The sequence below is a fragment of the Dictyoglomus sp. DH genome, from assembly GCF_055181375.1.
This window is the reverse complement of record NZ_CM143706.1, coordinates 1383532-1441202: the sequence shown is the minus strand read 5'-3', so window position 1 is coordinate 1441202 and position 57671 is coordinate 1383532. Positions and strand designations below refer to the sequence as shown.

Annotated in this window: 64 protein-coding genes and 1 other RNA gene (2 of these 65 only partly in view); 58 read left to right on the top strand and 7 right to left on the bottom strand. The window is 32.1% G+C overall.

Translation table 11 applies throughout. The features are described 5' to 3' along the window. Positions 1 to 196, top strand: partial view of a 50S ribosomal protein L10 gene (gene rplJ / locus ACY3JJ_RS07195; protein WP_463091404.1) — the 3' portion only. Its footprint begins 341 nt before the window's first position; only the last 196 of its 537 coding nucleotides appear in the window; its start codon lies beyond the left edge, outside the window; its stop codon occupies positions 194 to 196. 17 nt (positions 197 to 213) lie between these two features. Beyond that, positions 214 to 594, top strand: a complete 381-nt coding sequence (gene rplL, locus ACY3JJ_RS07190) for a 50S ribosomal protein L7/L12 (RefSeq protein WP_463083626.1) — start codon at positions 214 to 216, stop codon at positions 592 to 594. Between the two features lie 20 nt (positions 595 to 614). Here rplL and ACY3JJ_RS07185 read toward each other — a convergent pair whose 3' ends face one another. Genes ACY3JJ_RS07185 through ilvE form a run of 7 tightly spaced genes read right to left on the bottom strand, consistent with a single transcriptional unit; the run spans position 615 to position 8231 of the window. Next, positions 615 to 1838 carry an aspartate kinase gene (locus ACY3JJ_RS07185; protein ID WP_463091403.1) on the bottom strand — a complete coding sequence of 408 codons (1224 nt, stop codon included), beginning with the start codon at positions 1836 to 1838 and terminating at the stop codon, positions 615 to 617. An 18-nt stretch (positions 1839 to 1856) separates the two neighbouring features. After that, positions 1857 to 2855 carry an aspartate-semialdehyde dehydrogenase gene (locus ACY3JJ_RS07180; RefSeq protein ID WP_463091402.1) on the bottom strand — a complete coding sequence of 333 codons (999 nt, stop codon included), beginning with the start codon at positions 2853 to 2855 and terminating at the stop codon, positions 1857 to 1859. Positions 2856 to 2872: 17 nt separating this feature from the next. Next, positions 2873 to 3766, bottom strand: a complete 894-nt coding sequence (gene thrB, locus ACY3JJ_RS07175; RefSeq protein WP_463091401.1) for a homoserine kinase — start codon at positions 3764 to 3766, stop codon at positions 2873 to 2875. Next, a complete protein-coding gene (gene thrC, locus ACY3JJ_RS07170; protein ID WP_463081869.1) occupies positions 3763 to 4803 on the bottom strand; it encodes a threonine synthase in 1041 nt (346 codons plus the stop codon). Before thrC ends, thrB begins: the two co-directional genes overlap by 4 nt. A 2-nt stretch (positions 4804 to 4805) precedes the next feature. After that, entirely contained in the window at positions 4806 to 6080 is a 1275-nt protein-coding gene (locus tag ACY3JJ_RS07165) for a homoserine dehydrogenase (RefSeq protein WP_463091400.1), read from the bottom strand. Continuing rightward, positions 6077 to 7354: a diaminopimelate decarboxylase gene (gene lysA / locus ACY3JJ_RS07160; RefSeq protein WP_463091399.1), complete on the bottom strand. Its 1278-nt coding sequence runs from the start codon at positions 7352 to 7354 to the stop codon at positions 6077 to 6079. The genes ACY3JJ_RS07165 and lysA overlap by 4 nt, the downstream gene beginning before the upstream one ends. Then, positions 7344 to 8231, bottom strand: coding sequence for a branched-chain-amino-acid transaminase (ilvE, locus tag ACY3JJ_RS07155; RefSeq protein ID WP_463091398.1), 888 nt, complete (start codon positions 8229 to 8231; stop codon positions 7344 to 7346). Before ilvE ends, lysA begins: the two co-directional genes overlap by 11 nt. A gap of 159 nt (positions 8232 to 8390) precedes the next feature. Here ilvE and rpsF point away from each other — a divergent pair, with 159 nt between their 5' ends. The 56 genes from rpsF to pheT all read left to right on the top strand — a co-directional run. After that, complete coding sequence (gene rpsF, locus ACY3JJ_RS07150; RefSeq protein ID WP_463091397.1) at positions 8391 to 8684, top strand: 30S ribosomal protein S6; 294 nt, start codon at positions 8391 to 8393, stop codon at positions 8682 to 8684. 6 nt (positions 8685 to 8690) lie between these two features. After that, positions 8691 to 9128 (top strand): single-stranded DNA-binding protein, encoded by a 438-nt coding sequence (locus ACY3JJ_RS07145; protein WP_463091396.1) that lies wholly within the window; start codon positions 8691 to 8693, stop codon positions 9126 to 9128. Beyond that, complete coding sequence (gene rpsR / locus ACY3JJ_RS07140; RefSeq protein WP_463081875.1) at positions 9125 to 9382, top strand: 30S ribosomal protein S18; 258 nt, start codon at positions 9125 to 9127, stop codon at positions 9380 to 9382. The genes ACY3JJ_RS07145 and rpsR overlap by 4 nt, the downstream gene beginning before the upstream one ends. A 49-nt stretch (positions 9383 to 9431) precedes the next feature. After that, a complete protein-coding gene (locus ACY3JJ_RS07135) occupies positions 9432 to 10379 on the top strand; it encodes a DUF2232 domain-containing protein (protein ID WP_463091395.1) in 948 nt (315 codons plus the stop codon). A 4-nt stretch (positions 10380 to 10383) separates the two neighbouring features. Continuing rightward, positions 10384 to 10842: a 50S ribosomal protein L9 gene (rplI, locus tag ACY3JJ_RS07130; RefSeq protein WP_463091394.1), complete on the top strand. Its 459-nt coding sequence runs from the start codon at positions 10384 to 10386 to the stop codon at positions 10840 to 10842. Continuing rightward, positions 10843 to 12204, top strand: a complete 1362-nt coding sequence (dnaB, locus tag ACY3JJ_RS07125) for a replicative DNA helicase (protein WP_463091393.1) — start codon at positions 10843 to 10845, stop codon at positions 12202 to 12204. It begins immediately after the preceding gene. A gap of 75 nt (positions 12205 to 12279) precedes the next feature. Beyond that, complete coding sequence (locus tag ACY3JJ_RS07120) at positions 12280 to 12762, top strand: roadblock/LC7 domain-containing protein (protein ID WP_148807469.1); 483 nt, start codon at positions 12280 to 12282, stop codon at positions 12760 to 12762. Between the two features lie 25 nt (positions 12763 to 12787). Beyond that, positions 12788 to 13375, top strand: coding sequence for a GTP-binding protein (locus ACY3JJ_RS07115; RefSeq protein ID WP_463091392.1), 588 nt, complete (start codon positions 12788 to 12790; stop codon positions 13373 to 13375). Beyond that, on the top strand, positions 13368 to 14141 hold the full coding sequence (argB, locus tag ACY3JJ_RS07110; protein WP_463091391.1) for an acetylglutamate kinase: 774 nt from the start codon (positions 13368 to 13370) through the stop codon (positions 14139 to 14141). Before ACY3JJ_RS07115 ends, argB begins: the two co-directional genes overlap by 8 nt. Before the next feature lie 18 nt (positions 14142 to 14159). Continuing rightward, positions 14160 to 15551, top strand: coding sequence for a GumC family protein (locus ACY3JJ_RS07105; protein ID WP_463081881.1), 1392 nt, complete (start codon positions 14160 to 14162; stop codon positions 15549 to 15551). Beyond that, positions 15551 to 16654 (top strand): DegT/DnrJ/EryC1/StrS family aminotransferase, encoded by a 1104-nt coding sequence (locus tag ACY3JJ_RS07100; protein WP_463091390.1) that lies wholly within the window; start codon positions 15551 to 15553, stop codon positions 16652 to 16654. Before ACY3JJ_RS07105 ends, ACY3JJ_RS07100 begins: the two co-directional genes overlap by 1 nt. Before the next feature lie 15 nt (positions 16655 to 16669). Beyond that, positions 16670 to 17659: a UDP-glucose 4-epimerase GalE gene (galE, locus tag ACY3JJ_RS07095; protein WP_463091389.1), complete on the top strand. Its 990-nt coding sequence runs from the start codon at positions 16670 to 16672 to the stop codon at positions 17657 to 17659. A 24-nt stretch (positions 17660 to 17683) separates the two neighbouring features. Continuing rightward, positions 17684 to 18145, top strand: a complete 462-nt coding sequence (smpB, locus tag ACY3JJ_RS07090; RefSeq protein WP_463081884.1) for an SsrA-binding protein SmpB — start codon at positions 17684 to 17686, stop codon at positions 18143 to 18145. A gap of 1 nt (position 18146) precedes the next feature. Next, positions 18147 to 18498: a transfer-messenger RNA gene (gene ssrA / locus ACY3JJ_RS07085) on the top strand. A 42-nt stretch (positions 18499 to 18540) separates the two neighbouring features. Continuing rightward, entirely contained in the window at positions 18541 to 20223 is a 1683-nt protein-coding gene (locus tag ACY3JJ_RS07080) for an N-acetylmuramoyl-L-alanine amidase (RefSeq protein WP_463091388.1), read from the top strand. Next, positions 20216 to 21016, top strand: coding sequence for a glutamate racemase (gene murI / locus ACY3JJ_RS07075; RefSeq protein WP_463091387.1), 801 nt, complete (start codon positions 20216 to 20218; stop codon positions 21014 to 21016). Before ACY3JJ_RS07080 ends, murI begins: the two co-directional genes overlap by 8 nt. Beyond that, positions 21006 to 22103 (top strand): M20/M25/M40 family metallo-hydrolase, encoded by a 1098-nt coding sequence (locus ACY3JJ_RS07070; protein ID WP_463091386.1) that lies wholly within the window; start codon positions 21006 to 21008, stop codon positions 22101 to 22103. Before murI ends, ACY3JJ_RS07070 begins: the two co-directional genes overlap by 11 nt. A gap of 5 nt (positions 22104 to 22108) precedes the next feature. Further along, entirely contained in the window at positions 22109 to 22525 is a 417-nt protein-coding gene (gene glmS, locus ACY3JJ_RS07065; protein ID WP_463081888.1) for a methylaspartate mutase subunit S, read from the top strand. 2 nt (positions 22526 to 22527) lie between these two features. Next, positions 22528 to 23895 carry a methylaspartate mutase accessory protein GlmL gene (gene glmL, locus ACY3JJ_RS07060; protein ID WP_463091385.1) on the top strand — a complete coding sequence of 456 codons (1368 nt, stop codon included), beginning with the start codon at positions 22528 to 22530 and terminating at the stop codon, positions 23893 to 23895. A 12-nt stretch (positions 23896 to 23907) separates the two neighbouring features. Further along, complete coding sequence (locus ACY3JJ_RS07055; RefSeq protein WP_463091384.1) at positions 23908 to 25359, top strand: methylaspartate mutase subunit E; 1452 nt, start codon at positions 23908 to 23910, stop codon at positions 25357 to 25359. A gap of 4 nt (positions 25360 to 25363) precedes the next feature. Further along, complete coding sequence (locus ACY3JJ_RS07050) at positions 25364 to 26614, top strand: methylaspartate ammonia-lyase (protein WP_463091383.1); 1251 nt, start codon at positions 25364 to 25366, stop codon at positions 26612 to 26614. Beyond that, positions 26607 to 27947, top strand: a complete 1341-nt coding sequence (locus ACY3JJ_RS07045; RefSeq protein WP_463091382.1) for an acyclic terpene utilization AtuA family protein — start codon at positions 26607 to 26609, stop codon at positions 27945 to 27947. The genes ACY3JJ_RS07050 and ACY3JJ_RS07045 overlap by 8 nt, the downstream gene beginning before the upstream one ends. Before the next feature lie 5 nt (positions 27948 to 27952). Then, complete coding sequence (locus ACY3JJ_RS07040; RefSeq protein WP_463081893.1) at positions 27953 to 28267, top strand: DUF4387 domain-containing protein; 315 nt, start codon at positions 27953 to 27955, stop codon at positions 28265 to 28267. Beyond that, the gene (locus ACY3JJ_RS07035) at positions 28260 to 29102 is read left to right on the top strand and encodes a fumarate hydratase (RefSeq protein ID WP_463091381.1); all 843 of its coding nucleotides are present in this window, start codon (positions 28260 to 28262) and stop codon (positions 29100 to 29102) included. Before ACY3JJ_RS07040 ends, ACY3JJ_RS07035 begins: the two co-directional genes overlap by 8 nt. Then, positions 29099 to 29626, top strand: a complete 528-nt coding sequence (locus tag ACY3JJ_RS07030; RefSeq protein WP_463091380.1) for a FumA C-terminus/TtdB family hydratase beta subunit — start codon at positions 29099 to 29101, stop codon at positions 29624 to 29626. The genes ACY3JJ_RS07035 and ACY3JJ_RS07030 overlap by 4 nt, the downstream gene beginning before the upstream one ends. A 6-nt stretch (positions 29627 to 29632) precedes the next feature. Next, a complete protein-coding gene (locus ACY3JJ_RS07025) occupies positions 29633 to 30553 on the top strand; it encodes an alanine-tRNA synthetase second additional domain-containing protein (protein WP_463091379.1) in 921 nt (306 codons plus the stop codon). Between the two features lie 2 nt (positions 30554 to 30555). After that, positions 30556 to 31278 carry a ribonuclease PH gene (rph, locus tag ACY3JJ_RS07020; RefSeq protein ID WP_463091378.1) on the top strand — a complete coding sequence of 241 codons (723 nt, stop codon included), beginning with the start codon at positions 30556 to 30558 and terminating at the stop codon, positions 31276 to 31278. After that, the gene (gene rdgB / locus ACY3JJ_RS07015) at positions 31275 to 31877 is read left to right on the top strand and encodes an RdgB/HAM1 family non-canonical purine NTP pyrophosphatase (protein WP_463091377.1); all 603 of its coding nucleotides are present in this window, start codon (positions 31275 to 31277) and stop codon (positions 31875 to 31877) included. Before rph ends, rdgB begins: the two co-directional genes overlap by 4 nt. Before the next feature lie 3 nt (positions 31878 to 31880). Further along, positions 31881 to 32258 (top strand): RidA family protein, encoded by a 378-nt coding sequence (locus ACY3JJ_RS07010; RefSeq protein ID WP_463081899.1) that lies wholly within the window; start codon positions 31881 to 31883, stop codon positions 32256 to 32258. A gap of 19 nt (positions 32259 to 32277) precedes the next feature. Further along, positions 32278 to 32955, top strand: a complete 678-nt coding sequence (locus ACY3JJ_RS07005) for a rhomboid family intramembrane serine protease (RefSeq protein WP_463091376.1) — start codon at positions 32278 to 32280, stop codon at positions 32953 to 32955. Between the two features lie 15 nt (positions 32956 to 32970). Next, positions 32971 to 33813 (top strand): SDH family Clp fold serine proteinase, encoded by an 843-nt coding sequence (locus ACY3JJ_RS07000; protein WP_463091375.1) that lies wholly within the window; start codon positions 32971 to 32973, stop codon positions 33811 to 33813. Positions 33814 to 33910: 97 nt separating this feature from the next. Further along, positions 33911 to 34948, top strand: a complete 1038-nt coding sequence (hrcA, locus tag ACY3JJ_RS06995; RefSeq protein ID WP_463091374.1) for a heat-inducible transcriptional repressor HrcA — start codon at positions 33911 to 33913, stop codon at positions 34946 to 34948. Between the two features lie 8 nt (positions 34949 to 34956). Beyond that, positions 34957 to 35697, top strand: coding sequence for an RsmE family RNA methyltransferase (locus ACY3JJ_RS06990; protein ID WP_463091373.1), 741 nt, complete (start codon positions 34957 to 34959; stop codon positions 35695 to 35697). Between the two features lie 4 nt (positions 35698 to 35701). Beyond that, the gene (locus tag ACY3JJ_RS06985) at positions 35702 to 36955 is read left to right on the top strand and encodes a MiaB/RimO family radical SAM methylthiotransferase (RefSeq protein ID WP_463091372.1); all 1254 of its coding nucleotides are present in this window, start codon (positions 35702 to 35704) and stop codon (positions 36953 to 36955) included. A 16-nt stretch (positions 36956 to 36971) separates the two neighbouring features. After that, the gene (gene rpsU / locus ACY3JJ_RS06980; RefSeq protein WP_148807442.1) at positions 36972 to 37142 is read left to right on the top strand and encodes a 30S ribosomal protein S21; all 171 of its coding nucleotides are present in this window, start codon (positions 36972 to 36974) and stop codon (positions 37140 to 37142) included. A 7-nt stretch (positions 37143 to 37149) separates the two neighbouring features. Continuing rightward, positions 37150 to 38046, top strand: coding sequence for a PhoH family protein (locus ACY3JJ_RS06975; protein ID WP_463091371.1), 897 nt, complete (start codon positions 37150 to 37152; stop codon positions 38044 to 38046). Continuing rightward, positions 38043 to 38474: an rRNA maturation RNase YbeY gene (ybeY, locus tag ACY3JJ_RS06970; RefSeq protein WP_463091370.1), complete on the top strand. Its 432-nt coding sequence runs from the start codon at positions 38043 to 38045 to the stop codon at positions 38472 to 38474. Before ACY3JJ_RS06975 ends, ybeY begins: the two co-directional genes overlap by 4 nt. Next, positions 38471 to 38839, top strand: coding sequence for a diacylglycerol kinase (locus ACY3JJ_RS06965; protein ID WP_463091369.1), 369 nt, complete (start codon positions 38471 to 38473; stop codon positions 38837 to 38839). The genes ybeY and ACY3JJ_RS06965 overlap by 4 nt, the downstream gene beginning before the upstream one ends. 42 nt (positions 38840 to 38881) lie before the next feature. Beyond that, the gene (locus tag ACY3JJ_RS06960; RefSeq protein WP_463091368.1) at positions 38882 to 40132 is read left to right on the top strand and encodes a hemolysin family protein; all 1251 of its coding nucleotides are present in this window, start codon (positions 38882 to 38884) and stop codon (positions 40130 to 40132) included. Beyond that, positions 40129 to 41730: a CTP synthase gene (locus ACY3JJ_RS06955; RefSeq protein ID WP_463091367.1), complete on the top strand. Its 1602-nt coding sequence runs from the start codon at positions 40129 to 40131 to the stop codon at positions 41728 to 41730. Before ACY3JJ_RS06960 ends, ACY3JJ_RS06955 begins: the two co-directional genes overlap by 4 nt. Continuing rightward, positions 41730 to 42122: a cytidine deaminase gene (cdd, locus tag ACY3JJ_RS06950; RefSeq protein ID WP_463081910.1), complete on the top strand. Its 393-nt coding sequence runs from the start codon at positions 41730 to 41732 to the stop codon at positions 42120 to 42122. Before ACY3JJ_RS06955 ends, cdd begins: the two co-directional genes overlap by 1 nt. Then, on the top strand, positions 42122 to 43015 hold the full coding sequence (gene era / locus ACY3JJ_RS06945; RefSeq protein WP_463091366.1) for a GTPase Era: 894 nt from the start codon (positions 42122 to 42124) through the stop codon (positions 43013 to 43015). Before cdd ends, era begins: the two co-directional genes overlap by 1 nt. A 17-nt stretch (positions 43016 to 43032) precedes the next feature. Further along, the gene (gene deoC, locus ACY3JJ_RS06940; protein ID WP_463091365.1) at positions 43033 to 43692 is read left to right on the top strand and encodes a deoxyribose-phosphate aldolase; all 660 of its coding nucleotides are present in this window, start codon (positions 43033 to 43035) and stop codon (positions 43690 to 43692) included. After that, positions 43676 to 44389 (top strand): DNA repair protein RecO, encoded by a 714-nt coding sequence (gene recO / locus ACY3JJ_RS06935; protein ID WP_463091364.1) that lies wholly within the window; start codon positions 43676 to 43678, stop codon positions 44387 to 44389. The genes deoC and recO overlap by 17 nt, the downstream gene beginning before the upstream one ends. Positions 44390 to 44394: 5 nt before the next feature. After that, positions 44395 to 45282: a glycine--tRNA ligase subunit alpha gene (glyQ, locus tag ACY3JJ_RS06930; RefSeq protein WP_463091363.1), complete on the top strand. Its 888-nt coding sequence runs from the start codon at positions 44395 to 44397 to the stop codon at positions 45280 to 45282. Positions 45283 to 45286: 4 nt separating this feature from the next. Further along, positions 45287 to 47350 (top strand): glycine--tRNA ligase subunit beta, encoded by a 2064-nt coding sequence (gene glyS / locus ACY3JJ_RS06925; protein WP_463091362.1) that lies wholly within the window; start codon positions 45287 to 45289, stop codon positions 47348 to 47350. A 92-nt stretch (positions 47351 to 47442) separates the two neighbouring features. After that, positions 47443 to 50112, top strand: coding sequence for a pyruvate, phosphate dikinase (ppdK, locus tag ACY3JJ_RS06920; protein WP_463091361.1), 2670 nt, complete (start codon positions 47443 to 47445; stop codon positions 50110 to 50112). Positions 50113 to 50163: 51 nt separating this feature from the next. After that, complete coding sequence (locus ACY3JJ_RS06915; protein WP_463091360.1) at positions 50164 to 51198, top strand: deoxyguanosinetriphosphate triphosphohydrolase; 1035 nt, start codon at positions 50164 to 50166, stop codon at positions 51196 to 51198. Then, positions 51199 to 52941, top strand: a complete 1743-nt coding sequence (gene dnaG, locus ACY3JJ_RS06910) for a DNA primase (RefSeq protein ID WP_463091359.1) — start codon at positions 51199 to 51201, stop codon at positions 52939 to 52941. It begins immediately after the preceding gene. Between the two features lie 26 nt (positions 52942 to 52967). Further along, a complete protein-coding gene (rpoD, locus tag ACY3JJ_RS06905; protein ID WP_463081919.1) occupies positions 52968 to 53993 on the top strand; it encodes an RNA polymerase sigma factor RpoD in 1026 nt (341 codons plus the stop codon). Positions 53994 to 54008: 15 nt separating this feature from the next. Further along, entirely contained in the window at positions 54009 to 54572 is a 564-nt protein-coding gene (gene infC, locus ACY3JJ_RS06900) for a translation initiation factor IF-3 (protein ID WP_463092597.1), read from the top strand. After that, positions 54565 to 54765 (top strand): 50S ribosomal protein L35, encoded by a 201-nt coding sequence (gene rpmI, locus ACY3JJ_RS06895; RefSeq protein ID WP_463081920.1) that lies wholly within the window; start codon positions 54565 to 54567, stop codon positions 54763 to 54765. The genes infC and rpmI overlap by 8 nt, the downstream gene beginning before the upstream one ends. A gap of 18 nt (positions 54766 to 54783) precedes the next feature. Then, complete coding sequence (gene rplT, locus ACY3JJ_RS06890) at positions 54784 to 55125, top strand: 50S ribosomal protein L20 (protein WP_463081921.1); 342 nt, start codon at positions 54784 to 54786, stop codon at positions 55123 to 55125. A gap of 11 nt (positions 55126 to 55136) precedes the next feature. Then, entirely contained in the window at positions 55137 to 55943 is an 807-nt protein-coding gene (locus ACY3JJ_RS06885) for a TrmH family RNA methyltransferase (RefSeq protein ID WP_463091358.1), read from the top strand. Beyond that, positions 55936 to 56955, top strand: coding sequence for a phenylalanine--tRNA ligase subunit alpha (pheS, locus tag ACY3JJ_RS06880; protein ID WP_463091357.1), 1020 nt, complete (start codon positions 55936 to 55938; stop codon positions 56953 to 56955). Before ACY3JJ_RS06885 ends, pheS begins: the two co-directional genes overlap by 8 nt. Positions 56956 to 56967: 12 nt before the next feature. After that, positions 56968 to 57671, top strand: the 5' portion of a protein-coding gene (gene pheT, locus ACY3JJ_RS06875; RefSeq protein ID WP_463091356.1) for a phenylalanine--tRNA ligase subunit beta. It continues 1693 nt past the right edge of the window; 704 of the gene's 2397 nt are visible here — the first part of the coding sequence; its start codon is at positions 56968 to 56970; its stop codon lies beyond the right edge, outside the window.

The following is a 57671-nucleotide window of genomic DNA, read 5'->3' as shown; positions in this document are numbered from 1 at the left end:
AGACATATATACAGCAGATGAAATAAAAGAGATGGCAAACCTTCCACCAAAAGAAGTTATCTTATCACAAGTAATAGGAAGTATAGCTTCACCTTTAAGTTCCTTAGTATGGAGTCTAAAATGGCCTGTAAACAAATTGGTATGGACATTAGATGCTATCTCTAAAGAAAAAGAAAAGATTTCTATAAATCAATAAAAGGGAGGTAAGGAATGATGAATAAAGAAGAAATCATTCAAGCTATTAAAGAGATGAAGGTTTTGGAGTTGGTGGAATTAGTAAAGGCATTGGAGGAAGAGTTTGGTGTTAGCGCAGCTATGCCTGTTGCTGCTGTTGGAGCACCAGTAGCAGGAGCTGGAGCTGCAGCTGCTCCTGTAGAAGAGAAAACAACTTTTGATGTCATACTAAAAGATGCAGGAGCTAACAAGATAAAGGTTTTAAAGGTAGTAAGAGAAATTACTGGTCTTGGTTTGAAGGAGGCAAAAGATCTCGTAGATTCTACTCCTAAGCCAGTAAAAGAAGGTGTTTCAAAACAAGAGGCTGAAGAAATTAAAGCTAAATTAGAGGCAGAAGGAGCAGTAGTAGAAATTAAGTAGTATTAAAGGGGGAGAAGATATTATTCTTCTCCCCCTAAATTGAATCCATCATGTAATGCTCTAACAGCTTTTTCAACCAAATCTTTTCTTATAATACATGTAATTTTAATTTCTGAAGTTGTTATCATCTCTATATTTATTCCAGCAGATGCAAGAATACCAAACATTTTTGCTGCAATTCCTGGAGTACTTTGAATTCCCCATCCTACTATTGATACTTTTCCTACATTATTATCGTAATTTATTTCTTTTGCACCTATTTCTTTTACCACTTCTTGTATTGATTCGATAGTTTTTTGTAACTCTTTTTCAGGTACAGTAAAAGATAAATCTGTGATACCATCTTTACTAACGTTCTGTACTATATCATCAACATTTATAGCTCTTTCTCCCAATGGGGCAAATATTTTATGAGCTATACCTGGTTTATCAGGTACACCCACTATGGTTACTTTAGCTATATTTTTATTATGGGCTATTCCTTTTACTTTTTGTTTTGTTTCCACTTCTTTTCCCTCCCCAATTAAAGTACCAGAATTTTCATTGAAACTTGATCTTACTATAACAGGCACTTTGTAAGTTGCTGCTAAATCTACAGACCTAAGCTGCATAACTTGCGCTCCTTGTCCTGCCATTTCTAACATTTCTTCGTAGGATATAAAGTCTAATTTTTTAGCATTGGGAACTACTCTTGGATCTGCGGTAAAAATTCCATCAACGTCGGTATATATTTCGCATATATCTGCTTTTAAAACTGCGGCAAGAGCAACCGCAGTTGCATCGGAGCCTCCTCTTCCTAATGTTGTTACATCTCCTTTTTGAGGTTCATATCCTTGAAAACCTGCTACAATAACAACTCTTCCTTTTTCTAATTCTTCAAGAATTCTTTTTGGTTCTATCTTAAGTATATTAGCTTTTGTGTGTGTATTATCAGTTATAATTCCTGCTTGTTTTCCAGAAAGTGCTATTGCTGGTATTCCTAAATTTTGTAAGGCCATGGCTGTCAAAGCTGCAGATATTCTTTCTCCAGATGAGAGTAAAAAATCCATTTCTCTCGGCTCAGGATTAGGATTTATTTTTTCTGCCATTTCTATCAAATCGTCTGTTGTATCACCCATAGCAGAGACAACTACTACTAATTTGTAGCCTTCTTTATAATATTTAGCTATTCTTTTAGCTACATTTTTGATTCTTTCTACTGATCCCACTGAAGTACCACCATATTTTTGAACAACTAAACTCACTTTTCATTCCTCCCTAATTTAGAAAATCAATTTTTCTAATATTTGTACCGCATTAAGAGCCGCACCTTTCCTTATATTATCAGATACTACCCACATGTCGATAGCTTTTGGATCAAAGAGGTCTTTCCTTATTCTTCCTACAAATACTTCGTCTTTCCCATCGCAAAATAGCGGCATGGGATAAAGTTTTTCTTGAGGTTTATCAATAACTTTAACTCCAGGTGCTTCTTCAAGAGTTTTATATACTTCCTCTAAAGTAAAATCATTTTCAAATTCTGCATAAATTACTTCTGAATGACCTCTTATAACAGGTACTCTTACACAAGTTGGAGAGACTTTTATTGATGAATCGTGAAGAATTTTATGGGTCTCTCTAACCATTTTCATCTCTTCTCTTGAATAATTTTCATGTTCAAAAGTATCAATGTGAGGTATTAAATTAAAACTAATAGGATAAGGGAAGGCAGAAGGAATAAATTCCTTTTCTTCTAAGAAAGCCTTTGTACTTTCCATAAGTTCATTAATAGCTTCTTTTCCTTTTCCAGAAACTGATTGATATGTAGCCACAAATATTTTTTTTAGTTTCCATTTTTTATGTAAAGGATTTAAAGCTACTAACATTTGAATAGTGGAACAGTTTGGATTAGCTATTATATTTTTGTGATTTTTTAAATCTCCAGGATTAATCTCTGGGATAACTAAAGGTACATCAGGATTCATTCTAAACGCATTGCTATTGTCTATAATTATTGTACCTTTTTTAGCAATTTCTGGAGCAAGTTCTAAGCTTATTTCTTCTCCTATTGAGAAGAGGGCAAAGTCAGCTTTTGAAATATTTTCTACAGTGGCTTTCTCTACTTTTATTTTTTCATTTCCAAAATCTACATAAGTCCCTTCAGATTTTGCTGATGCAAAGGCATAAATTTCACTTATTGGAATTCTTCTTTCCCATAAGATTTTTAGCATTTCTTGTCCCACTAAACCTGTGGCTCCTACGACTGCAATTTTATAAGACATCTCTTAACCTCCTTTTTTTAATTAAGTTTTTCTAAAGTGATGCCATTGTGTTCTATTTTTAATAATTTAAATTCACCTTTTAGGGCTTCTTTTAAATTATTTTCTAATTTTTCTAAAATTTCAAGAGCTTCTTGTTCATTGAATAGAAGAACAAGAAGAGATGGACCAGCACCACTTAAAACAATTTTTTTACCATATTTTTCTACTTCTTTTGATAACAAAGGATATTCTTTTATTAATTCAAATCTATAAGGTTGATGAATCTTATCATCTAAGCCCATTTTTACTAATTTTTCATCTTTTTGAAATAATCCAGATATTAGTATTCCGAATTTTTGAAGATTGAATACTACGTCTTCTCTTTTGTAATTATGGGGTAAAATACTTCTTGCTTCTTGAGTTGATAAGTAATAGTCTGGTATATAAAGTAATCCCCAAAAATCATAGTTTATTGGTAATTTGGATATATAAATCTCTTTTTCATTTTTTAAACATATATTTATACCACCATTTATAGCTGCAGATATATTATCCAAATGATTTTCAAATTTTAAAGCAATGTTCAGTTTCTCGTGTAGATTAAGATAGGTATTGGTTATTATCTCTGCTGTATATATTCCGCCTACTATAGCTGATGCGCTACTTCCTAAGCCCTTTCCTATGGGAATTTCTGACCAGAGTTCTATAGTGTAATTTAATGGTTTCTTATTTATATAATTTATTGTTTCATTGAAAGCCTTAATAAAAAGGTCATTATTTATTTTATTTTTATTTATAATCTTTATATCATCTTTGTGTGACTCATCTTTTATTATGTAAATGTGGAGATATAAATTCCAGGCTATACCGATAGAGTCAAAGCCTGGTCCAATATTAGCAGATGTGGCAGGAACCTTTATATGATAGATCACTTTTCTAAAATCCTTTCTAATTCTTTTATATCAGGTTCTATAACATATTCTATTTTTGATTGTTTAATGGCAATATCTGGATCTTTTAAGCCATGTCCTGTAAGTACACAAACTACTTCATTACCTTTAAATTTTCCATTTCTTATAAGTTTCTTTACACCAGCCCACGATGCTGCAGAAGCCGGCTCTACAAAAACCCCTTCTTTGCTTGCTAACTCTTTTTGAGCTTCTAAGATCTCCTCATCGCTAACAGTATCTATTAAGCCTGAAGATTCTTTTACTGCATTTATTGCTTTATCCCAACTTGCGGGATTTCCTATTTTTATTGCTGTTGCTATAGTTTGTGGATTTTCAATAGGATGTCCTTTTACTAAAGGAGCAGCACCTTCTGCTTGAAAACCTAACATTTTGGGTAAAGTATTACTTTTTCCTATTTTAAAATATTCTTTAAAGCCCATCCAGTATGCGGATATATTTCCTGCATTTCCTACAGGAATAGCTAAATTTTCAGGTGCTCTTTTTAAGGTATCGCATATTTCAAAGGCAGCAGTTTTTTGTCCTTCTAATCTATATGGGTTTATTGAGTTGACAATGGTTATGGGGAATTTTTGTCCTGCTATTTTTACTAAATTTAAGGCGTCATCAAAATTCCCTTTTATACTTATAACCTTTGCACCATACATTAGTGCTTGCGCTAATTTTCCTAAAGCAATAGCTTTTTCTGGGAGAATAACAAAAGATTTTAAATTTGCTAATGCAGAATAAGCAGCAGCTGAAGCAGCGGTATTTCCTGTAGAGGCACATATTACTGCTTTGCTTCCTTCTTCAAGTGCTTTTGCTATAGCGACTACCATTCCTCTATCTTTAAAAGAACCTGTTGGATTCATACCTTCATATTTAAGCCAAATATCAATGTTATAAATTTTTGAGAGATTGTAAGCATAAATGAGAGGTGTGTCTCCTTCATGTAAAGATATAATAGGTGTCTTATCTGTTAAGGGTAGAAATTCTTTGTATTTAAAAAGTACTCCTTTCATTTTTATCCCTCAATTCTTATTAGACTTCCCCAATTTTCTAAGATGGGGAGTTTTTTAATCTCACTTATAGCTTTTTGCATACTATTTTCATTTGTTTTATGTGTAAGAATAACTATTTCTGCTTTTTCTTCTTTTTCTGACGTTTCTTTCTGAATAACAGAGGATATGCTTATACTTTTTTCTCCCAATATCTTAGCAATTTGTGCAAGAACCCCTGGCTGATCTTTTACCCAAATTCTTATATAGTATCTGGTAAAGAAATTTTCCCAATTTTTTATTTTGGAAGGATAAAGATAAGCAAAAGAATAATATCGGGGTAACGAATATAGTAAAGTATAAGCAGATTCTAATATATCGGATAGTAATGCCATAGAAGTAGGATAGGGACCAGCACCTTCACCATATAATAAAATATCTCCTCTTTTTTCTGTTTTTAAAAGGATTGCATTATATACCCCTCTTATTGATGCAAGGGGAGAATTTATTGGAATCATAGTTGGGTGTACTCTTGTTTCAATTTCTCCGTTATTTTCTTTGCTTATAGCAAGCAATTTTATTTTATAACCTAAGTCTTTTGCGTATAACAAATCTCTTAATGTTATATTTTCTATTCCTTCCCTGTATATGCATTGAGGTGTAATGGTTGTGTGATAAGCAAAAGAGGATAGGATGGACAATTTATAGGCTGTATCTAAACCTGAGATGTCCTTTGTTGGATCTGGTTCTGCATATCCTAATTCTTGAGCTTTCTTTAAGCTTTCATCAAAATCTTTCATTTCTTCTTCCATTTTGGTGAGTATATAATTGGTAGTACCATTTAATATAGCCCAGATTTCTTTTACTTTATCGACAACCATGGCTTCTTTTATCGTTTTTATTATGGGTATACCTCCGCCTACACTTGCCTCAAATAATATATCTACGCCTTTTTTCCTTGCTATCTTATATAGTTCTTCTCCATATAAAGCAATAACTTCCTTATTGGCTGTAACCACAACTTTCTTTTCTTCTAGTGCTTTCTTTATATAGGAATAAGCAGGTTCTATTCCTCCCATTAATTCAACTATGATTTGGATTTCTTGATCTAATATGATTTCTTCAGGGTTTGTTGTTAATAAATCTTTTGGAATTTCTCTTTTTTTATTTAAATCCTTTACAAGAACTTTTTTAATTTCTAAAGGTTCTCTAAGAATATTTAGAATGGTTTCTTTTTCTGAATATAGTACTTTAAAGAGTGCTTGTCCTACTTGTCCCCCACCTAAAAGTCCAATTTTCATATTTGACCCCTCAAAAGATCTTCATAAGTATCTCTTTTAACTATTAATCTATCTTTTCCATTCTCTATCAGTACTACACCGGGTCTAACCGTAGCATTATACCAAGTAAACATTGAAAAGTTATAGGCTCCTGTAGAGAATGTTATTAAATAATCTCCGTAATTTGGCCATTTATCTTCAAAATCCCTTATAAGAATGTCTCCAGATTCGCAATGTTTTCCTGCTATTGTATATATGGTATTTGTACTTTCATTAGATGTTATTAATAAGGCTGAATATTTAGCTCCATATAAAGAAGGTCTAATATTATCTGACATTCCACCATCTACTGATACGTATTTTCTTATACCTGGAATCTCCTTTCTACTTTCTATTTTGTAAATTGTAATTCCTGCTCTTCCTACCAAAGATCTACCTGGTTCGCATATTAATGTGAAATGATGTCCAATAGTTTCTTCAAATTTTTGGGATACTTGGTAAGCTAAATCTTCTATTTCTGGAGGGTTATCGTCTTTTGTATATGCAATACCTAATCCCCCACCTATACTCATTTCTTCTATGTTAGTATTAGCTGATTTTAAATTATTATATATTTCGCTTAATACTTCAGCTAATTTTACATAGGCACTTATATCAAAAATTTGAGAACCAATATGAGCATGTAATCCTTTAAAATCTATGTATTTTTCTTTCCTAATTCTTTCTATCAATTCATAAACTTGGTTAATAGGAAGACCAAATTTAGTGTCTATTTGACCTGTTCTAATAGATTTATGTGTACTTACTTCAATATTTGGTATTAACCTAATAAGTACCTTTATAGAAGTTGAATGTTTATCTGTTAGAAATTTTATTTTTTCGTATTCATCAAAGTTGTCAATTATTATGGCTCCTATATTTTCCTTTATAGCATATTCTAATTCATGAATGCTTTTTGCATTACCATGAAAATAAATTTTATGAGAATCTACACCTGCTGATCTTGCTATAAAGAGTTCTCCACCTGTTGATACAAGGAATCCTAAGCCTTCTTTATGGAAAATCCGTATTACTTCTAATATTGGTAGAGCCTTAATAGCAAAAAGTACTTTAGATTTGTTTTTATAGTACTTTTTCCATGAGTTAATATATTTTTGGGCTTGAGTTATTAATGTTTTTTTATCGATTACATATAATGGAGTACCATATTTTTCTGCTAGATTTTTAATACTGATACCATCTATTTTCCATTCATCTTGGAAATGAAAAGTTTCAGGATATATTTTATTTTGCATATACTGGACTCCCCGCTATGCCAGATTGGGCATATTCATGGAATATTTTTCTTATTTTTTGAGTTATTTCACCAGGTTTTCCATTTCCAATGATTCTTTCATCTATTTTAATAACAGAAATTATCTCTACAGCAGTACCAGTAAGAAAAACTTCGTCAGCATTATATAGATCATATCTTGTAAAGAAACCTTCTACCACTTCTAGACTAAGTTCTTTCTTAGCCAAATCTATGACTGTTGCTCTTGTAATCCCAGGTAAAGCTCCCAGGGTTACAGAAGGTGTAAATAAAATTCCTTTTTTAACAAAAAAGATATTATCGACAGTGGCCTCTGTTACATATCCTTGATGATTAAGCATGATACCTTCCGCAGCTCCGGCAATACGTGCCTCTATTCTTGCTAAAATATTGCTCATATAATTTAGAGATTTAATTCTGGGATCTAAAACATCGGTTGGTGATCTACGAGTGGCTACTGTTACTGCAGTAAGACCAGTTTCATAAAATTCTTCAGGAAAAACCTTTATTTTATCTGCAATTATAATTACGGTACCCTTTTTACATTCCCAAGGATCAATCCCTAATCCATACTCACCACGAGTTACTATAAGTCTTATGTATGAATCTTTTAAGTTATTAACTCTTACAGTTTCTATTACAGCTTCTTCCATTTCTTCAAAAGAAAGAGGTATATTTAACCAAATGGCTTTTGCTGATGCATATAATCTTTCTAAATGTTCTTTTAACTTGAATACACTACCATTATAGGCTCTTATACCTTCAAAAACACCATCCCCATATAGTAAGCCTCGATCGAAGACTGAGATTTTTGCATTTTCTGTTTGGATAAATTCTCCATTTATATACACTAACCCCATTTTCAACTCCTCCTTTTTTTAGAGTAAAATTATACAGTTATGATGAAAAATTTTCAATTGAAATATCTTGGCTTTTTGTTAAAATAATAGTATAATTTTTGAGCTAAATCCTGCTCCATGCTTAAAACATGGGGCCAAAAAGTCCAAAGGAGGTTAGAGATGCGTAAGTATGAGGTAATGTATTTAATCAGTCCTGAGCTTTCAGAAGAAGAATTGAATCAACTTACGGAGGATCTTAAAAAGGATATAGAAAATTTAGGTGGAGAGGTTCAAACAGTTGATAACTGGGGTAAGAAAACATTGGCTTATCCTGTTAAGAAGTTTAATGATGGATATTACGTGATTATGACTTTTTTATTCCCACAAAATCAGTTATCTGAATTTGAAAGAAGGTTGAAGTTGAGGGAGAAGATTTTAAGGTATATGATTACTCTATTAGAGAAGGAAGAATAATGAATTATGCTTAATAAAGTATTATTGATTGGACATTTAGTAAAAGATCCAGAGATGAGATACACTCCAAGTGGGGTGCCCGTTACTACTTTTAGAATAGCTGTTAATAGACCTAAAAATAGTAAGGGTGAAAGAACAGCAGATTTCATAGACATAGTGGCATGGAGAAGGCTTGCGGAAATATGTGGTGATTATTTAAAAAAGGGAAGACTTGTGGCGGTTGAAGGAAGATTAAGGACAAGGATTTATCAAACTCCTGATGGTCAGAAAAGAAAAGTAGTAGAAGTAGAGGCTATAAATGTTCATTTTTTGGGAAAGAAAGAGGAAAATAATGAACCAAACTCTGTAGAGGAACCTATTGAAGATGTTACAAGTATTGAAATTGAAAGTGAAGAAGAGATTTTAAATGAATTACTGGAGGAAAGCGAGGAGGAAGAAGAATGAGTAATGATAAGGTTTCTGCTAAAACTCAAAGATTTGCATATTCTTCAGGAAGAAAAAAGTTTTGTGTTTTTTGTAGTGAAAAAATAGATTATATAGATTATAAGAATGTGGAAAGATTACGCAGATTTATGACGGAAAAGGGCAAAATTATTCCAAGAAGAGTAAGTGGCAATTGTGCAAGACATCAAAGACAATTAAGTACTGCGATAAAAAGAGCAAGATATATGGCACTTTTACCTTATGTGGTTAAGTAAAATGATTATTAAGAGGGAGAGTATAAACTCTCCCTCCTCTTTTTGATGTATGTTCAATACTCACAGTGTTGCTGAAGGAAGTTTAATAACAGCTATAAGTATTATTTTATTTTGGCTTTCTTATTGGTTCTTTCCTCTAATTTTCTTTTGTTCTTTGCCATTTATCTTTCTATCTTATCGGCATAATATTAAGATAAGCTTTCTTTCTCTTCTTATCTCTTTTATACTTGCAAGTTTAATGATGAATCCATTTAGTACTTTTGCTTTATTTTTGCCTTCTGGTTTTTTGGGCATTTTTATTGGATACGGCATAAAAGCAAAATGGAATATATATAAGTTGTTGTTTATCGGTTTTGTTATAATTCAATTTTTTCAAGTATTAAATATCATGATTTCTATGATATTTTTTAAGATCCCCTTTGAGAAAGCTCTGGGGTTAGATGTTTATAAGGAAAGTTGGCAGAAATCATCAGAACTTTTATCTAAATATTTTAAAGATAAGGAATCTCAAGAAATTATCAATTTACAAGGAAGTTTTGTAAAAAATATAAATCTTTTTATCCCAACCCTTCTAATTATATCTGCCTTTACCCAAGTAATTATAAATTATCTCATAGCTGAGAGGGTTTTAAGAAGATTTCAGGTAAATATTCCCAAGTTACCAAGTATAGAATCTTTAAGGGTTTCTAAAAAGTTATTATTTATTCTTTTTATTATTTATATTATCACTGGAATAACTTATAGTTTTTTAAAAGCTTTACCGTGGATTCAATATTTAGGTATAAATATCTCTTTATTGATTCAGGCCTTAGTACTTTTAAATGGATATATTATACTTTGGATATTTCTAAAAAATTATATTATTGTTAAATGGCTTAGATGGTTATTATTGATTTTCATGATTTTAAATCCTATTTTCGGGAGTATAATATTTATTGTAGGACTTATAGATATTTTTTATCCTTTAAGAGAGAAAATCTTGATGAAAAGGGAGTAGAAATATGAAAAAAATTAAAGTAATGCTTTTAAAAGATGTAAATAATCTTGGAAAAAAAGGAGATGTTATTGATGTAAGTGACGGTTATGCAAGAAATTATTTGCTTCCAAAAGGATTAGCTCAAGAAGTCAATGAGGGATTATTAGAAAATTTAAAATTACAGGAAATTTCTAAAAAGAAAAAGGAAGAAAAACTGATAGAAAAGTTTAGAAAGGAAAAAGAATTATTAGAGAAGAATACATATGTTGTAAAAGCTAAGGTAGGAGAAACAGGTAAACTTTTTGGCTCGATAACTAGTAAAGATGTGGCAGATATTATAAACGAAAAATTAAAACTTGGTATAGATAAGAAACAAGTGGAGTTAGATGAACCGATAAAATCTTTAGGAGAATATGAAGTGACCATAAAACTTCATCCTCAAGTTGCTGCTAAAGCAAAAATTATCGTGGAAGCTGAGAAATAGATGAAAAATAGGGAAGATATATTAGGAAAAGTTCCACCTCATAATGAAGAAGCAGAGCAGGCTGTTTTAGGAGCAATGCTCCTTTCCAGAGATGCTATTGCGAAAGTTATTGAAATTCTTCAATCGGATAGTTTTTATTATGAACATCATAGTATTATTTTTCGAGTAATTGTAGAGCTCTTTGAAAAGGGCCTTCCAGTAGATTTAGTATCTGTAACAGAGGAGTTGAGAAGCAGAAATTTGTTAGGAAGAGTTGGGGGCAGTTTATATGTTGCTTCTTTGTTGGATGTAGTACCCACAGCAGCAAATGTAGAATATTACGCTAATATTGTTGCTGAAAAGGCTTTACTTAGAAAGCTTATATATGCGGGTACGGAAATAGTATCCTTAGGCTATAGAGAAAATGAAGCACCAGAACTTCTGGTAGATAAAGCTGAACAGTTAATATTTGATATAGCTCAACACCATAGATTTAGAACTTTAGTACCTCTTAGGGATATACTTGCAAAAAGTTTTAAAGAAATAGAGAGATTACACCAGACTGGAAAACCGTATACGGGTATTCCTACTGGATTTTGGGATTTGGATAGAAAAACTGGGGGTTTACAACCTTCTGATCTTATTATTGTGGCTGCAAGGCCTGGTATGGGAAAAACGTCCTTTTGTTTAAATATTGCCCAACATGTAGCCTTAGAAGAGCATTTACCCGTTGCTATTTTTAGTTTAGAAATGTCAAGTTTTCAATTGGCTTTAAGACTTTTAGGGTCAGAAGCCCAAATAGATATTCACAGGTTGCGAACTGGTCAGATTAAAGAACATGAGTGGCCAAAATTAGCAAGAGCTTTTGGTAAACTTGCTGAAGCACCTATTTTTGTTGATGATACTCCTGATTTGAATGTTATAGAGATGAGAGCAAGAGCAAGAAGATTAAAAGCAGAAAGAGGACTTTCTCTTATAATTGTGGATTATTTACAGCTTATAAGGTTGCTCGATAGAGATAAGAGCGAGCATCAACAAATATCAGAAATCTCAAGAGGATTAAAATCCTTAGCCCGTGAATTAGAGGTTCCAGTAATAGCTATATCTCAGTTATCAAGGGCTGTGGAAACAAGAGCAGAAAGAAGACCACAACTTTCAGATTTAAGAGGGTCTGGAGGCTTAGAGCAGGATGCTGATGTAGTAATTTTTATATATAGAGAAGGATATTATAAGGCTCAAGAGTCAGAAGTAGAATCAGACATGCCAGAAGAGGTGGAAATCATAATAGCTAAACAAAGAAATGGACCCACAGGAACTGTGAAATTGCTGTTTCTCAAAAATTCTACTTCCTTTAAATCGCTAAGCCTAAGAGAAGAATTCTAAGTTTGACTATAGGCTTTTAAAGGATTATAATTTTTGTAAAAATTTTAATTAAGTAATATCTAAGGAGGGTTCTAAATGGATGAAAGAGAACAGATATTATCTTTAGTTATATCATTGGAGGACCAGGAGGAGATTGAGCGTTATTTGGGACAATTTTTATCGGAATCAAAAGCTAAGGCTGCTCTATTGATAGATAAAAGTGGTACTGTTATTGGTGGTAGGGGAACTGCTTCTCAGTTTGATTTTGTAACTATATCTGCCTTGGCTGCAGGAGCTTTCTCTGCGACTCAAGAACTGGCAAAACTTCTTGGAGAAGAAGAGTTTTCTTTAATATTCCATCAAGGTAAAAGAAACCATCTGCATATATCCCATATTGAAAAACAAGTATTGCTCTTAGTTATTTTTGATGATTCTACTACATTAGGAATGGTAAGACTTTTTGCACAAAAAGCTTGCGAAAATTTAGCTAAAATAATCAAGAAAATTAAGGAAAAACAGAAAGATATTCCAAAAGCTGAATTCAATTTTAATGATATAGAAGATTTCTTTAAAAAGTAAAAATTTTTAAAAAAGGTGAAAATCTATGGCTGTTTTAAATTATGCTGCAAAAGAGATAACTTGTAAGATTGTTTATTGTGGTCCCGGTTTAAGTGGTAAGACTGTAAATTTGCAACAAATATACAAAATGGTTTCTCCTGATAGGAGAGGAGAATTAGTTTCTTTAGCTACAGAAACAGAAAGAACTTTGTTTTTTGACTTTCTTCCCTTAGATTTAGGAACAGTTCAAGGTTTTAAATTGAGATTCCAATTATATACAACCCCAGGTCAAGCTTTATATGAGGCAAGTAGGAAGCTAATTTTAAGGGGAGTAGATGGGTTAGTTTTTGTAGTTGATTCTCAAAGAAGTAGATTAGAAGAGAATGTTAGAATTTTTGAGGCATTAAAAAGGGAGTTAGCAGCTGTTGGTTATGAGTTTAATAATTTACCATTTGTTTTTCAATATAACAAAAGAGATTTACCTGATATAGTAAGCGTTGAAGAATTAAATGAGAAACTAAATCCTGAAGGTAAATATAAATATTTTGAAGCGGTTGCAATAGAAGGAAAGGGAGTAATGGAAACATTGAAAGCTATATCTCAGGAGGTTTTGTTAAAGTTAACCCGTGGATAAGAAAAATGTTAACTTAATAAAAATAGGTGGAAACCTTTTAAATAAGCTCCCCCTTTTTTTAAAAGAGATAAGAAATTTACATGAAAAAGGAGAAAATTTTGTTTTGGTTCATGGTGGAGGAAAAGAAATTAATTTTTGGATGGAGAAATTTGGATTGGAGCCCAAATTTATAAAAGGAAGAAGAGTTACAGATGAGGAAACGCTAAAAATTGTAGAGATGGTCCTATCTGGAGAAATACAAGGAAAGGTTTTATCCCAAATGAAAAAAGAAAATATAAAGGCTGTTGGGATCAATGGTAAGTCTATTTTTTATTGTAAAAAATTATATATTGATGATATTGATCTTGGTTTTGTAGGAGAGGTTATTAATGTGGATTTGGAACCTATTAATGCTTTGTTAGAAAAGAGGTATGTGATTGTAATATCGTCTATTGGGGTGGATAACGAGGGAAATTCTTACAATATAAATGCTGACACTGCAGCATTATCCTTAGGAGTTTTTCTTAAAGTTAATAGGCTTATTTTCTGTACTGATGTTCCAGGAGTTATGATCAAAGAAGATGGTAAAGAAATAGTTATAAAATCTCTTAATGTAGATAAGGCTTTAGAACTGATAAAAAATGGAAAGGTAACTGGAGGAATGATTCCTAAGATTGAATCTTCTTTATTTGCTGTTAAAAATGGAGTAGAAAAGGTACAAATATGGGGAGGAGATGATTTCTCAAAAGTTTGGAATTATGAAGAGGGAACTTTATTCTATGTTTGAGAATAAGGGGGAAGGGTAATGAATGAAACAAGATATGATGACGAAATAAGCTTAGTAGAGCTTTTTTTTGTTGTTTGGCAAAGAAAAAAGCTCGTAATATCTTTATTTTTAATATCAACTATTATAGCTCTTCTTTATAGTTTACTTTCTCCTAAAATTTATGAATCTAAAGCTGTTATACTCCTTCCTACGCAAAATACTAGTAGTTCTTCCTTAGCAGCTTTGGCTCAAAGTCTTCCATTTTCTCTTGGTATTGGTTTTCCTACAACACCTTCTGCTAATTTGGTGGCCATTTTAAAAAGTAGAACAGCCGCAGAATATGTTTTTGATAAATTAAATTTAGAAAATTATTTTAAAGAGAAAACTAAAGAAGATGCTTTAGAAAAATTGATGAAAAGTGTTAAAATCACAACTAATGATAAAGAAAATACTATAACCATAACTGCAGAAGCCAAGGATCCAAAACTCGCATCGGACATAGCAAATACTTATATAGAAGCCTTAGAGAAGATAAATGCATCTCTTAATATATATTCAGCGAAGAGAACAAGAGAATTTTTAGAGAAGCAAATAGAGAGGGTTAAGAAAGAGCTTGAGATGGCTGAAAATCGCTTAAGAGAATTTCAAGAAAAAAATCTTATTTTTGATGTGAATGAGGAGGCAAAGACTGTTATTGATAATTTGGCAAAACTGGAAGGCGAAAGACAGATAACTTTGGTATCTTTAAATGTAGCAAAGGAAAGTCTTGAAAATCTTAAAAATGAGCTTATAAAACAGCAAAAATTACAAAAAAAAGATTTACTTGCTATTACTTCTCTTACAGCCACATCAACTATTCTTTCTGATCTAAGAAATAAACTTATTTCTCAAGAATCAGAATTAGCTATGCTTACTATTGATTATGGGGAAAATCACCCCAAGGTAGTTTCAATGAAATATGCAATAGAGCAAACAAAGAAACTTTTGAGAGATGAATTAGAGAGAATATATAAAGCCATAAATGATACTTCCCTTTATGATCTGTTTAGCCTTCAGATTAATATTTTAAGTAATGAAGCAAAAGAAAAAGCGCTGAGTAGAATTTTAGAAGAATATCAAAGAAAACTTTCTAATCTACCAGAATTAGGTTTGCGATTAACAAAATTATTAAGGGATGTAAAGGTACAAGAAACCATTTATACCATGCTTTTGTCCCAATATGAACAGGCAAAAATAGACGAGACTAAGGAGATGGTTAACATATCAGTTCTTGATCCTGCAAAGCCACCCATAAAAAAATCAAAACCTTCTACCGTTCTTAATGTGCTTATAGCAGGAATAAGTAGCGTATTTTTAGGTATCTTTCTTGCTTTTTTCCTCAATTTTTGGGAAGGATTTAAAAGAGAATGGAGTAAATTGGGAGGTAAATAATGAATATTCCAGCTTTTGATTTGAAGAGACAATATAAAAAACTATCTTCTGAGTTATTGCCTGTTTTAGAAGAAGTAATGGCAAAGGGGCAATTTATATTAGGTGAGAATGTGGAACTTCTTGAGAAAAGACTTGCAGATTATTGTGGTACAAAATACGCAGTAGGAGTTGCTTCAGGTACTGATGCCCTTTTATTGTCTTTAGAAGCCTTGGGTATTGGAGAAGGTGATGAAGTTATAACAACTCCTTTTACTTTTTTTGCTACTTCAGAGATAATTTCTCTATTAAAAGCAAAACCAGTTTTTGTAGATATAGATTCTAAAACTTTTAATATAGATCCTAATAAGATAGAAGATGCAATAACCCCAAAGACAAAAGCTATTATTCCTGTACATCTTTTTGGACAGATGGCAGAGATGGATGATATTGAATATCTTGCTGAGAAATATAATCTTTATGTTATAGAGGATGCTTGTCAAGCTATAGGAGCGGAGTATAAAGGTAAGCGAGCTGGAAGTATTGGGAATACTGGATGTTTTAGTTTTTTCCCTACGAAAAATTTAGGTGCTTATGGTGATGGTGGTTTAATTACAACTAATGATGAAAAATTGTATGAAAAGATAAAGCTACTTAGAGTACATGGAAGTAGGAAAAAATATTATCATGAATTAATAGGTCATAATAGTAGATTAGATGAAATACAGGCTGCTATTCTTAGGATAAAATTGAAGTATTTAGATCATTGGATTGAGAGAAGAATAGAAATTGCTAAGATCTATTCGGAGGGTCTAAAAGATTTAGATATTATAGTACCTGAAGTAAAGCCATATGTGAAACATGTATTCCATCAATACGTGATAAGAACTAAAAATAGAGATGAATTACAGGAGTATCTCGCTAATAAAGGTATTGGTACTGCTATATATTATCCTTTACCTCTTCATTTACAAGAATGTTATAAGGATTTAGGTTATAGAGAGGGAGATTTTCCTGAGGCTGAAAAAGCAAGTAAAGAAGTTATTGCATTACCGATGTGGCCAGAGCTTACCAATGAGGAAGTAGATTATATTATTGAATCAATCAGAGAATTTTTCATAAATTGAAGGAGGACTATCATAATGGGATATATACTAGTAACTGGTGGCGCAGGATATATAGGAAGTCATGTAGTTAAAGATCTTCTTAAAAAGGGATATGAAGTTTTGGTTTTGGATAATTTAGAGAAAGGGCATAAAAAAGCCATATTGTCTAAATATTTTGAGAATATAGATTTAAAAAATAAAGAAAAGGTAAAAGAAGTTTTTAATAAGTATAAAATTGATGCAGTTATGCATTTTGCAGCTTTGAGTACTGTAGGAGAGTCTATGCAAAATCCTGCTAAATATTACGAAAATAATATATTAGGTGGATTGAACATTTTAGAATCGATGAAAGATTTTGGAGTTAAATATTTTATTTTTTCTTCAACTGCAGCTGTATATGGCGAACCTAAAATTATTCCAATTCCAGAAGAACACCCTAAAAATCCTACTAATGTTTATGGATCTTCGAAATTGATGTTTGAAGAAATATTAAATTGGTATGATAGGCTTTTGGGGATTAAGTATATTTCTCTTCGATATTTTAATGCTGCTGGTGCAGATATGGAGGGAGAATTAGGAGAGGATCATAGACCTGAAACACATTTAATACCTATAGTCTTAAAAACAGCCTTAAAGCAAAGAGAATATGTAGAAATATATGGTACAGATTATCCGACCCCTGATGGTACATGCATTAGGGATTATATACATGTATCCGATCTTTCGAAGGCACACATTTTGGCTTTAGAAGCTTTATTAAATGGAAGGAATTCTGAGGTTTTTAATCTTGGTAATTCAAAAGGATATTCTGTCAGGGAAGTTATAAAAACTGCTGAAAAGGTTGTAGGTGAAAAAATTCCAATAAAAGAGGCACCAAGAAGACCTGGAGATCCGGCAGTGCTTATAGCAAGCTCTGATAAGATTAAAAAAGAATTACAATGGCAACCTGATTTTCCAGATTTAGAAACCATGATTTTATCTGCATGGAATTGGATGAAAAATCACCCCTTTGGATATTCGGAGTAAAATTTGATATAATTTATATAGAAAATGGCAAAGGAAAAAAAGATTGTAGCAGTAAATAGAAAAGCGAAGCATGATTACTTTATCTTAGAGACTTTTGAGGCTGGTATTTCCTTGACAGGTACTGAAGTAAAGTCTCTAAGAAGTGGTAAAGTAAGTATGCAAGATAGTTATGCTGATGTTAAAAACGGTGAGGTTTGGATTTATAATCTTCACATAAGCCCTTACGAGCATGGTAATATATATAACCATGATCCTAAGCGACCAAGAAAGTTATTGCTGAATAAGGATGAGATTGCTTATCTTGTAGGTAAAGTTAAAGAAAAGGGCTTGACATTAATTCCTTTATCTATATACTTTAATGAACGTGGTTGGGCAAAAGTAGAGTTAGGATTAGCAAAAGGTAAAAAGTTGTACGATAAAAGAAAAGATTTGGCAGAAAAAGCTGAAAGAAGAGAACTAGAAAGATTATATAAGATGAAGTATTAGTGGGGGCGATTGGTTTCGACAGGGAGTACAAGGATCAAAAGCTGCAAGCCGAGGTGCCGTTGCCTCGTAAAACAACGGCAAAAAAGAAGTGCCAACACAAATTTAGCATTAGCTGCTTAATTTAGCAGCTACGCTCTTCTAACCCGGGCTGGCAGGGTTAGAAGAGTGTCATAGTTAGCCAGCTGCCCCTCCTGATTCCCATAAGGGAGGGTAAGATAATAGGGGATAGGCGCTTACAGAATCCTGCGGGAGGGAGTCTGTAAGGGCCGAAAATCTTAAAACTCCCGCTAAGCTTGTAGAGGCTTTTGATTCTTGCTCTCTGGACGCGGGTTCGACTCCCGCCGCCTCCACCAAAATTATTAAAGTAACCATAATGAATTGAGGAGTTAACAAAGTTGAAGAAAGTAAGTATATATATTTTATTTTTTTTGTTTTTTAGTATTCATCTTTCAGCAATAATTTTGGGAGAAGAACCCTCTTCTCTTGAAATAAATTTTTTGGGCGAGAAAACTAAAATTCTTACTGTTCTGAAAATAAAAGATTCAGAAATATATATGCCTTTACCCTTGTTTGCATCAACCTTTAAATATGATTTTTCCCAAGAAAATAATAAGGTAGTTCTTTATCGAGAAAAAAAAGAGGTTTTTTCCGCAAACATTGGAGATAAAAAGTGCATAATAAATAAGAAAGAAACTACCCTTTTATATCCTATTATAAGAGAAGATGTTATATATTTTCCTTTGTCATCTTTTTTTAGATTATTGGGGTATAGAATCTATCTAAAAGAGAATACTATTTTTATTGTTCATGAAGTTTTAGAAATAAAATATTCTAAAAATTTACTATCTATAGCTTTTAAAGCAGAATCCCCTGTTGAAGTAAAAACTTTAGTATTGCAAAATCCTTCTCGCCTTGTGATTGACCTTTTAAATACAGTTTATATAAACAACAAAGGAGAAATTATACCTAAAGATGCTAATATTAAAAATATTCGTTTTTCCCAATTTAATGTAGCTCCTTATATTGTTAGAGTTGTAATAGAATTTAAAGATAAAATCCCTAATTATGATATTAAACTAAATGATGGTAATATTTATGTCAGATTTTTGGGAAATGATATAACAGAAGAGAAAAGCCAAAAACAAACTACTAATGTTCAATCGGTATTAACAGATTTAAAATGGAAAGAGGAAAAGGATAGTGTAGATTTTTTTCTTACTTTTCTTGGAACTTATACCTTTCAGGAAAAAAAGATTTTATATGATCCTCCAAGAATTTATTATGATTTCATAGGTTCGACTTTTTCTTTGACTTCTCAAGAGTTAACCATAAATGTATATCCTGTTAAGATTTTAAGAATCGGTTTAAGAGATGAAGGTAAAAAGATTATGAGATTAGTTTTTGAGACATATACAGATTCAATTCAAACTGCGGAAGAAATAGGGGAAAATGCACTAAAAATATCTTTTAAAAAGGAAGAGCTAAGTTCAGAGGAAAATAGATTAGAAAATAATGATTTTACTATTTTTATTGATCCAGGACATGGAGGTACTGATCCTGGTGCTATATATGGAGATATTAAAGAAAAAGATATTAATTTGAAAGTCTCACTTAAACTTGCCGAAACCCTCAGACAGAAAGGTTACAATGTTATTCTAACACGTAGTGATGATTCTAATATTTCCTTGGATGATCGTGTAAAAATTGTTAATTCTTCTATAAACTTGAATAATAATCTTATCACATCTGCTTTGTTCATTAGTATTCATTCAAATGCAGCTTTTTCCAATGATGTTAGAGGTATTGAGATTTGTTATGCTACTGATTTATCAGAGAGATTAGTTAATATGCTTTTCAATATTTTCAACAGTAGTGGGTTTCTTGTTAGAAGAAGTATAAAAGGAAGGTTCTATGTACTTTCCAGAGTTCCTATACCATCTGTAATTATAGAAATGGGTTTTCTAACCAACGATGAGGATAGAAAATTATTGTTAAGAGATGAATATCAGGATAAACTTATAGAAAAGATTATTGAAGCTATAGAATTATATAGAAAGGGAGAAGTAAAAAATGAGTAAGAAGATTGGTATCTTAGATTCTGGTGTCGGTGGTCTCTCTGTTCTTAAAGAAGTTGTTGAAAGAAAAATTTACTATGAAGTTTATTTTTTAGGAGATACAAAATATTTCCCCTATGGTATTAAGAAGGTAGAATTTATTCAGGAAAGAGTATCAGAAATTGTAGAGTTTTTTACAAGATTGGATATTGGAGAAATTATAATTGCATGTAATACTGCATCAGCTGTTGCCTATGATTATTTACTCGATAAGTTTAAAGATTATAATATAAAGATATATAGTATTATATTAAGTGCTATTGACGGAATAAAAAATACAAATTGGAAAAGAATAGGCGTTCTTGCAACCCGTAGAACAAAAGAAAGTAAAATTTATCCTACTTTAATAAATAAATTTGTATCCCAAGATATAGAAGTATATGTAAAATCTTGTAGTGAAGGCCCTCTTTTGGAAACTATTGAAAATGGGATAATAGATGGTGAAATAATAATAAACGAGCTTAAAAAATGTATAGATCCTTTAATTGATAAAGATATTGATGGATTAGTTTTAGGATGTACTCATTTACCTTTCATCAAACCTGTTATAGAAAGACTATATCCCCAAATTCCAATTATAGATCCATCCCAAGAGATATTAAGAATTTTGTCAAAAGAGGATTTGGCCAATCCTATTGTAAAAGTATATACCACAGGTGATTCTGTGGGATTTGAAAGAATATTAAATAAATTGCTTAACGTAGGATGGAAAGTAGAGCAGGTTGAAATTGAAAGGAGTGAAATGATTGCTAAGTAAAGAAAGACTCATTAATACTTTTTTTCAAATAATCAAAATACCTTCCCCTTCCCTTAAGGAAAAAGAGTTTTCTCAATTTTTAAAGAGTAGGTTAAAAGCATTAGGTTTGGAAGTTTATGAGGACTTTGCAGGTGAAAAAATAGGTGGGAGTTCAGGGAATTTAATAGCAATTATGGATGGTGAAGGAGAACCTTTTTTAATATCCGCTCATATGGATACAGTAGATCCCGGTGAAAATATAAATCCAAAGATTGAAGGTGATTACATAGTTAGTGACAAAAACACTATTTTGGGGGCTGATGATAAAGCTGCAATAGCAGCTATAATAGAGGCTATAACTGCAATAAAAGAAAATAATATTAAAAATAGAAAAATAGAATTTCTTTTTACTGTTAGTGAAGAGATCGGACTTTTAGGGGCTAAAAACGTGGATCTTTCACTTTTACACGCAAAAGAGGGATATGTCTTAGATGGAGAAGGTGATGTTGGTACGTTAATACTTAGTGCCCCATATCATGATAGGTTTTATTTAAAGATATTTGGTAAAGCCTCCCATGCAGGTACCTCTCCTGAGAAAGGAATAAATGCTATTCTTCTTGCTTCTGAGTTTTTATTGAAACTTAAATGGGGAAGAATAGAAAAAGATGTAACCTCTAATGTTGGTATTATAAAAGGTGGAAGAGCTACAAATATAGTTCCAGAGGAAGTTTATCTGGAGGGTGAGTTTAGAAGTATAGATAAGAGTAAACTTAGTACACAATGGCAAAATATGGAAAAAGAACTTTCGGCATTAAAGGATAGAGGGGGAAGTTTTGATTTAAAGAAAGAAAGTCTTTACAAAGGTTTTTCTATTGATCCTAATGAAACATTAGTAAAGTATATAGAGAGCATATTAAATAAAATGGGAAAGAATCCAGTATTTACTTATACTATGGGGGGAAGTGATGCTAATATTCTAAATTCTTATGGTATAAAGGCTATAAATGTGGGGATAGGTATGGAGAATGCTCATTCTAAGGAGGAGAAAATTAAATTAGATAATCTTTATAATACATCTCTATTAATATTTAATCTTATTAAGGGGTGATTTTAGTGGGTGAGAGGACGGTGGTTCTCGGAGTAATAGGGGCGGATGTACATGCGGTTGGTTTAAGAATTTTGGATTATGCTTTAAGATCTGCAGGTTTTGATGTGGTTAATATTGGAGTTCTTTCTTCTCAAGAAGATTTCATAAAAGCAGCGATTGAATCTGATGCAAGAGCTATTTTAGTTTCATCTTTATATGGACATGCTGAGCTTGATTGTAGAGGATTCAGGGAAAAACTACAAGAGGCAGGTCTTGATAATGTATTGTTGTATATAGGTGGAAATTTGGGAATAGGCCAAAAAAATTGGGAAGAAGTGGAAAAGAAATTTAAAGAATTAGGATTTAATAGAGTATATCCACCAAAAACAATGCCAGATGAAGTTATTAGAGATTTAAAAAAAGATTTAGGATTAGATAAATAATTATGAAGGCAATCATATTTGATATAGGAAGTACATTTACTAAAGGTGTAGCTTTTGATTTAGATAAAAGTGAAATTATAGGGAGAGCAAAATATCCATCTACTGTAAATGAAGATGTAACGATAGGTCTTCAAAATGTAATTTCTGAAATAGAAAGACAAACTGGATTGAATATAAGGGATTTTAATATTAAAAAAGCTACAAGCAGTGCTGCTGGAGGTTTAAAAATAATTGCTATAGGTTTAGTTCCAGATTTAACTTCTGAGGCAGCTAAGAAAGCAAGTTTAGGAGCAGGGGGAAAGGTAATTAAGACCTATTCCTATGAACTTACAAATTCGGATTTGGACGAGATTCTTTATTTAAAGCCAGATATTATAATTTTGGCTGGGGGAACAGATGGGGGAAATAGATACTATCCAATAATAAATGCTAAAAAATTATCAAGGCTTCCCTTAAATATTCCTTTTATCTATGCTGGAAATAAAGATTTACAAGATGAAATAAAAAATATTTTTTTATCTAATAGTAAAGAAATATACATAACAGAGAATGTAATGCCTGAATATGGAGTTATAAATATAGAAAAGGTCCAAAATATTATCAGAGAGGTCTTTTTAAGAAACATTATACATGCAAAGGGATTAGATAAAGTGCAAGAAATAATAGACGGTATAGTAATGCCTACACCACTTGCTGTATTAAAGGGTTTGGAAAGTTTCTCAGAGATATATGGTGAATGTTTATTAATTGATGTGGGAGGAGCAACTACCGATGTTTGTTCTGTAGCAAAGGGAGAACCTACTCAGAATAATGTAATCTTAAAGGGATTAAAAGAGCCATATGTAAAAAGATCTGTGGAAGGAGATTTGGGGGTTAGAGTATCTGCATTATCTTTATTTGAGTCTGCAAAAAAAGATATTATAAAAAGTTTTTCACGTGATAAGGTTAAAGTTATAGAGGAAAAAGTAAAATTTTTAAACATAAATACGAGTTATATTCCAAAAAATGATGAAGATTTACATTTAGACGCTATTCTTGCTTATTTTGCTGTAAAGATTGCTACAGAGAGACATGTAGGGCATATAGAAATGGTGTATACCCCTATGGGAACATTGCTTTTCCAATATGGGAAAGATTTAAGGGAATTGGATAAAGTGGTATGTACAGGTGGGCCTTTAATATATAATCCTTATAGAGTGGAAAGTTTAAAGGGTGTAATATATTCTAATGATGAACCTTTTATATTGAAGCCTAAAAATCCTACCTTTTATGTAGATAAGGAATATATAATGTTTGCTATAGGAGTAATCTCGGAGATCTATAAGGATAAATCTATGAGTCTTGTAGAAAAATATATAAACAAAGTATAGAGGGATGAGATTATGTTTATAAAAAATAAGAAATGGGATCATAAATATTTTCTTAATATGAGAGAAGATGTCTTGAATTCATGGCCTACAGGTAGAGAAGTTGATTTAAAAGAAGCCTTTTTATATTTAACATCTTTACCTAAAGAAAAGCAGACCGATTATGTATTAAGAGAAGCATCTCAGAATAATAAAACCTTATTACAACCAAGAGCAGGTATTCCAATTTTAAAAGATCATATTGTTCTTCTTCAATATTTACAAGATGAGGGAGGAGCAGATATCTTACCTACAACTATTGATAGTTATACTCGACAGAATAGATATAAAGAAGCACAATTGGGAATAGAAGAAAGTTTAAAAGAAGGAAGATATCTTCTTAATGGTTTTCCAGCTGTTAATTATGGAGTAAAAGCTTGTAGAGAAATCATAGAAAGTGTAAAAGTGCCTGTTGAAGTAAGACATGGTACTCCAGATGCAAGACTTCTTGCTGAGATTACTTTGGCTGCAGGTTTTACATCTTTTGAAGGGGGAGGAATTACTTACAATATTCCTTATGCTAAGGATGTTCCATTGGAAAATTCAATTTTATATTGGCAATATATAGATTATCTAGTAGGAATATATGCACAAGAAGGAATATTAATAAATAGAGAATCTTTTGGCCCTCTCACTGGTACTTTAGTTCCACCGTCTATCTCAATAAGTATTGGAATAATAGAAGCCATTCTTGCAGCAGAACAAGGAGTGAAAAGTTTTAGTGTAGGATATGGACAATGTGGTAATATTATTCAAGATGTAGCTTCAATAAAAATTTTAGAGAAACTAACAAGGGAATATCTTGCGAGTTTTGGTTATTATGATGTTCATATAACTACTGTTCTACATCACTGGATGGGAGGTTTTCCAGAAGATGAAGCTAAAGCTTACGCAGTTATAAGTTTCGGGACTATAGCTGGGGCTATATCGAAGGTAACAAAGATAATTGTAAAAACACCCCAGGAAGCTATTGGTATTCCCACAAAAGAAGCAAATGCTTCAGCCCTTAAGAATACTCGTCAGGTTTTAAATATGTTAGAAAACCAAAATTTTATAGATGAAGAGAAGTTAAGCCAAGAGGAATATATTATTGAAAGAGAAGTAAGATCTATCCTCAATAGGGTTTATGAAATAGGGAAAGGGGATATAGCTGTGGGAGCTGTTAAGGCTTTCTCTTCAGGAATTTTGGATGTACCTTTTGCACCAAGTAAATATACTTATGGAAGAGTAATGCCAGTACGGGATAATGAAGGTGCTGTTAGATTTTTTGATTTTGGAAATCTACCTTTTGATGAAGAGGTAAAAACTTTTCATAAGGAAAGATTGGAAGAGAGAGCTCGTTTTGAGAAAAGAGATGTAAATTTTCAAATGGTACTTGATGATATCTATGCAATCAGTAAGGGAAGATTAATAGGAAGACCGAGGTAAATAAATGATTAAAGATGTACTATATTCGATAGGACTTTCTGGTTTCTATTTTGATGACCAAAGAGCTATTAAGGCAGGGGCTCGTGAAGATGGTTTCGCCTATAGAGGAGTACCATTAACTGAAGGTTATGAGGCTATAAGGCAGAAAGGAGAAAGTATATCTATTATCTTCATTTTGGAGGATGATCAGATAGCTTATGGGGATTGTACTGCTATTCAATATTCTGGTGCAGGAGGAAGAGATCCTCTCTTTAAAACTAGTGAATGGTTACAAATTTTGGAACAACATGTTTTCCCTTTTCTGTTAAAGGATGAATGGAGAAGTTTTAAGGATTTATGTGTTAAGATTGACAATTTCAAAATAAATGATCATAAGTTACATACTGCAGTAAGGTACGGAATTTCTCAAGCAATTCTTGATGCGTTTTCAAAACATTATAGGAAGACTATGACTGAGATAATAAGAGAGGAGTATAATTTAAATTTTGATATAAAGAGAATTCCAATTTTTGCTCAATCAGGAGACGATCGTTATATTAGTGTGGACAAAATGATACTGAAGAGAGTAGATGTTCTTCCACATGGTTTAATAAATAACGTAGAGACAAAATTAGGGTGGAGAGGAGAAAAACTAATAGAATATTTAGGCTGGCTCAAAGAAAGGGTAAGAATATTAGGAGAGGAAGGATATTTACCAATTTTTCACATAGATGTATATGGAACTATAGGTATAGCATTTAATTATAATATTGATGAAATAGTAGAATATTTAGCAAGGCTTGAAAAAATTTCATTTCCACATAAACTCAGAATAGAAGGTCCTGTTGATTTAGAAAATAGGGAGAAACAAATTGAGTTTTTAAGCAAATTGAGAAAAGAGCTAAAAGGAAGAGGTTTGGGAGTAGAAATAGTTGCTGATGAATGGTGTAATAGTCTTGAAGATATTAGAGATTTCATAAAAGCAGAGGCGGTTGATATGATACAAATAAAAACTCCTGTTTTAGGTAGTATTCATAATTCTATTGAGGCAGCTTTATATTGTAAAGGACATAACATTGGTACTTATATAGGAGGAAGTTGTAATGAGACAGATAGGTCTGCTCAAGTTTCTGTGCATATAGGTCTTGCAGTTCAAGCAGATCAGATATTAGCAAAACCTGGCATGGGAGTAGATGAGGGTTTAATGATAGTAAATAATGAAATGAATAGAACACTTCAAATTCTAAGAAGGAAGGGCTTAGTAAAAAGTGTTTAAAATCTATTCACCCACAGCAATTCTTGGATATGGTTTTCCAGAACAAAGTTATTATAATGCTTTAGAAATAAAGCCAGATTTAGTTGCTGTTGATGCTGGGTCTACTGATCCTGGCCCATATTATCTTGGAAGGGGTATCTCATTTGTAGATCGTGGTGCTACAAAAAGAGATTTAAAATACCTAATTAATATGGTTCATAAATTGGATATTCCATTATTTATAGGAAGTGCTGGGGGATGTGGCAGTAAATCATCTGTAGATTGGACCTTTGAAATAGTAAAGGAGATACTGGAAGAAAATAATTGGCACATGAAAATAGCTATAATATATACGGATATTCCTAAGGATAAAATAAAGGAATCCATAACTAACGGAAATATTAAAACCTTGGATGGTTCCTCAGAAGTTGGGGTAGAGGATTTGGAAAGTATTACGAATATTGTAGCACAAGTTGGTATTGATCCTTTTATAGAAGGTTATAAAAAAAGTGTGAATATAATAATTTGTGGACGAAGTTATGACCCTGCACCTTTTTCTGCTTTACCTATACATTATGGTTATTCTAAGGGATTATCTCTTCATTTAGGTAAAATATTAGAATGTGGGGCTATTGCAGCAGAACCAGGAAGTGGAAGAGATGGACTTATAGGTGTTCTCTTTGATGATCATTTTGAAGTATTTCCCATAAATGAGAATAGAAAGTGTACAGTTACATCTGTTGCTGCCCATACATTATATGAAAAAAGTGATCCTTATTTCTTACATGGACCAGATGGAATTATTGATTTGACAACTACCACTTTTACTCAAAAGGATGAGAAAACAGTTATTGTAAAGGGTTCAAGATTTATAGAAGGAAAAGAAAAGTGGTTAAAAGTAGAAGGGACAAAGTTTGTTGGAATAAGAGGTGTATGTATAGCAGGTATTAGGGATCCTATCATGATTTCACAAATAGATGAAATATTGGAGATTCAGAGAGAATTAGTAAGAGAAAACTTTAGAGATATGACAGATGATTACCAAATTTATTTTCATGTATATGGAAAGAATGGAGTAATGGGTGAATGGGAAAGATTTAATGGTGTATCTCATGAATTAGGTCTTGTTATAGAGGTCATAAGTAAGGATATTAATATAACAAAGATGATATTAGGATATATAAGATCTACGTTGCTTCATTATGGTTATAAAGGAAGAATAGCAACAGCAGGTAATCTTGCCTTTCCTTTCTCTCCTTCTGAGGTTATATGGGGGGAAGTTTTTGAGTTTAAATTATATCATCTTATAAAACTTGACGACTATGAATTTCCTATTAAAGTGGTAGAGGTATAGTTATTATGAGGAGTATGGTGGAATTAGCAAAAGTTATAAGAACAAAAAATAGTGGTCCTTTTATTTTAACTATCGATATAATCTTTAAGGAAAAGGAAGTATATGAAAAACTTAAAAATATGGACTATTTTTCAAAAAATTTTTGGGCAAACTTGTATGGGCTCAAAGGATCAGATGTAATTTCGGTTATTTACTTTGATCCTGTATGTGCAGTTAAAGCAAATATTAAAAGAAAAGTTCCATCAGGAAGTCCTGGAGATTCAGATGTCTATGGGGCTCAGCAACATGCTCCTTTACTTGAGGTGAAAATAGATGTTTAGAGTTATAGAGGGAGACATAATTTATAATAAATTAGTCCATGTCATAACAAAAGCTAACTTTGAATTACCTAAGGATGTGGAAGATGCACTTTTAGAGGCATATAATATTGAAAATAATGAGAATGCAAGAATTGTTCTTGATATACTTATTAAGAATGCAAAGATAGCAAAAGAAAAAAGAATTCCTATATGTCAGGATTGTGGGATGGTGATTGCCTTTGTAGAAATAGGAGATAAGGTATGTATAAAAGGAAATCTTAACGATATCATAAATAGGGCTGTATCAGAGGTTTATAAAAAAAATTATCTTAGGCCTTCTGTAGTCAAAGACCCTCTTAAAAGGATAAATACACAAGATAATACACCTGCAATAGTGCATTACGAAATAAAAACTGGGGATAAATTAAGGTTTTATATATTGATAAAAGGTTTTGGGAGTGAAAATGCCAGCATTGTTAAAAGCCTTATACCAACAATAACTGAGGATGAACTTATTAGTGAGATAGTCAATCATGTAAAAAACCATGGTCCAAATGCATGTCCTCCATTACTTGTTGGAATAGGTATAGGAGGAACTTTAGAAAAGGCTGCTTTATTGTCCAAAAAAGCTACTTTAAGACCCCTGAAAGAAAAGAATAATGATCCGTATTGGGCCAAAATGGAGGAAAAATTGTTAAAGGAGATTAATGAGTTAAATATAGGTCCAGGAGGTTTAGGGGGTAAGACTACTGCATTAGGAGTACATATTGAGGTATTTCCTGTTCACATTGCTGGTTTTACTTTGGCCATAAATATGCAATGTTCTGCTATAAGACATGGGTGGTTTGAAATATGAAATTTAAAAAGATTAATCTTCCAAATGAGATAAATGAACTTAAATCTTTAAAAGTAGGTGAATGGTTATTATTAGATGGTCCTATATATTCTGCTCGAGACCAAGCGTGTAAACTTCTTGTTGATCTAATAAAAGAAAGGAAAGATATACCTTTAGAACTAAAAAATAGTCTTATTTATCATATGGGGCCATCACCCGCACCTCCTGGAAGAGCTTCAGGATCAGCTGGCCCTACAACAAGTAAAAGAATGGATCCTTTTGTGCCATGGCTACTTTCTCAAGGAATAGTCGGTTTTATAGGAAAAGGGAAAAGAGATAAAGAAACAGAAATGTATTTTAAAAAGTATAAGGGGGTTTATCTTGTAACAGTAGGGGGTGCAGGAGCCTATTTGGGAGATAAGATAAAGAAAATGGAAGTTTTTGCTTTTCATGAATTAGGACCAGAAGCTATCTATTATCTTGAGGTAGAAGATTTTCCTGCTATGGTTGCCATAGATTCTGAGGGTAATTCTTTTTGGAAATAATAAAAAATGATTCATACAAAAGTGCTTCTGAAGGAAGCTATTTATTATGCCCCTCGTGGAGAAGCAAGACTTATGCTTCTTGGATCTGTAATTTCTCAGAATTTTTTACTTTCTGATGATAAACTTATTGGAGTAATTGGAGATTCTGGTTCAGGAAAATCCTTACTTATAAGAGGATTGTTTCCAGGGTTAAGTTTAACTAATGATGATGAAGGTATATATAGACGTCCAGCACCTATAATAGAAGATTTTCAAAGAAGTATGTTTTATGATTTTATTTATCATGTGGATGTTAGGTTTGAATTAGCTTTCTATCCCATATATATATTGGCAGAATCTATTCTAAAAGCCTTGGAAAATGAAAAAAAAGTTGTTTGTGAGCATTTTGAACTTATTTATCCTTATTTAAAAAGAAACGCAGATCTTTTGATAGGGATTGGAGAGGAAGTTATAGTAACGAGGCCTAATGTATTTGGTCCTTTACCTCAAGAAATAGTAAATATAGTGTTTCCTTCTTTGACATATAGATTACAAGCTCATACTGCTGAGGACTTAACAGGTATGGTATTAGAAGAATATGGGTTGTATAGATATATTGAAGGGCATAGTGATATCAAACATGGATTTGTTATTAAGTTAAAAGAAAAACCTAATATAGATATCAAAGGAATAGAAGAAAAAGTTAAAGAATATATTGATATGAGTTTAGAAGTTTCTTATTGGGATAAACAACATATTAAAATAGGAGACAAAGTAATACATTGTACAGGGCCAAGACTTCATGTTAAGAATACTAAAGAGATAAAGGAATTTTATTTATATCCAGAACTTATTTTTTCAGAAGGACAAGAATACTTGCTTGTAGGTTTTGTGAGTAAAGATGAGTATGATAAAATGGTTAATAAACTTAAAGAAAGAGGAAGGTGACAATGATCAGGATTGATAAAAGATCAAACACAGATCTTAGGCCAGTTAAAATTACAAGGAGATATTTAAAATATCCTCTTGGTTCAGTTCTTATTGAGATGGGCGAAACTAAAGTAATATGTACTGTATCCATGGAGGATAAAGTACCACCATTTTTGAAAGGAACTAACCAGGGATGGCTCACTGCAGAATATGGAATGCTTCCTGGGTCTACACCAGAAAGAAAAGTAAGAGATGTAGTAAAAGGGACAATAAACGGAAGATCTCAAGAGATACAAAGACTGATAGGGCGTTCTTTGAGAGCTGTTATAGATTTTTCTAAGTTAGGTGAAAGGACTCTCTGGATTGATGCTGATGTTATTCAGGCTGATGGAGGAACAAGGACAGCTGCAATTACTGGAGCTTTTGTTGCTTTATACGATGCATTAGAAAAATTAAGAAGAGAAGGACTTATAAAGGAGATACCCATAAAGGAGTTTGTTGCTGCTATAAGTGTTGGAATTGTAGATGGTGAGATTTTGTTGGATCTTTCAGCAAACGAGGATATGAGGGCAGAGGTTGATCTCAATGTTGTAATGACAGAGAGCGGAAGATTTGTTGAGATCCAGGGGACTGCTGAAAAGGTACCTTTTACTCATGAACAATTAGAACAGATGTTAAGTTTGGCTAAACAGGGTATTCTAAAACTAATAGAAATCCAAAAAAAGACATTAGGTTTATTATGAGGTATATAGTATTAGCTACCAAAAATAAAGGAAAAATAAAAGAAATTTATGAGATTTTAAAAGAATATAAAGATTATTTAAAAACCTTGGATGAATTTATAGAGATATCTTTACCGGAAGAAATAGGAAAAACTTACGAAGAAAATGCTTTTCTAAAAGCAAAATTTATTTCTGAAAAATTAAATCTACCAGCTATAGGTGAAGATTCTGGATTAGAGATAAATATGTTAAAGGGTATATTGGGAGTTTACTCCTCAAGGTTTGAAGAGGATTTAAGTTATAAGGAAAGAATGAATATTATACTTGAAAAATTGAGAGATGTGCCTTGGGAAAAAAGGACTGCAAGGTTTATTTGTAAAGTAGTATACTATGATCATAAAAATGATATAAAAATAGTGACAGGAGGAGTTGTGGAAGGTTATATAGCTTATGAAATAAGGGGAGATTCTGGATTTGGTTATGATCCAATTTTTTATTATCCTCCCCTCGGGAAAACTTTTGGAGAATTGAAAGAACAGGAAAAGAATGAGATAAGTCATAGAACTATAGCATTTAAAAAATTAAAAGAGTTTTTTCCAATTTTAATTAAAGGAGGTTAATTTATGAAGGAGATTATATCAACTTCAAAAGCTCCTTCTGCTATTGGTCCCTACTCTCAAGCTGTAAAGGTAGGAAACTTAATCTTTATATCAGGTCAAATTCCTATTGATCCTTCTTCTGGGAATATGGTGGATGGAGATATAAAGGAGCAAACAAAAAGGGTATTAGAGAATATAAAAGGTATTTTAGAGGCTGTAGGAGCAAGTTTAGCAAATGTGGTGAAAACTACAGTATTCATGATAGACTTATCTGAGTTTTCTCTAATGAATGAAGTTTATAAAGACTATTTTCCAGAAAAACCTCCAGCAAGATCCACTATACAAGTATCAGCATTACCTCGTGGTGCAAAAATTGAGATAGAAGCAATAGCTATACTATAATATTAATAAGGTTAATAGAATGATCCCTCTAAGAGATGATATTCCTTCAAAAAAATATCCTTTTGTTAATACCTTACTTATATTTATTAATATAGCCGTTTTTTTATGGGAAATTACATTACCATCATATATTAGGGAAAATATCTTCTTAAAGTTTGGTATTTTGCCTTATCGTTTCTATAATCCAAATTTGTTATCCTCTGCGATTTTATCTCTTTTTACATCCATGTTTCTTCATGGGGGATGGTCTCATATTATTGGTAACATGATATATCTTTATATATTTGGGGATAATGTGGAAGATGCTATGGGACATTTTAGATATTTACTTTTTTATCTTTTTTCTGGAATTGTTGCTGGTTTAGTCCAAGTCCTATTTAGTGTAAATCCATATATACCTGCTATTGGAGCAAGTGGTGCTATAGCGGGAGTTTTAGGAGCTTATATCAGATTCTATCCAGGGGCAAGAATTTTAACTATAGCTTTTTGGGGTTTTTTTATTGATTTTATTTATGTTCCTGCCTTTATTTATTTGGGTTTATGGTTTATTTTGCAATTATTTTCTGGTTTTTTCTCATTGATGTTTTTAGACTTAAGCGGTGGAATAGCATGGTGGGCTCATATAGGTGGCTTTGTTTTTGGGTTTATGATTTCTAAATATTTTAGAAAAAGATATTGGTATTACTATTATTTTTAAATAGGAGGTGATTTTATGGGTTTTTGGGATATATTTTGGATAATCTTCATATTAAGTAGTTTGTCTCCCATAGTAAGACAAAGGGTTATTGAGGCTGAAAGATTTAGGTTAATACAGCTTATAGAGAGAAAAAGAGGATCAAGAGTTATAACCCTGATTCACAGACAAGAGACAATGAATCTTTTTGGTATTCCCATAGCAAGGTATATAAATATTGAGGATTCAGAAGAAGTTTTAAGAGCAATAAGATTGACACCGGAAGATATGCCTATTGATCTTATTTTACATACTCCTGGTGGACTTGTACTTGCAGCAGAACAAATAGCTCATGCTTTGAAAAATCATAAGGGGAAAGTAACAGTTTTTGTTCCCCATTATGCTATGTCTGGTGGTACATTTATAGCTTTGTCAGCAGACGAGATCATTATGGATGAAAATGCGGTTCTTGGTCCAGTAGATCCACAACTTGGTGAATATCCTGCAGCTTCCATATTAAATGCAATAAATAGAAAAGGTGCAGATAAGGTTGAGGATAAAACTCTTATATTAGGAGATGTGGCAGAAAAGGCTATTAGACAAGTAAAAGAATCGGTTTATGAACTGTTAAAAGACAAAATGTCAGAAGAAAAAGCTAAAGAACTTGCAGAGATCCTTGCTACAGGTACATGGACTCATGATTATCCTATAACTGTTGAGGAGGCCATAAAATTAGGTTTACCTGTTAAGGTAGGATTACCGAAAGAGATATATGCTCTTATGAACCTTTATCCTCAAAATCCAGGAACAAGACCTTCTGTTCAGTATATACCAGTTCCCTATCAACCATATAAAGGAGTGCATAAAGGTAACGAAAAATAATAACAAATTAAACCCTTTAATCTTTTTTTAAAACTTGACATAAAATTAAAATTAGTGCTATTATGTTAAAGGAAAAATTAGCAGTCTTAAAGGGAGAGTGCTAAGGTTGTTAGACGATAGAAAAAAGATCATACTAAAAATTACAGTAAAGGATTATATAGAGTCTGCTCAGCCGGTAAGTTCAAGAATATTAGCTAAAAAATATTTACTGGGATGGAGTCCTGCTACTATTAGAAATGAGATGGCAGATTTAGAGGAAGAAGGTTATCTAATACAACCTCATACTTCGGCTGGTAGGATTCCATCTGATAGAGGTTATCGTTTCTATGTGGATTTTCTTCTAGATAATTACGAATTATATAATGAGGACATAGAGGTAGCTAATAGTATAATTTTTTCTTCAATTAATTGGGAAGGGCTTCTTAGAAAAGTTGCAGAGTTAATTTCTGAGAGAACTGCATTTATTGGTGTAGTTCTATTCCCCCAACTTGATAAAACTACTTTGAAAAAGATTGAGTTTATAGATTTGAAAGAAGATGCTGTTGTTATAATTGTTACTACTTCTACAGGTGTTGTTAAGGAAAAGATAGTAAGATTGTCCAACTCTATGTCTGAAGAGGAATTTAATGATTTGAGGGTGAAACTTAATACAAGGTTTGAAAATAAGGAGCTTCAGGAGATTTATTGGACATTATCTAAGGAAAAACTAGATTTTAAAATACCCATAGAAATAAAAACTGGAGTTTTAGATATTTTACAAGACTTATTATATACAGAAAGAGAAGAGGGTGTAATTATAGCTGGTGTTTCAAAGATATTACAGTATTTGGAGTTTCAGAATATAAATAAAGTAAAAACCTTATTAGATGTCTTAGAGGAGGAAAAAACTATCTCTTCTTTACTTTTTACTTCCTATCTTAGAAAGGGTTTAACAATACTTATTGGAGGAGAGATTAGTATTCCTGAACTAAGCGATTGTAGTATTATTACAACTGTATATTCTTTGGGAGAAAATACTATAGGGTCTATTGGTATGATAGGTCCAAAGAGAATGAAATATGAAAGATCTTTAGCCTTTGTAGAACTTATAGGTAAAACTTTATCAGAAAGGTTAACCCAACTTTTAGGAGATTAATATTATTTATGTCCCCAACTTTCTTTGCCTCAAAACTAAAACCCCCAGATTATTTGATAATTGATGATAAGGATGATGTTTACCATATTTCTAAAGTATTGAGAATAGAAAAAGGAGATCAGCTACAGGTAAATTATGATTCTAAATTGTATCTAACATTAGTTGAAAAAGTAAATGATAAAGAAATAACTTGCAAAATTGTTTCTGAGATTGGTGACAAAGAAAGCAAGGTAAATATTTATCTTTGTCAAAGTTTACCAAAGAAAGATAAGTGGGAGCTAATTTTGGAAAAATGTACCGAGTTAGGAGTTTTTGCTTTTATTCCTTTACAAACCCAAAGAAGTATTGTAAACTTAACAAAAGAGGAATTTGAGAAAAAGTATGTTAGGTGGAATAAAATAATAAGAGAAACAGTTAAACAGTGTGGAAGGAATTTTGTACCAAATCTTTTTAACGTATTGAATTTGGAAGAATGTCTTAGGTTGGCTAAAGAAGAAAAGGCAGATATATTGGTAGCATGGGAAGGGGCTAAAGAGGACTTAAAAAAAGTGTTTGAAAATGGAGTTAAAGATAAAGTTTTTCTTTTTATAGGTCCAGAAGGAAGCTTTAGTGAAGAAGAGATAGAGATGATGAGAAATTTTGGGGGAAAATTTTTTAATATGGGACCAAGAATTTTAAAAGTGGACACTGCTGCTATTGTTTCTTCTGCTCTCCTTCTCTATGAGAAAGGAGGCTTAGGTTTACTATAATACCTTGAGTAGAAAAGTTGCTTTTTATACTTTCGGATGTAAAGTAAATCAGTATGAAACAGAGAAGCTTAAGTATTTAGCTATAAAAGAGGGATGGGATGTAGTATCTTTAAATGACGAACCTGATCTTTTCTTTATTAATAGTTGTGCTGTAACTCATGTAGCAGAGAGAAAAGCAAGAAGACTCATTAATTACATAAGAATCCATTATAAAAAAACTAAAATTGCACTCGCTGGTTGCTATCCAGAAAGGATTAAACTTTTACCAGAAGAATTGAAGGTAGATTTTTTGTTAGATAATAAAAAAAAGTGGGAATTTTTCGGGGGTAATGAAGATTCTGTATTCTTGGTATCTGAGGATAGAGCAAGAGCTATTCTTAAAATACAAGATGGTTGCAATCAATTTTGTAGTTATTGTATAGTTCCTTATCTTCGTGGTAGAGAAAGAAGTAAAGGTTTGGATTATGTAATCAGGGAAGTTGAGGAATTGGTGGCTCGTGGCCATAAAGAGATAGTATTAACAGGAATAAGATTAGGTGCATATGGTCATGATTTAGGAGATAAAAATGCTTTAGTAAGTCTTCTTACTGAAATATTTGAAATAGAAGGACTTTACAAAGTAAGACTAAGTTCTTTAGAACCAATGGATATATCTGATAAATTGATTTCTATTGCTTCTCATCCTAAGCTTTGTAGGCATTGGCATATACCTCTTCAAAGTGGATCTGATGAGATCCTTAGAAAGATGAATAGGAAATATGATACCAAATATTTTTCTGATCTTGTCAATAAGTTAAGGGAAAAAGTGCCTGATATTGCAATTACTACAGATATAATAGTTGGATATCCTGAGGAAACCGATGAACATTTTAAACAAACCTTAGAATTTGCTAAAAAAATTAGGTTTATGAAAATACATGTTTTTCCTTTTTCTCCTCGCCCTTTTACTCTTGCTGGAAAGCTTACCCCTCTTCCTCCTAGGATAATAGAAGAGAGAAAAAGGAAATTGTTAGATCTGAGTAATTTATTATGGGAAGAATATGTATCATCTTTTATAGGTAAAGAAATCGAGGTTATGATAGAAGAGAAAGAGAGTAATATATACAGGGGTACGACTGATAATTATATAAAGGTGGAGTTTGAAGGTCCACACTATTTGGAAGAAGGTAATTATGTAAAAGTAATATTAGAAGATATAGATGAGGAAAAGAGTAAAGTTTATGCAAAATTATTGAAAGATGAGTTAAAAATAAGATAAGAAAGGAGGGAAGAATGTGACAGAAGTAAGAGTAGGAAAAGATGAAAGCTTGGATAGTGCTTTAAAAAGATTTAAGAAAAAGTTACAAGAAGATGGAGTATTGTCAGATATACGTAGACATGAATATTATGAAAAACCTAGTGAAAAAAGGAATAGAAAAAAAGCTCAATCAAAGAAGAAAAAGTAAGTGATATATGGAAAGGACTATAATTAAAACAGAGATAATAATACCAAAAGAATTACAAGCATATAAGGAAAATATTGCTAAAAAGTTAAAAGAAATAGAGGTTATAGAAGAAAACATAGAAATAAAAATATTAGAGGATAGGATTACAATGAATGGATCTCCTGAAGTTATAAAAAGGGTTGAGCAGTATTTATTGGACCAGATAAATAGTTTTTCTATGAAAGGGCCTACTGATGGAAGTAAACTTCTAATTTTTGACAAAAAAATAGTAAAAGTATTAACCCCAGGGCAGAAAAAATATGTGGAAGCTATAGAAAAAAATGAAATTGTTATTGCAAAAGGGCCCGCAGGAACAGGTAAGAGCTTTTTGGCTATAGCTATGGGTATTTCTTTTTTGAGGAATAATATAGTAAAGAAGATAGTATTGACAAGACCAGTAGTTGAAGCAGGTGAGAAGCTTGGTTTTCTCCCTGGGGATATACAACAAAAAGTAGATCCATATGTTAGGCCGTTATATGATTTTTTAGAAGAACTTTTAGGACTAGAAAGGCTTTTAAAATATATAGAGAGAAATATGATAGAGATAGTTCCACTAGCTTATATGAGAGGACGGACCTTTAAAGATTCTTTTGTTCTTCTAGATGAGGCACAGAATACAACTCCAATGCAGATGAAAATGTTTTTAACAAGATTTGGTTTTGGAAGTAAAATGGTTGTTACGGGTGATGTTACTCAAACAGATCTTGATACTAATGAAATGTCTGGTCTTATGCAAGCTTGGAAAATTTTGCAAGGAATAAAAGGTATTGCTTTTGTGGAACTCACGGAAGAAGATGTGGTTAGACATGATATCGTGAAAGAGATAATTAAAGCTTATGAAAAATGGGAGAAAAAAATTAAATGAGCGTAAATGTATTTGATTTGAAGAATAAAATTAATAAGAAGGAACTTGATAAAGTAAAAGACTTTATTAAAGAGGTTTTTAAGAAAAAGGGATTTTTACCTAATAAATATGATTTATCTATTGTTATAGTTGATGATGATAAGATTAAAGAGCTAAATAGTAAATATAGAGGGAAAGACATACCCACAGATGTTTTGTCATTTTCCTTAGGAAAAGATCCCAAGGGTAGACTTATTGGTGAAATATATATCTCTTATGATACTGCTGCAAAACAGGCAATAGAAAATAATAAAGATTTATTAGATGAAATAGCTTTTTTAAGTCTTCATGGCACTTTACATATTCTTGGTTATGATCATGAAGAAGAAAAAGATTTTGAAGAAATGGAAAGAGAAACCTTAAACTTAATAAGTCTATGGAAAAAATGAAAAATAGAAGTCTTAGGGAAAGTTTCACTAAAGCAATAGATGGTCTTGTATTTGGTATTAAATACGAAAGAAACATTAAAATTCAGATATTAATTACAGGTATATTAATTCTCTTTATGCTTTGTTTTCATTTTAGCTTAAATGATATACTTGTTGTGTTATTATGGATTGGAGTTGTTATAAGTGCTGAGTATATGAATACAGCTATAGAAAAGGCTATGGACTTTATAAATAATAGTTATTCTCCTCAGATAAAAATAGTTAAGGACTTGTCAGCATCAGCTGTTTTTATATTGTCGCTTTTGGCTTTTATTTCAGGTATTTTAATATTTATAAAATATATAAAAATCTTTAGACTTCAATAAAAGGGGTGTGAGGAAAAGCTGGAATATTTTACGATATTAATTTTGTTATTTATTTCTGGTTTTCTTTCTGCTTTAGAGACATCACTTCTCTCATCACCTAAGATTCGACTTCACCATTTAGCAGAGAATGGTAACAAAAGAGCAAAAAGGTTGATGAAATTGATGGAAAATTCTCAGAAGCTCTTAAGTACGATCCTTATTGCTAATAATCTTGTAAATATCTTGATTTCTTCGATTGCTACAAGAATAGCTCTAAGCATAACTCAAAATTTTGGTATAGCTATTGCTACAGGTATTTCTACCTTCTTTATAGTGATTTTTGGAGAAGTAATCCCTAAATCTTTAGGATTAAGATATAAAGAGAGGTATGCTCTATCTGTAATTAATTTATATTATCCCTTATATTTAATAATGCTTCCTATTACCAACTTTGTACTGACTTTTAGTAGCCTTTTTTATAAAATAATTGGTGGAGGCCAAGAAAAGATTTCACCTTTTGCTACTATAGATGAATTCTTAACTTTGGTAAATGTAGGTGAGAAAGAGGGAATAATAGAAAAAGAAGAAAAGGAATTAATTAATAATGTCCTTGAGTTTACAGATACAGAAGTACATGAAGTTATGGTGCCAAGAATAGATATGGTATGTATAAGTTCTGATGCTTCCTTAAAAGAGGCATGGAAAAAAATAATTGAAGAAGGTCATTCAAGGTTACCCGTATATGAAGGAAGTATTGATAATATTATAGGTATTGTACATGCTAAAGATATTTTAAAAGCTCTTGCAGAAAAGGATCAAAATATTGGCTTAAAAGATCTTATAAGAGAAGTTATATATGTACCTGAAAATATGAAGATTAATGAGCTTTTTAATGAGATGAGAAGGCGAAAGGCACATATGGCTATAGTGGTAGATGAATATGGTGGTACCGCAGGTTTGGTAACCTTAGAGGACCTTTTAGAAGAGATTGTAGGAGAAATAGAAGATGAGTATGATAAAGAAGAAACTAAATTCTCTTTTATAGATGATCACACATTATTAGTGGATGCTAAGATGAATATTTATGAACTTAATGATGTATTAGAGGAGTCTTGGGGTATGAGATTGCCAGAAACAGAATATGATACCTTAGGTGGCCTTATTTTGGATATTTTAGGGCGAGTACCATCAAAAGGTGAAGAGATTGATTTAGGTGATGTAGTTATTAAAATAGAGAGTGTAAGAAGGCAAAGAATTGAGAAAGTAAAAATTCTTAAAAAAACTAAGAAGGATGAGGGAGAAGAGGAGAAATGAAAGATACAAAATTCATTTTTATAACTGGTGGAGTTATATCATCCTTAGGAAAAGGTCTTACAACGGCATCTTTAGGACGTATCTTAAAAAGTAGAGGTTATAAAGTAACAGCATTGAAGTTCGATCCATATATAAATGTGGATGCTGGTACTATGAATCCATATCAACATGGAGAAGTTTTTGTAACTGAGGATGGTGCAGAAACGGATCTTGATTTGGGTCATTATGAAAGATTTTTGGATGTAAATTTATCCGCTCTAAATAATGTTACAACAGGCAAGATATATTCAAGAGTGATAAAAAAGGAAAGAGAAGGTAAGTACTTGGGTTCAACTGTACAAATAATACCTCATATTACAGAAGAGATAAAAGAAAGCATTAGAGTAGTAGCAAACGAAACCCAAGCTGATGTAGTTCTTGTGGAGATAGGAGGTACAGTAGGTGATATTGAAGGCTTACCTTTCTTAGAGGCTGCAAGGCAATTTAGAAAAGATGTAGGTAAAGATAATGTTATTTATCTTCATGTTACTCTTGTCCCATCTTTATTTCCTACAGGAGAATTAAAAACTAAACCTACCCAGCATAGTGTTAAAGAGTTAAGAAGCATAGGAATTCAGCCGGATATAATCCTTTGTAGAGCAAAGGATAGATTACCAAAGAGTATTAGGGAAAAGATTGCCTTATTTACAGATGTAGAGCCTGAAGCAGTAATAAGTGGAGTGGATGTGAATGATATTTATGCTATACCTCTTTATTTTGAAGAAGAAGGATTAGGAGATTTGGTATGTAATTTTTTGGGGTTGGAGAAAAGAGAGAGTGACTTAAGTGATTGGTCTGAAATGGTAAATAAAAAACTTCAGAGAGAAATAAATGTAACAATTTTAGGTAAGTATGTAACATTACCAGATGCTTATTTAAGTGTAGTACAAGCACTTAATCATGCAGCGAGATTTTATGGGGTAAAATTAAATATAAGATGGATAGAAAGTGATAAGGTAAATTCACTAAATGTAAATGAAATCTTAGAGGGTACTGAAGGGCTTTTGGTACCTGGAGGATTTGGAGCAAGAGGTGTTGAGGGAATGATAGAAGGAATTAGATGGGCAAGAATAAATAAGATTCCTTTCTTGGGTTTATGTTTAGGACTTCAATGTGCAGTTATAGAATTTGCAAGAAGTATTGGGTTAAAGGATGCAAACAGTAGTGAGTTTGATGAAAATACTAAAGATCCAGTAATAGATCTTATGTCTGAACAAAAAAATATTCAAGATAAGGGTGGAACTATGAGACTTGGAGCTTATCCTTGTGTAATTGATAAATCTTCCTTAGCTTATAAGTATTATCAGCAAGAGATTGTTTATGAAAGACATAGACATAGATACGAATTTAATAATAAATATAGAGATCTTTTTGAGAAAAACGGTCTTAAAGTAGTAGGTACTTCTCCTGATGGAAGATTGGTTGAGATTATTGAGCTTATAGATCATCCATGGTTTGTGGCTACCCAATTTCATCCTGAATACAAATCAAGACCTCTTAATCCTCATCCCCTTTTTAAAGGGTTCATAGAAACTATAATAAAGGAGAAAGCTAAATAATGGAAGATAAAGACCTTCTTGAAATTGCAAGAGATGTTTTGAAATTTTCCTATTCTCCTTATTCTAACTTTCCTGTAGGAGCTGTTTTGTTAACTAAGAGTGGAAAGATATATACTGGAGTAAACATAGAAAATGCTTCTTATGGTCTAACTATTTGTGCTGAACGGGTTGCTATTTTTAAAGCAGTTAGTGAGGGTGAGGAAGAATTTTTGAAAATTGTGATTGTTGGTAAAGATGGAGATGGAGTACCACCTTGTGGGGCTTGTAGACAGGTTATGATGGAATTTTCTCCTAAGATGGAAGTATTATTGTATAATTCTAAAGAAGAAAGATTTTATAGATATAAAGTAGAAGAGTTATTACCTCACAGTTTTAAATTGGAGGAAAAATAATGGGCAATACTAAACTTGCTTATGTAAGTATTATAGGTAAGCCCAATGCTGGTAAATCCACCCTATTGAATCTTTTAGTAGGAGAAAAAGTTTCTATAGTAGCTGACAAACCTCAAACAACAAGGCAAAGGATATTAGGAGTTTTGACTTTAGAATACGCACAATTTATTTTTTTAGATACTCCTGGATGGTTTCCTCCAAAACATTTACTTGGGGAGTATATGCAAAAAACTATTAAACAGACTATTGAAGACTCTGATATTGTATTATATGTAATTGATGCAACCTTAGAACTTGATGAAGATAATAAAACCCTTCTTCATTTTGTAAAAGGGCAAAAAAAACCCTGTTTAGTATTACTCAATAAGATTGATGCTGTATCACCGAAAATTTTGGAAGAAAGAAAAAATAAGATTATCTCCTTAGGAGTAGATCCAAATAATATAATTGAAATATCAGCTCTATATGGTACTAATAAAGATTTACTTTTAGAAAAACTAAAGGAATTATCTCCAGAAGGTGAATTTTTATATCCTCCAGATATGTTAACTGATCAAACAGATAAATTCTGGATTTCAGAAATAATAAGAGAAAAGATCATTCATCTTACTCATCAAGAAGTACCTCATTCGGTTGCAGTATATGTAGATGAAATTGATGAACGAAAAAATGGACAACTTATTTATATTCGTTCAACTATTATAGTTGAAAGACCTACTCAGAAGGCTATCTTAATTGGAAGAAATGGTCAGATGTTGAAGAAGATAGGTACTCTTGCAAGAATGGAGTTGGAAGAATATTTTAAAAAACAAGTGTATTTGGATCTTTGGGTAAAAGTTAGAGAAAAATGGAGAAAGAAACCTGAAATTTTGAGAGAGCTTGGATATATTTAATATTAGGAGGAAATTATATGGATAAAAAGACTTTAGCAAAAATGATAGATCATACCTTACTAAGACCTAATGCCTCTTCAAAGGATGTGACTGATTTTTGTAAAGAGGCATTAAAATATAGTTTTGCTTCTGTATGTATTCAACCTTATTTTGTCTCCTTAGCATATAGTATTTTAAAAGACTCTGATATAAAAGTTTGTACAGTCATAGACTTTCCTCATGGTCTAAACTCTTCTTCATCAAAAGCTTTTCAGGTTGATGATCTTTTAAGAAAAGGTGCAGAAGAGTTTGATATGGTAATTAATATTTCTGCTATAAAAGATAGAAATGAAAAAGTACTTAGGGAAGATATAAGAAAAGTTTTAGAGGCTTCACAAGGAAAAGTAGTAAAAGTTATTATTGAGACATGTTATCTAACAAATGAAGAGAAAATTTATGTTACAAATATAATAAAAGAAGAAAAAGCTCATTTTGTAAAAACATCTACAGGTTTTGGCCCCTCAGGAGCTACATTAGAAGATGTGTTGCTTCTTAAGAAAATTGCAGGAAAAGAGTTAAAGGTTAAGGCAGCAGGAGGTATAAGAACTTTAGAACAAGCTCTACAAATGATAGAATCAGGTGCTGATAGAATAGGTACATCTAATGGGATAGCTATAATAAATGAACTTAGAGAGTAGATATTATTATGAAGAAGGGTTAATTATAGATAGAAGGAAAATAGGAGATGGAGATTTGGTTTTACTTTTTTACGGAAAAGAGAAAGGGAAGTATTGGGTGAAGGCTCCAGGTGCTTTAAAAATAAAAAATCGCCTGAGAGGAAAGGTTGAGGTTATTACTCTTGGAAAAGGATATTTTGTGAAAAGGAAGGAATTAGATCTTCTTATAAATTGGGAGGTAATAGAAAGATTTGCTAATATAAAAAAAGATGTAGATACCTTTATATATGCTATTACTTATATAAAAAGGGCTGAGAAATTTCTTCCTGAGGGGGTAAAAGATAAGGAAGTTTTTGATCTATTATATAATTTTTTAAAGGAAATAAAAGAGAATAATGCTACTACTTCAGGGGATATCTTCTTAATTAAACTTTGGCAAAAACTTGGACTTTTACCTTTCCTCCCAACTAACTGTGTAAAGTGTGGAAGAAAATTTAATAGCGATGAAAAATTGTTATTGAATATCGAAGATTATAAAGTTTATTGTGTAGGTTGTAATAATTTGGATATAGAAATAGATTTAGAGGTTATAAACAAATATAATGAGATTTTAACCTGTGATTTTAATTATATAATTGGATCTAATATTATTACACGCTTTGAGGAAATAAAAAAATTAATGCCTATTTTGACAAAAAGGATAGAACAGGAGGTATAGAAAAAATGCTTTTTCAAGAGATTATTTTTAAACTTGATGAGTTTTGGCATAAACAAGGGTGTATAATTCAACAACCGTATGATATAGAAGTTGGTGCTGGTACTATGAATCCTGCTACTTTTTTTAGAGTATTAGGTCCAGAACCTTGGTATGTTGCATATGTAGAGCCCTCGAGAAGACCTACTGATGGTAGGTATGGAGAAAATCCAAATCGTCTTCAACATTATTATCAGTATCAAGTAATCCTTAAGCCTTCTCCAGATGATGTTCAAGAAATCTATATTGAAAGTTTAAGATATTTAGGTATTGATATAGAAAAGCATGACATAAGGTTTGTTGAAGATAATTGGGAATCTCCTACCTTAGGAGCATGGGGGATAGGTTGGGAGGTTTGGTTGGATGGAATGGAGATTACTCAATTTACATATTTTCAGCAGTGTGGGGGATTTGATTTGTTTCCTATATCTGCTGAAATAACCTATGGTCTTGAAAGAATTGCTATGTATATACAGGGAGTTGATGATTTCAAAGATATAAAATGGCAAGACAATGTAACTTATGGAGATGTACACCTGCAGGGGGAAATAGAGCATTGTAAATATAATTTTGAATTAGCTGATGTTGAGAGATTAAGATTATTATTTAATGAATATGAGAAAGAGGCAGAAAGATTGTTGGAAAGTGGATTAACTTTTCCTGCTTATGATTACGTTTTGAAATGTTCTCATACATTTAATTTATTAGATGCAAGAGGTGCTATAAGTGTGGTACAAAGAACACAATATATATCACGGATTAGAAAATTAGCATCAAAAGCTGCTGAAAACTATTTAAAAAGTAGAGAAGCTTTAGGATATCCTCTTCTAAATAAGGCGTGGAGAAAGGGGGAATAAAATCTTGGAAAGAGATCTCTTAGTTGAAATAGGCACAGAAGAGATGCCAGCAAGTTTTTTAGAACCAGCAATTAAACAAATAAAAGATTTTTCTTTTGATTATTTTGAAAAAAATTATTTAAGATACAGTGATTTAAAAGTTTGGGCAACACCAAGAAGGTTAGTTATATATGTGGAAAAATTAAAGGATTTTCAAGAATCTCAAGAAGAAGAGATAAGAGGACCTGCAGCCCATATAGCATATAAAGATGGTGAATGGACAGATGTTGCTAAAAAGTTTGCTGAACAAAATAAGGCAGATTTAAAAGATTTAATTATAAAAGATACTTCAAAAGGAAGATATGTTTTTTTAAAAAGGGTAAGAGAAGGAAAACCTACAATAGAAATTATCCAGTCTTTTGTAGTAGATATGCTTAAGAGTATAAGATTTCCTAAGATGATGAAATGGGGAAATGTTAATTTTACTTTTGGAAGACCCATACGCTGGATTCTATCTCTTTATGGAGATGAATTGGTACCTATAAATGTGGCAGGGGTAAATTCATCAAAATACACAAGACCTCCAAGATTTTATTTAAGATCCTTCATAGAAGTTAGTGATGCAACAAAATACCTAGATATCTTAAGAGAAAATTTTGTAATTGTTGATCATATAGAAAGAAAGGATAATATTTTAAAACAAATAAAAGAAATAGCTGAGGCTAATTCTCTCATATTAGATTATGATGCAGAACTATTAGATGAGGTTAATTTTTTAGTAGAATATCCTACTGCTTTATTAGGACACTTTGATGAAAGATATTTAAAATTACCAGATATAGTTTTGAAGGTGACATTGGAAAAGAAACAAAGATATTTTCCATTGAGAAATGAAGATGGTAATTTAGTTAACAGGTTTATAGTAATAAGAAATGGGACAAAGGAATATGCGGATATTGTAATAGAGGGTAATGAAAGGGTTTTGAAAGCAAGACTTGCTGATGCAGAATATTACTTTAATGAAGATATTAAGAATCCTTTGGAAAGTTATACGTCAAAATTAGAAGGTATTATTTTCCAAGAAAAGCTTGGTACTATTAAAGATAAAGTAGAAAGAGTAAAGAAAATAGTTTATGAAATTTCAAGGATTTTGTCTCTTTCTGAAGATGAAACAAAAATATTGTTACGGTGCGTTGATTTATATAAAGCAGATTTGGGGACTTTAATGGTTAGTGAGTATCCTGAACTACATGCTATTATGGGAAGCATCTATGCTAAAATTTCAGGAGAAAAAGAACCTATTCCTACAATAATTGGTGAATATATCTATCCAAGAACCTTAGATGAAAAGATACCATCTCACTATTTAGCATCTCTCTTAGGAATTGCGGATAGAATAGATAGCCTTGCTGGATATTTCTTTTTAGGTCTTTTCCCTACTGGATCTGAGGATCCTATTGGACTAAGGAGAATTACAGGAGGTCTTCTTAAGATATTTTTAGAAAGTGATATTAGGCTTAGTATAAAGGAGCTTCTTGAGTATGCTTGGAAGGTATATGGTTTTGGTGAGAGTAGAGATAGACTTTATCAAGGTTTTATTTTTATAGGTCAAAGATTAAGGAATATTTTATTAGATATGTATCCTCTTGAGGTAGTGGAAAGTGTTTTGAGTGTGGATTTTGATCCATTATGGAAAACAAAAAGAAGAATTGCTTTTATTATTGAAACAAAAAAGGATCCAAATTTTAATAGTGTGGTTAAAGCTTTCAATAGACTTTATAGGATCTTACCAAAGGAGTTAACCTTGAAAGAAATCAGGCCAGAACTTTTTGTCTCAAATTATGAGAAAAAGTTATATGAGGATTTTGTTAAAATAAAAAATGATTTAGAAAAAGATTTAGAAAAAGGTGATTATCTGAATCTTTTTAAGCATGAACTATTAATTACTTTTGCTAATGATATAGAAGCGTTCTTTGACAACGTTTTAGTGATGTCTCCAAATGAAGATGAAAAGAATAATAGGCTTTCTTTAATTTGGAATATTAAAACCTTTTTATGGGAATTTTGTGATTGGAGTAAACTTTCATAACTTTAAACTTTCATTAAAATTAGTCTTGATACGTTTATGATATAATCTCATAAGATAACTTTAAAAAAATATAAAAGTAAGGAGGATGACATATGTCAAAGAAAAGAGTATATCTATTTGAGGAGGCAGATGGTAAAAATCGTCTTCTTTTTGGTGGAAAAGGTGCAGGATTAGCAGATATGACCAAAGCAGGTCTCCCAGTTCCTCCAGGATTCATTATCACCACTGAAGTATGTAAAGAATATTACGAAAACGATAAGAAACTTCCAGAAGGTTTAATGGAAGAAGTTTTAGCAGCAATGAAAAAATTGGAGGAAAAGACAGGTAAGAAATTTGCTGATCCTGAGAATCCACTACTTGTTTCTGTAAGATCTGGAGCACCTGTATCAATGCCAGGAATGATGGATACAATTTTAAACCTTGGACTTAATGATGAGACTGTTAAAGGTTTAGCAAAAAAGAGTAATAATGAAAGATTTGCTTATGATTCTTATAGAAGATTTATACAGATGTTTGGAAATGTAGTTCTTGGTATTCCTCATGAGAAATTTGAGGAAATTTTAGATCACTATAAGAAAGAGCAAGGAGCTAAATTAGATAGTGAACTTACAGCCGAAACTCTTAAGAAAGTAGTAGAAGCCTATAAAGAGCTTGTTAGGAAAGAGCATGGTAAAGATTTCCCTCAAGATCCATATCAACAACTTGAAATGGCTATAAAAGCAGTTTTTGATTCTTGGAATAATGAAAGAGCCATAATTTATAGGAAACTCCATAATATTCCAGAGGACTATGGTACAGCAGTAAATATTGTAACTATGGTTTTTGGAAACATGGGTGATGATAGTGGTACAGGAGTAGCCTTTACGAGAAACCCATCTACAGGGGAAAAGGAATTCTATGGTGAATATTTAACTAATGCACAGGGTGAAGACGTGGTAGCAGGAATAAGAACTCCTCAACCAATCTCAAAATTAGCGGAAGAAATGCCTGAAGTTTATAAGCAACTTCTTGAAGTTAGAGATCTACTTGAAAAGTATTATAGAGATGTTCAAGACATAGAATTTACAATTGAGAAAGGAAAACTTTACATGCTTCAGACAAGAAATGCAAAAAGAACAGCTGCAGCAGCAGTTAAAATAGCTGTAGATATGGTCAAGGAAGGATTAATTACAAAAGAGGAAGCTATATTAAGGGTTTCTCCAGAACAGATAAATCAGTTGCTTCATGCCCAAATAGATCCAAAGGCTGAAAAGAAAGTAATTGCAAAGGGTCTTCCTGCATCTCCAGGTGCAGCTTCTGGAAAAGTAGTATTCTCTTCTCGTGAGGCAGAAAAGAGAGGAAAAGAAGGAGAAAAAGTCATCCTTGTAAGACCTGAGACCACACCAGATGATATTGGTGGTCTTGCAGCAGCTCAAGGTGTATTAACAAGTAGAGGTGGAATGACAAGCCACGCAGCTGTAGTTGCAAGAGGAATGGGTAAGCCCGCTGTAGTAGGATGTGAGGCAATAAAGATAGATCTTGAGAAAGAAGAATTTCGTGTGGGTGATGTGGTAGTAAAGAAAGATGATGTTATTACAATAGATGGTTCTACTGGTGAAGTAATTTTAGGAGAGGTTCCAATGATTCCACCTACTTTAAGCAACGAATTAATAGAGCTTCTTTCTTGGGCTGATGAAATTAGGAAGATTGGTGTAAGAGCTAATGCAGATACTCCTGAAGATGCACAAAAAGCATTTGAATATGGTGCTGAAGGGATAGGTCTTGCAAGAACAGAGCATATGTTCTTAGGAAATAGGCTTCCATTAGTACAAGAGATGATTCTTGCAGAAACTGAAGAAGAAAGAAGAAAGGCTTTAGAAAAATTATTACCAGTACAAAGAGAGGATTTTATAGGATTATTCAAGGCTATGCAAGGAAAACCTGTAACAATCCGATTAATTGACCCACCATTACATGAATTCTTACCACCATTACTGGATTTAACTGTAGAAGTTGAAGTTATGAAAGCAAAGGGAATTACAGGAAAAGAATTAGAAGAAAAAGAAAAATTACTTTCTGTAGTAAAAAGATTGCATGAGTTTAACCCTATGATGGGATTTAGAGGTTGTAGATTGGGAATGATTTATCCAGAAATATTTGAAATGCAGGTAAGAGCAATTATGGAGGCGGCTGTTGCAGTAGCTAAAGAAGGACTTCCTGTAAAACCAGAAATTATGATCCCTCTTGTAGCATTAGAGTCTGAAATGAAAGTTCTTGGAGATTTAATACATAGAGTAGCAAAAGAAGTTTTAGAAAAGAATGGAGTTAATATTGAATATAAGGTTGGGACTATGATTGAGGTTCCAAGAGCTGCATTGATTGCTGACAAACTTGCACAAGTCGCTGAATTCTTCTCCTTCGGTACTAATGACCTTACTCAGATGACCTTTGCTTTCAGCCGTGACGATGCTGAAGGTAAGTTCTTAGGAAGATATAGAGAAAAGGGATACATTGAAGATGATCCATTTGAACACTTAGATACACAAGGTGTAGGAGAACTAATGAAAATAGCAATTCAAAAAGGAAGATCTACAAGGCCTGACTTAAAAGTTGGAATCTGTGGTGAACATGGTGGAGATCCTAAGTCTATAGAGTTCTGCTATCAAATAGGTTTGAATTATGTAAGTTGTTCACCTTTCAGAGTACCTATTGCAAGACTTGCTGCTGCACAAGCTACATTGAAATATCAAAAGCAAATGGAATTTGTAGATAGGACAGCTTAAAGAGGTGATAAATTTAGGGGGGAGGAGTAAAAACTTCTCCCCCCTAAGAGAATGTTAATCAGGGAGAGATTAGAAGAACAAGAAAAAATTTTATTTTCACCTTATGCTACTTTGAGTAGTAAAAGCAAGGGTAGAATTGTATTTGAAGAAGAATGTCCTTTAAGGACATGTTTTCAGAGAGATAGAGATAGGATTATCCATTCTAAGGCTTTTCGAAGGTTAAAACATAAAACTCAAGTGTTTCTTGCTCCAGAGGGAGACCATTATAGAACTCGTTTAACTCATACCCTTGAAGTATCACAAATAGCTCGAACTATTTCAAGGGCTCTTTCTTTAAATGAAGATCTCACCGAGGCTATAGCTTTAGGGCATGATTTGGGCCATACTCCTTTTGGACATATGGGAGAGGATGTTCTTGACGAGATTTTAAAGTCTTATGGTTATTCTGGTTTTTCTCATGCTGAACAAAGTTTAAGAGTTGTTGATAAAATAGAGAAAGGTGGCAAGGGGTTAAATTTAACATATGAGGTAAGGATGGGTATATTACAACATAGCAAAGGGCAAAAAGATCTTAGAATTTGTTTTAGTAACAAGGTTTGCGAGACTTTAGAAGGGGAAGTTGTAAGATTTTCAGATGTTATAGCTTATTTAAATCATGATCTTGATGATGCCTTAAGAGCAGGAGTGATAGATGAGAAGTATATACCTGATAAGATTATAAGGATTCTTGGGAAAACACACAAAGAAAGAATAGATACCATGGTAAAGAATTTAGTCTTTAATAGCCTAAATAAAGATCATCTTGAATTTGAATATGATATTCTTGATGCTATAGAGGAGCTTAGAATTTTTTTATATGAGACTTTGTATATAAATCCGCATGTTAAATCAGAAAATGAAAGGGTTAAACTCTTATTATATGGACTTTTTGATTACTTTATGAAAAATCCTAAAAAACTTCCTCAAAATCTTCCAGAAGATGATTTAGTAATAAAAATTAAAGACTTTTTGGCAGGAATGACAGATAGATATGCAATAGAGTTATATGAAAGTATCTTTATCCCAAAGCCATGGAGGTTCTTCTAAATGGGTTTTTTGATGGAAGATTTTGTAGAGGAAGTTAAACAAAGGATTAATATAGTAGATGTTATTTCAAGATATGTGAGTCTTAAAAAAAGTGGGAAAAATTATGTGGGTCTTTGTCCTTTTCACCAGGAAAAAACGCCATCTTTTTATGTGAGTCCTGATAAAGGACTTTACCATTGTTTTGGGTGCGGGGCTGCGGGAGATGTTTTCTCCTTTCTTGTAAATTACAGAAATATAACCTTCAGAGAAGCATTAGAAGAATTAGCACATGAGTTAGGTTTAGAATTGCCAAAAAAATCAGAGACTATTACAGCAGAAGGTAATGTTTTATTAGAAATTTATAAGTCTGCTGGTGTGTTTTATCATCTTTATCTAACAAGTAAATATGGAGCAGAAGGAAGGTTATATTTAAAAAAAAGGGGGATTTCACTAGAGACTCAAGAAAAATTTCTTTTGGGATTTTCTCCTAAAAATTCCTTGCTTCTTCTTAGATATCTTATTAAAAAAGGTTTTCAAAAAGAGGATATCATTAAATCTAAAATTTTATATAACGTAAAAGATGAATGGAAGGATCCTTTTGCTGGAAGAATAATTTTTCCAATATTTAATCTTAGAGGTCATATAATAGGTTTTGGAGCAAGGACCATAACTAGCGAAGACCCTAAATATATAAACTCTCCAGAGAGTGAGATATTTAGTAAAGGTAAAAATCTATATGCCCTATTTCAAGCAAAGGAAGTTATAAAAAGAGATGGGGAGGCAATTTTAGTTGAAGGATATATGGATGCTATCTCACTTCATCAAGAAGGTATAGGTAATGTGGTGGCTTCTTTAGGTACTTCGTTAACTTCTTCACAAGCGAAGCTTTTAAAAAATTATACTAATAAAGTGATATTAGGATATGATCAAGACCCAGCAGGTTTTCAAGCAGGGAAAAGAGCATTATCTATTCTTGAGTTGGAAGGTTTAGAGGTATATTGGTTATCTCTTCCATCTGACGTAAAAGATCCAGATGAGTTTATACAAAAATATTCAAAAGATGAATTCTTGAATCTTATTAAAGATAGTAAACCTTCTTTAGATTTTCTTGTTGATCATGTATTAAATTTACCCATGACCTTTAAAGAAAAATTAGAAGAAATAATTGAAATATTGACATCTTCCATTCTTCGTAGTAAAAATATACTTGTCCAGCAAGAAAAAATAAAGCAATATTTACCATTAATAAGTAAGAGAATAGGAGTGCCCGAAGAAGGGCTTCAAAAAGAGATACAGAAGAGAATTTTTTCTGGTAGAATAACAGAGGATAAAGCTAAGGTTCAAATAACACGTTATTATGGAGTATCAAAAACGGAAGAAGCTTTGTTAGGATTGATTTTATTGGGTGTTGAACATACACAAATAAAGAATATGAGTCCTGATGATTTTACCTTTGTGTTGTATCAGGATGTTTTAAAAAAGTGGAGGATTTGGGATAAAGAAAAGAGTTTAGAAGAATTTTTAAGTCAATGGGAAGAAGATAAAAGAATCCTTATAGAGAGGGCAATTTTATCAGGTGAAGAGTTTATAAAACAAAAAGATATAATTCCCTACTTGTGGGATCATTTTCAAAAGCTTAGAATAAAAAAGGAGATAAACAGATTGATAGAGGAGTTATCAAAATCATTGACTGATCTTGAAAAAGAAAAAGAAATTATGGAAGAAATATATTTCTTGAGGAGTCTTTTAGAAGTAAAGAAGTGAAATTTTTAAGGAGGAGATGATTTTAAATGACTAAGAAAAAGCCTAAAAAAGTAACTCCTGATGAAGTTTTGACGGAATTTCCTTATCCTGAGGATAATATAGAGGAAGTAGAAAAATACTTGGAAGACCATGAATTGATAGATGCGGAAGATTTATTTGTGGATATAAAAGAGGATAGTATACCTGAAACTATTGAGGAAGATTTAGAGCTTCCAGAAGAGATAGAATTAGATGACCCTGTAAAGATGTATTTAAAAGAAATCGGAAAGATTCCATTACTTACCCCAGAGGAAGAGATAGAACTTGCCAAAAGAGTAGAAGAAGGAGATGAAGAGGCTAAGAAGAAACTTATTGAGGCTAACTTAAGGTTAGTAGTAAGTGTAGCCAAAAGATATATTGGAAGGGGTTTATCTTTTTTAGATCTTATACAAGAAGGGAATCTTGGTCTTATTAAAGCTGTTGAAAAATTTGATTGGAGAAAAGGATATAAGTTTTCTACCTATGCTACTTGGTGGATAAGACAAGCAATTACAAGAGCTATTGCTGATCAAGCAAGGACTATAAGAATACCAGTACATATGGTAGAGACAATGAATAAGATACATAAAGTTACAAGACAGCTTACACAGGAACTTGGAAGAAAGCCAACTGAAGAAGAAATTGCAGAAAGGGTAAGGCTTCCTGTGGAAAAGATAAGAGAGATAAGTATGATAGGACAAGAGCCATTATCCTTGGAGATGCCTGTAGGTGAGGATGAAGATAATAGATTGGCTGATTTCGTGGAAAACAAAGGTATGAGTCCTGCTGATATTGCAATTCAAAAATCTTTGAAAAAAGATATAGAGGAATTATTGAATGAGCTTTCTGAGAGGGAAAGGGAGATTCTTAAATTAAGATTTGGGTTAGAAGATAATCAACCAAGAACTTTAGAGGAAGTGGGTAAACTTTTTAATGTAACAAGGGAAAGAATAAGGCAAATAGAAGCCAAGGCCTTGAGAAGATTGCGCCATCCAAGCAGAAGTAAAAAAATAAAAGATTACTTAGAAGAATAATTTTTAAGGAGGTGTATTTCAATAGAGAAAGATTATAGAATCAATGAGAAGATAAGAGCAAAGGAGGTAAGAGTAGTAGGGGAAGATGGTAAACAACTTGGTATAATGCCTATTGATCAAGCTATTAAATTGGCGAGAGAAAGACATTTAGATCTTGTAGAAGTTGCACCTAATGCAAATCCTCCTGTCTGTAGAATAATGGATTATGGTAAGTTTAAGTATGAATTAACAAGAAAGGAAAAAGAAGCTAAAAAGAGCCAAAAAATAGCTTCAGAAGTAAAGGAGATCAAGATAAGACCAAATATTGAAGAGCATGATTATCAGGTTAAACTAAAGAAAATAAGGGAATTTTTAGAAAAAGGATATAAGGTAAGACTGATAATACTTTTTAAAGGTAGACAGTTGATTTATAATGAATGGGGTGATAAACTTTTAGAAAGAATTTTGCAAGACATAGCAGATTTGGGCACAGCAGAAAAGAAAGGACAACAAGTTGGAATGACTATGGTTACAATGCTTGTGCCTACAAAAAAATCTTCAAATAAAAAAGTAGTATTAGAGGAGGTAAAAAATGAGTAAGCTGAAAACAAGATCTTCAGCTGCTAAGAGGTTTAAGGTAACTGCTACTGGCAAAATCTTGCATAAGAAGGCTGGAAAAAGACATAATTTAAGTAAGAAGAGTTCTTCCAGGAAGAGAAGATTAGATATTCCTGGAGAAATTAAAAGTGTTGATCGTTGGAAGGTAGAAAGAAATCTACCATATAGTCTATAAAATAGGGGAGATGAAGAAATGAGAGTTAAAGGTGGTACAATTACAAGAAGAAGACATAAAAAGGTTTTAAAACTTGCAAAGGGTTTTAGAGGAAGAAGAAGCAGAATATTTAAGATAGCTAACCAATCTGTAATTAAAGCTCTTTATGATGCTTATATAGATAGAAGAAGAAAAAAGAGAGACTTTAGAAGACTTTGGATTATTAGAATCAATGCAGCTGTAAGAAAATTTGGCCTTTCTTATAGTAAATTTATGGGACTTTTGAAAAAAGCAAACATTAAATTAGATAGAAAAGTTTTAGCAGATCTTTGTGTTAATGAACCAAAAGTTTTTGAGGAGATTGTAAATCAGGTAAAATAGTAAAATATGAGATGAAATATATCTCCAGCATCTCTAATCCAGAGGTCAAAGAAATTTTAAAGCTTCATGATAAGGAGAAACGCAGAAAGCTAAATAAATGCATAGTTGAGGGCTGGAGATTGATTTTAGATGCGATAAAAAGTGGAGTTTTAATTGAGAAAGTTTTTGTCTCAAAAAGTTATTGGGAGGAAAAAAGGGAAGAAATAGAAAAATTAGTTTCCTTTAGTATAATTAGGATTGTAGATGATTCATTAATGAAGAAAATATCGCTTCTAGAAACACCCCCAGGAATTATGGGGGTGTTTCCTTTATTTTTTAGTGAAAAATGGGAGATTTTAAAAGATAAAAATAATATAACGGTTCTTTTTGTGGATAATGTGCAAGATCCTGGGAATCTTGGAACTATTATAAGGGTCTCAGAAGGAGCAGGAGTTACAGCTGTGATTCTTAGTAAAAATACAGTAGATCCTTATAATTATAAGGTGATTAGAGCCTCTACAGGTTCCATATTTAGATTACCCATATGGTTTGCAAATAAAGATGAGATTAAGGAAAAATTTAAAGGATGGAAAGTGATAATTGCAGATCCTAAGGCAGAAAAAATTTATTTTAGAGAAAATCTTGTAGGCTCTTTTTTACTGATTGTAGGAAATGAGGCATGGGGTGTTAAAAAAGAGGAATATTTAGATATGAATCCTATTTTACTAAGAATTCCTCTAAAAAAAGAAGTAGATTCTCTTAATGTTTCAATTGCTACTTCTATTTTTCTTTTTGAAGCTCAAAGACAAAGATATGAAGGGGGAATTATAAATGAATGAAGATTATATTAAGAAGTTTGAAGAGGCAAAGGAAAGAATCATTAGAGCAGAAAATTCAAATGAGCTTGAGGAAATAAAGAGAGAAGTATTAGGGAAGCAAGGTTTTCTTACTCAGCTATTAAGATCATTAGGTAAACTCCCTCAGGAAGAAAGAGTAAAGCTTGGCAGACTCGTTAATGAATGGAAAGAGGTTTTAGAAAAATTGTATGAAGAAAAGGAAAAAGAATTAAAATACAAAACATTGCAAAATAAGTTGCATCAAGAGAAGATTGATATTACACTTCCAGGAAGAAAAAAAATAGTAGGAAAAATTCACCCCATAAATCAAGTTATAGAAGAGATTTTATCTGTTTTTAAAGAGATGGGATTTCAAGTGGTTTATGGACCGGAATTAGAGACAGATTATTATAATTTTACTGCATTAAATATACCAGAAGATCATCCAGTAAGAGAATCCCATGACTCTTTTTATATTGATAAAGAACATTTATTGAGAACCCAAACTTCACCTGTACAAGTTAGAGTTATGGAAAAGAAAGAACCTCCATTAAGGATTGTTGCCCCTGGTAAATGTTATAGGAGAGATATGCCAGATGCCACTCATAGTCCCATGTTTCATCAAATAGAGGGTTTGGCTGTTGATACAGACATAACTTTTGCAGAATTAAAAGGTGTTCTTACTATTTTTGCTCATAGGTTATTTGGTAAAGATAGAAAAGTATACTTTATACCAAGTTATTTCCCCTTCACAGAGCCAAGTGCAGAAATGTATGTAGAGTGTGGAGTATGTAAGGGTGAAGGATGTAAGGCTTGTGGATATTCTGGTGTATTAGAAATTCTCGGGTGTGGAATGGTACATCCTCAAGTATTTAGAGTGGTAGATATTGATCCTGAAATATACTCAGGATTTGCTTTTGGTATGGGACCAGATAGAATAGCCATGCAAATATATGGAATAGATGATATAAGGTTGTTTTATGAAAATGATGTAAGATTTTTAAAACAATTTTAAAGGGGGTATAAGATGCTTATCTCATATAGATGGTTAATGGATTATCTAAAAGAGAATGTTCCTGTAAAAGAATTGGTAAATGCATTAAGAAATCTTGGTCTATATGCTACTATTCAAAAAGAGATAGGTAAAAACTGGAATGAGATATTAATTGGAGAGATAAAAGATATAAATAAACATTCTAAATATGATCATCTTTTAGTGTGTAATGTGGATGTACGGGATAAAAATTTAAGTATTGTGACAGGAGCAAAAAATATTAATATTGGTGATAAGGTGCCTGTAGCATTACCCAATACCAAGATATTAGGTGCAACTTTAGAAAAGAGAGATTTTGGAGGCATTATTTCTGAAGGAATGCTCTGCTCAGAATATGAATTAGAATTTTCTGATGATAAAGAAGGAATTATGATTCTACCTCAAGATTTTAAGGTTGGATCAAAATTTAGTGAATATTTTGGGGATGGAGACTATTTGATAGAAATAGAAGTACCATCAAATAGAGGAGATTGTTTAAGTTATATAGGAATTGCAAGAGAAGTATCTGGGTATTTTGGTATTCCTTTAAATTTTGAATATAAGAAACCGAAAGATTCTACTTATTCTATAAAAGAGTTTGCAGAGTGTGAGGTATGGGATTATGAACTTTGCCCTCGTTTTACTTTAAAGTTTATAAAGGGGGTCAAAATAGGTCCTTCTCCTTTATGGTTAAGATG

Bases quoted from the DNA above. Each gene is read 5' to 3' on its own strand.
- ACY3JJ_RS07180 (WP_463091402.1), bottom strand. From the start codon at position 2,855: ATGTCTTATAAAATTGCAGTCGTAGGAGCCACAGGTTTAGTGGGACAA.
- ACY3JJ_RS07115 (WP_463091392.1), top strand. From the start codon at position 12,788: ATGGCTGTTTTAAATTATGCTGCAAAAGAGATAACTTGTAAGATTGTT.
- smpB (WP_463081884.1), top strand. From the start codon at position 17,684: ATGGCAAAGGAAAAAAAGATTGTAGCAGTAAATAGAAAAGCGAAGCAT.
- glmL (WP_463091385.1), top strand. From the start codon at position 22,528: ATGAAGGCAATCATATTTGATATAGGAAGTACATTTACTAAAGGTGTA.
- ACY3JJ_RS07010 (WP_463081899.1), top strand. From the start codon at position 31,881: ATGAAGGAGATTATATCAACTTCAAAAGCTCCTTCTGCTATTGGTCCC.
- ilvE (WP_463091398.1), bottom strand. From the start codon at position 8,231: ATGGGGTTAGTGTATATAAATGGAGAATTTATCCAAACAGAAAATGCA.
- ACY3JJ_RS06965 (WP_463091369.1), top strand. From the start codon at position 38,471: ATGAAAAATAGAAGTCTTAGGGAAAGTTTCACTAAAGCAATAGATGGT.
- thrC (WP_463081869.1), bottom strand. From the start codon at position 4,803: ATGAAAGGAGTACTTTTTAAATACAAAGAATTTCTACCCTTAACAGAT.
- rpoD (WP_463081919.1), top strand. From the start codon at position 52,968: ATGACTAAGAAAAAGCCTAAAAAAGTAACTCCTGATGAAGTTTTGACG.
- dnaG (WP_463091359.1), top strand. From the start codon at position 51,199: ATGGGTTTTTTGATGGAAGATTTTGTAGAGGAAGTTAAACAAAGGATT.
- ACY3JJ_RS06990 (WP_463091373.1), top strand. From the start codon at position 34,957: ATGTCCCCAACTTTCTTTGCCTCAAAACTAAAACCCCCAGATTATTTG.
- ACY3JJ_RS06885 (WP_463091358.1), top strand. From the start codon at position 55,137: ATGAAATATATCTCCAGCATCTCTAATCCAGAGGTCAAAGAAATTTTA.
- ACY3JJ_RS07145 (WP_463091396.1), top strand. From the start codon at position 8,691: ATGCTTAATAAAGTATTATTGATTGGACATTTAGTAAAAGATCCAGAG.
- ACY3JJ_RS06915 (WP_463091360.1), top strand. From the start codon at position 50,164: ATGTTAATCAGGGAGAGATTAGAAGAACAAGAAAAAATTTTATTTTCA.
- cdd (WP_463081910.1), top strand. From the start codon at position 41,730: ATGGAAGATAAAGACCTTCTTGAAATTGCAAGAGATGTTTTGAAATTT.
- rpmI (WP_463081920.1), top strand. From the start codon at position 54,565: ATGAGTAAGCTGAAAACAAGATCTTCAGCTGCTAAGAGGTTTAAGGTA.
- ACY3JJ_RS07100 (WP_463091390.1), top strand. From the start codon at position 15,551: ATGAATATTCCAGCTTTTGATTTGAAGAGACAATATAAAAAACTATCT.
- rpsF (WP_463091397.1), top strand. From the start codon at position 8,391: ATGCGTAAGTATGAGGTAATGTATTTAATCAGTCCTGAGCTTTCAGAA.
- rpsR (WP_463081875.1), top strand. From the start codon at position 9,125: ATGAGTAATGATAAGGTTTCTGCTAAAACTCAAAGATTTGCATATTCT.
- ACY3JJ_RS07105 (WP_463081881.1), top strand. From the start codon at position 14,160: ATGAATGAAACAAGATATGATGACGAAATAAGCTTAGTAGAGCTTTTT.
- ACY3JJ_RS07025 (WP_463091379.1), top strand. From the start codon at position 29,633: ATGATTCATACAAAAGTGCTTCTGAAGGAAGCTATTTATTATGCCCCT.
- ACY3JJ_RS07165 (WP_463091400.1), bottom strand. From the start codon at position 6,080: ATGAAAATTGGACTTTTAGGTGGGGGACAAGTAGGACAAGCACTCTTT.
- ACY3JJ_RS07055 (WP_463091384.1), top strand. From the start codon at position 23,908: ATGTTTATAAAAAATAAGAAATGGGATCATAAATATTTTCTTAATATG.
- ACY3JJ_RS07035 (WP_463091381.1), top strand. From the start codon at position 28,260: ATGTTTAGAGTTATAGAGGGAGACATAATTTATAATAAATTAGTCCAT.
- ACY3JJ_RS07005 (WP_463091376.1), top strand. From the start codon at position 32,278: ATGATCCCTCTAAGAGATGATATTCCTTCAAAAAAATATCCTTTTGTT.
- ACY3JJ_RS07000 (WP_463091375.1), top strand. From the start codon at position 32,971: ATGGGTTTTTGGGATATATTTTGGATAATCTTCATATTAAGTAGTTTG.
- ACY3JJ_RS07040 (WP_463081893.1), top strand. From the start codon at position 27,953: ATGAGGAGTATGGTGGAATTAGCAAAAGTTATAAGAACAAAAAATAGT.
- deoC (WP_463091365.1), top strand. From the start codon at position 43,033: ATGGATAAAAAGACTTTAGCAAAAATGATAGATCATACCTTACTAAGA.
- ACY3JJ_RS06955 (WP_463091367.1), top strand. From the start codon at position 40,129: ATGAAAGATACAAAATTCATTTTTATAACTGGTGGAGTTATATCATCC.
- lysA (WP_463091399.1), bottom strand. From the start codon at position 7,354: ATGCAAAATAAAATATATCCTGAAACTTTTCATTTCCAAGATGAATGG.
- recO (WP_463091364.1), top strand. From the start codon at position 43,676: ATGAACTTAGAGAGTAGATATTATTATGAAGAAGGGTTAATTATAGAT.
- ACY3JJ_RS07030 (WP_463091380.1), top strand. From the start codon at position 29,099: ATGAAATTTAAAAAGATTAATCTTCCAAATGAGATAAATGAACTTAAA.
- ybeY (WP_463091370.1), top strand. From the start codon at position 38,043: ATGAGCGTAAATGTATTTGATTTGAAGAATAAAATTAATAAGAAGGAA.
- ACY3JJ_RS07135 (WP_463091395.1), top strand. From the start codon at position 9,432: ATGTTCAATACTCACAGTGTTGCTGAAGGAAGTTTAATAACAGCTATA.
- glyQ (WP_463091363.1), top strand. From the start codon at position 44,395: ATGCTTTTTCAAGAGATTATTTTTAAACTTGATGAGTTTTGGCATAAA.
- ACY3JJ_RS06975 (WP_463091371.1), top strand. From the start codon at position 37,150: ATGGAAAGGACTATAATTAAAACAGAGATAATAATACCAAAAGAATTA.
- murI (WP_463091387.1), top strand. From the start codon at position 20,216: ATGAGTAAGAAGATTGGTATCTTAGATTCTGGTGTCGGTGGTCTCTCT.
- ACY3JJ_RS07050 (WP_463091383.1), top strand. From the start codon at position 25,364: ATGATTAAAGATGTACTATATTCGATAGGACTTTCTGGTTTCTATTTT.
- ACY3JJ_RS07120 (WP_148807469.1), top strand. From the start codon at position 12,280: ATGGATGAAAGAGAACAGATATTATCTTTAGTTATATCATTGGAGGAC.
- rph (WP_463091378.1), top strand. From the start codon at position 30,556: ATGATCAGGATTGATAAAAGATCAAACACAGATCTTAGGCCAGTTAAA.
- rplI (WP_463091394.1), top strand. From the start codon at position 10,384: ATGAAAAAAATTAAAGTAATGCTTTTAAAAGATGTAAATAATCTTGGA.
- rdgB (WP_463091377.1), top strand. From the start codon at position 31,275: ATGAGGTATATAGTATTAGCTACCAAAAATAAAGGAAAAATAAAAGAA.
- galE (WP_463091389.1), top strand. From the start codon at position 16,670: ATGGGATATATACTAGTAACTGGTGGCGCAGGATATATAGGAAGTCAT.
- pheS (WP_463091357.1), top strand. From the start codon at position 55,936: ATGAATGAAGATTATATTAAGAAGTTTGAAGAGGCAAAGGAAAGAATC.
- ppdK (WP_463091361.1), top strand. From the start codon at position 47,443: ATGTCAAAGAAAAGAGTATATCTATTTGAGGAGGCAGATGGTAAAAAT.
- dnaB (WP_463091393.1), top strand. From the start codon at position 10,843: ATGAAAAATAGGGAAGATATATTAGGAAAAGTTCCACCTCATAATGAA.
- rplT (WP_463081921.1), top strand. From the start codon at position 54,784: ATGAGAGTTAAAGGTGGTACAATTACAAGAAGAAGACATAAAAAGGTT.
- rplL (WP_463083626.1), top strand. From the start codon at position 214: ATGAATAAAGAAGAAATCATTCAAGCTATTAAAGAGATGAAGGTTTTG.
- era (WP_463091366.1), top strand. From the start codon at position 42,122: ATGGGCAATACTAAACTTGCTTATGTAAGTATTATAGGTAAGCCCAAT.